Raw genomic sequence first — 57671 nt, forward strand, 5'->3', positions numbered from 1 at the left:
GCTCTTTTAGCTCTTCGTAATACATTGCTTTGTTTCTTCATTCCCCTAATTCCATTCTTTTCTATTTTATTCATGCAAGAGGTCTATTTAACGAAAAATGAATTAAGGCAAAAGTTTCAAACAGGCGATCGCCGACCTATTCTTCCGCGACTTGTTCTTCTTCTTGATCTTTTGGCAGGACGAGCAAAATACAAAAAATGCTGAGAATGATTAGCTCTGTGCCAATAAGTTGGTTTAAAACGGCACCGTCTTCGGGTTTCGAAATGAACTGCGATCGCCAAACGGTATAGGGCAAAATCTGTAAACAAAAAATACCGCCGAATAAAAGCCACACAGACCAAGCAACGCCGAACCACAGGGCGATCGCCGTACCGACATCAAAGATTAATAAAACAACATCCATAAATTGCCAAAGCAGTGGTGTTTCGAGCCATGGCGTACCTGTCCATCCGGCAATATTGCCGACATGGGCAAACCCACCATAGAGCAACACAAAGGCCACAATTCTGGCATAAGCCTTCGTCCATGATTGTTGGAGAGCGATTTTAAAAGCTTGATTGAAGTTGCTAAAAATGGTCATTCAGGTATAGAAAATTAGTTAAATCTATGGGTCAAAGTTTAGGCGATCGCCTGATGCATTAGACAACAAATTTTTTCCCTGTGAGTTTTTCCGATACTTGCCATAGTTTTGCGGCGACTTCTTGATCAAGGGCATGATCCGCTTTTTCAGCGCGACCGGGTTGGCCTGTCATTTCAGCAGTGCCTTGGGGGCCAAAATATTCACTCCCTTTTACATCAGGGGCGATCGCCGCCATCAGTGTCGGTAGAGCTGCTTGGTCTACTGGATGCGTAATAAATGGTGCAACGGTAATGCCCATAATCCAAACCAACCAGCCCGGCATATGGCGTGCTAATTCTGTTTGGGCAACACCGGGATGGGCTGCAACGGAAATCTTTTGTTTACCACTCGCCTCTAAACGTCGTTGCAATTCATCGGCAAACATCAAGCAGGCTAACTTGCTTTGACCGTAGGCTGCCGTAGCTGAATATTTTTGCTCGGATTGCAGATCGTCGAAATTAATTTTGCCAAATTTATGAGCGTTGCTGCTGAGGGAAACCACTCGCGATTCTGGCGTATCGGGCATCAGGTCAATGAGCAACTCCGTCAAGAGAAAATGCCCCAGATGATTCACGCCAATCTGACTTTCAAAGCCCTCTTCGGTTTTGGTGTAGGGCGGAAACATGATGCCTGCATTGTTAATCAGTAAATCCAAAGAATCATGGCGATCGCGGTATTCGCTGGCAAACTTTTTAACCGACTCTAGGCGACTCAAATCAAGATGCATCACTGTGACATCAGCATCTTTTACCTGCTCAAGAATTTTGGTTTTTGCCGCGTCTGCTTTTTCGAGATTACGGCAAGCTAAAATGACCGTCGCGCCAAGTTTTGCTAGGCCTAACGCTGTTTCAAAGCCTAATCCTGTATTCGCCCCGGTTACAATTGCTTTTTTTCCTGTTTGTTTGGGGGCATTTTCTAGACTGAAACTCATATACCGTGATCTCGCTGCGCTAAATATTACTTCATAAAATTGTGCCGCAAGATAAAAGATTGTGCCGAAGAAAAAGGCGATCGCCACCGGTTTTGATGTTTAGGAAAGATTTTCGCAGAGGGAACGGAAATGTTCGCCGCGCTCTTCAAAGCTACTGTATTGGTCAAAACTGGCACAGGCAGGAGACAATAAAACAACTTTAGGCTTGAGTTCGGGGATCAGCTCCACACTGCGGGCGATCGCCTGATCCATCGTTTCCAAAATTTCATACTGTTCAAAACCCTGTTCGGAGAACATTGCCCCAAACTTTTCGGCGGCATCCCCGATTAATAAAGCTTTGATGGCCTTTGCCTTAATTTGTTTAATCCATTGGGTCCCATCCCCTTCCTTGGGATCGCCTCCTGCAATGAGAATCGCTGGTGCGTTCACCGCTGTTAAACCCACCTCTGCCGCATCATAGTTTGTCGCTTTACTGTCATTAATGAATTGCACACCCTGATAATTACGGATGAGTTCGAGACGGTGGGGCACACCGGGAAATGTGGCAATGGCTTCGGTAATTGCACTTTTTTCAATGCCTGCTAACCTTGCGGCGGCGATCGCCAACAGTAGGTTTTGGAGATTATGGTCGCCCACCATTTTCAGTAACGACACAGGCATAATTAGTTCACCAAAAGCCTTCACCCAAGCGTCTTCAATCACGACCCCTTTGGATTTATCGCAGGGTAAATCCGCCTCACCCTTAACAGAAGTCCAATAGGCATCCGGCCACTGATCAACTTGGGAACGCAAAAAAGGATCATTGCCATTTAAAACTTGACGGCGGCTACGCTTAAGTAAAGAAGCCTTGATGTTGTAATAATTTTCGAGGGTTTTGTGGCGTGCTAAATGGTCTGGCGTAAAGGTCGTCCAGATGCCAATGCGAGGCTGCAAAGTTTGGGACGACTCGATTTGATAACTGCTCACTTCGGCGATCGCCCATTCCGGTGGTTGTTCGCGTAACGCCAATTCACAAGCAGCATTGCCAATATTGCCGCAGGCTGGTGCGTCTAATCCTGCTGTTTTAAAAATTGCCGCCACGAGAGCCGTAGTTGTCGTTTTCCCATTTGTACCCGTAATGCCCACCCAAGGAATATCTTTCAGCGATCGCCATGCCAGCTCCATCTCGCCGATCGTATCGACCTGATGCTGCCGAGCCATTTGCAAAAATGGGATATCCCAAGGCACACCGGGACTCGCTACAACTAGATCCGGCTGATCAACGGCTAAATCTGGATTGTGACCAAGTTTAACTGTGATGCCGAGGGGAGCTAATGCGTCGCGCACCTGTTCAAGGGCAGGTTTATTTTGGCGATCGCCGAGCACCACATCCCAACCCTGATGTTTGAGTAACTTGGCCGCAGCAATACCAGAACGACCCACACCAATCACTAAAGCCTGACCCATACCCTTACCGAACAGAGAATAAATATCGCTGATTGTATCGGATTATGGAGCCATCACCCTAGCCAAACCGATAGCCAAAGCCCCGCACAGTAATCAAATATTCCGGTTGACTAGGATCAACTTCGAGCTTTTCCCGGAGCCAACGGATATGCACATCGACTGTTTTTGTATCACCAAGAAAATCTGCCCCCCACACTTGATCAATCAGCTGATCCCGTGACCAAACCCGGCGAGGATAGCCCATAAACAGCTCCAGCAATTTATATTCCTTGGGCGATAAATTCGCTTCCTCACCCCGCACCACCACGCGGCATTCCTCCGGAAATAAAGAAATATCCTTAAACTGACGTACCGTTTGCTGAGGCGTGCTTTTAATAAATTGCTGGCGACGCAACAATGCCCGACAACGCGCCACCAATTCCCGCAAACTAAATGGCTTCGTTAAATAATCATCCGCACCAACTTCTAAGCCCAAAACCCGATCCGTTTCACTGGCTTTCGCACTCAAAATCAAAATAGGAATCGTATTACCCTGATACCGCAAAAAACGACATAAATCGAGGCCGTTAACCTGCGGCAGCATAATATCAAGAATCAACAGATCCAAAGGCATATCCGGCGCATTAAACTCCGGATTTTGCAGCATATTAAGCGCGGTTCGACCATTATCGGCAAAGAAAACTTCATAGCCTTCCTCTTGCAATCCCATGACAATCATGTCGCGGATTACTTCCTCGTCCTCAACCACTAAAATTCGTGCTTTGGTTGATAGCTCAGCATCTAAAGTGTTTGACATCAAATCAAGGGAAAGCATAGTTTTTTTTAATGTATGACTTTACGCAAACATATACACCAAAAGGTATAAATTTGGCTAGGGGAAAATAATTTATTCTTCGCGCTTCTTCGTCTCAAAATGAACGCTCAGCTAAAACAGGAGCCTGTTCGAGGCGGCGAGCTTGGGTCAACATTGCTTGGCGATCGCCCGCAGTCCAATGGCGAGGTTCACAATGGTGGGCAATTAATAGGCCCCAAAGGCGATCGTGGACAATGACCGGAATTACAAGGTTTGCACGCACCTGAATAGATCGCAAAAAATTGAGGTGACATTCTTCATAGCCAATGCACTCAATATCATCTACCTGAGAAATACGGCCCTCCAGATAAAGCTGCGCATAGGCACCATTAAAACAATCATCCGCACCGGTCGAACCCAAAATAGAGTACTGGAGGTGACTGAGGGATTCGGCGATAACCTGTCCCTTCCACTCACGATAAAAATAATATAAAACAACGCGATTAACCGCTAACTGTTGTTGCAGCTCATTAATTACATCCTGCAATAATCGGTTACGGGCAAGGGTTTTGTTCAAGCGCTCATTGACACGATTCAAACTGCGGTCAAACATCATAATTGAGATATATGGGAGGGCATCGGCAAATTTATCGACAAGATACGACTAAAGCACATAAGACATTAACCTCAACGCCTCAACCGATCTATGTGGTGACTCAATCTATGTGGTGGCTCAATGAATAATTAATGAGTCATAGGTCATCAAAATTAATTCATTAAACGAATTTATTAAACGCTAACACTATCTCTATGGCCAAGAATATCATCAACACTATCTGGATTCCAAAAGATATCATTGAAGCTCACTGAAACTATATCTCACTTATCGAAATTTCAACTTAAGCTTGTCTGGAACTTTTCTCGCCATAACCAATAATCTTTAGTTCAGGAAATACGGTAAAAATATCGGAACTTGAGATGCCATTAGCCAAAAAAAAGGCTAGCGATCGCCGAAACGATCTTAGCCTTTACCTTGCTCAAAGGGAGAGCGCTGATGAATTGAGATAGTCTGTCTAGCAAAAAAGCGACTAACTCATAGCGTTTAACCGGGCAGGGCGATCGCCTAGTAAACCTCTACATGCCAACGGTGCTCCTTCTTCATTGCTTTCTTCATCTCTTCCCAGTCCATACCACGCTTTTCCGCTTCCGTAGTAAAAGTATCAGAAATAGGAGGCTCCATGCCCTTCAGACCACACATATAAACATGGGTATTAGGCTTCTGGATAAGTTCAAACAACTCATCTGCATACTCACTCACACGGCTTTGAACATACATCTTGCCGCCTTCTGCCGTCTTTTGCTCACGACTAATCGCGTAGGTTAGTTTGAAATTATCGGGATAATCTGCAGCCATCTTCTCAAAATCATCTTTGTAGAGAATATTGGCAGTGTAAGGAACACCAAAGATTAACCAAGCCTTGCCACGGAACTTATAGTCCTCATGCTGCTCCTTAAACATACGCCACAAGAAAGCACGGAAAGGTGCAATACCTGTACCCGTTGCAAGCATGACAATCGTTGCCTCTTCATCATCAGGCAAGAGCATTTCTTTACCGACAGGACCTGTGATACTTACTTCGTCGTCGCCAACGGGTAAGTTACAAAGGTAGGTAGAACAAACCCCCTGTACCTGTTCACCAGTTTCAGGATCTTCATACTCTAGCTGGCGCACACAAAGGGAGACCGTTTTGTTATCTTCCTTGTCACCATGGCGAGTAGAAGCGATGGAGTAAAGTCTTAATTTGTGAGGCTTACCGCGGCTTTCATCAATGCCGGGGGGAATAATACCAATACTTTGACCTTCGAGATAGCGTAGATCGCCTTCTGAGATATCAAAGGTAACGTGGCGAACAGTACCACTACCGCCTTCACTAACGAGTTCGTAGTTCTCGATGCATTTACCAATAAACGGTGTTTTCGGGCGGTAAATATTAACGGGGATGGTTTCGTCTGTTGTTTTAGGGTGAATGATCATAGAGGGTTGATATGCTTTTGCTGTTTGCAGAGAATCAATCCCATTCGCTTCAACACCTTCAGTTCCGGCTGGGCGGATACTGACGATTTTGCCTCCCATTTTGATGATGCGGTTCATCTCTTGGCTCATTCTGGAATAGGGAACAGTAAAAAACACACTGCCGCTTTTCCGAACCAGGGAATTTTCGTTGCAACCATCGCCGCCTAGCCCTACTACTTCGTAAATAAATTTACGGTTTGCGTAGGATTTTGTTCCGGCGGAGTTTGCTGTGCTTGTCATACCGTACATATATGTGCAGTTTCCCAATGTCTTTGATTTATCAGCTTTTCTAACTCTTTAGGAGTTACTAATCGACTTTATTTTTCGATTATTGCCTGTTATAGAGTCAAGATTATAAATGCTTTATAGTCTTTAGACTATCATTGCGCGGTTCACGCTTAAATGAGCCTTTGGATGGGCATCTATTTTGGCTGAGGTGTGATTTTCTTAGACTTTGGTTGTTTGACAAGTTTATGTGTTCACGTCAGTAGCTCTAGGCAACTTGGGTGAGTGTTGAATGGTGAATCTAAGGGAGACTTCATGCTAAAAAGCTTTTTTTAATTGTTTTGTTACTTTTGTGTCAGTCTGGGGCGAAATTTCGAGATTTGTTGCTGGTTTTCTCTGGATTTAAGGTTTTCTAAAGGTTCCCCTCGTCCTGATTTTGGGCGATCGCCTCCTTGACTTTCAACAGCAATCAAAAATATTAATAGTTCTGAAGCCGAAATTTTTGTCAGAAATGAGTCCCTGTCTCTGGTGGCTTGAATTCCTTGGGGGATATGTCACAATGAGGGGCAAACTTTACATCCATCGATGTTCGCTGCTCTTCTCTTGGTTTGCAGCGGTGACGGACAGATTTTTAGGCAGGGCTTCGGATTTTGAAGTGCAATCTAGGATGAAGTCTGGTCACAGGGCATGGATGGCTGTGAACTTGTAGAAGTCAAAATCCTAGGCATTCGTAATGGAACCGCTCTATCAATATGCGTGGCTAATTCCGGTGCTCCCTCTGCTTGGAGCCATGATCATCGGGATTGGACTTATCTCATTTAATAAATTTACAAATAATCTGCGGCAGATTAACGCTGTACTGATCCTGAGTTTGATTGGTGCGTCCATGACGATGTCGCTGGGTCTCCTCTGGAGTCAGTGGCAGGGTCACGAGGCATTTACCTACACTCTTGAATGGGCTGCGGCTGGTGATTTTCAGCTCCGGATGGGCTACACGGTAGACCATTTGAGTGCGTTGATGTCAGTCATCGTCACGACGGTGGCGCTGTTGGTGATGATTTACACCGATGGCTATATGGCTCATGATGCTGGGTATGTCCGGTTTTATGCGTATCTCAGTATTTTTAGTTCGTCTATGCTGGGGCTTGTTTTTAGTCCAAACCTTGTACAGGTCTATATTTTCTGGGAATTGGTGGGAATGTGTTCCTACCTATTGATCGGCTTCTGGTACGACCGTAAGGCGGCGGCTGATGCTTGTCAGAAAGCGTTTGTGGTGAACCGTGTTGGTGACTTTGGGTTGCTGCTCGGTATGCTTGGTCTTTATTGGGCGACGGGGAGTTTTGAGTTTAATGTGGTCGGCGATCGCCTCGTGGAGCTTGTTTCTAGCGGTGCGATTAGCAGTACCCTTGCCATTGTTTTTGCCGTCCTTGTTTTCCTCGGCCCCGTCGCCAAGTCTGCACAGTTTCCGCTACATGTGTGGCTGCCTGACGCGATGGAAGGCCCAACGCCGATTTCTGCCCTCATTCATGCTGCAACCATGGTTGCTGCGGGTGTTTTCCTTATCGCACGGATGTACCCCGTATTTGAGCCGATCCCTGAGGCGATGAATGTCATTGCCTGGACTGGGGCGACCACGGCCTTTGTGGGAGCGAGTATCGCGATGACCCAAAACGACATTAAAAAAGGTCTGGCCTATTCCACCATGTCCCAACTGGGCTACATGGTAATGGCCATGGGCATCGGTGCTTATACTGCTGGTCTATTTCACCTCATGACCCATGCTTACTTTAAAGCGATGTTGTTCTTGGGGTCTGGCTCGGTGATTCACGGTATGGAAGAGGTGGTTGGCCATGACGCAGTTCTCGCCCAAGATATGCGCCTAATGGGTGGTTTGCGTAAATATATGCCGATTACTTCTGCGACGTTTTTGATTGGTACTTTAGCGATCTGTGGTATTCCACCTTTTGCTGGATTCTGGTCTAAGGATGAAATTCTCGGTTTAGCCTTTGAGGCGAATCCCGCATTGTGGCTAATTGGCTGGGCAACGGCTGGTTTGACTGCTTTTTATATGTTCCGCATGTACTTTATGACCTTTGAGGGGGAATTTCGTGGTACTGATGAAAAGCTTCAAGGTGAATTATTAGCGGCTGCTGGCAAGGAAGCGAAGGGTGATGATCACCATGGCTCTAAGCCCCATGAGTCGCCGCTAACGATGACCTTCCCGCTGATGGCTTTGGCTGTTCCTTCGACTCTCATTGGTTTGTTGGGAATGCCTTGGGCAAATCGTTTTGAGAGCTTTGTGTTTTCTCCCAATGAAGTGGCTGAGGCTGCGGAACATGCTGAGCATTTCAACTTAACTGAATTCCTGATTATGGGTGGTAATTCGGTTGGTATTGCGCTGATTGGCATTACGATTGCGTCGTTGATGTACCTCCAGAAGAAAGTCAATGCTGGGGCGATCGCCGCCAAAATTCCGGCATTGTATCGTTTATCTTTGAATAAGTGGTACATCGACGAGATTTACAACAATGTATTCGTCATGGGAACCCGCCGTATTGCTCGCCAGATTTTGGAGGTTGACTACCGTGTTGTTGACGGTGCGGTGAACCTAACTGGTATTGCAACACTCCTCAGTGGTGAAGGTCTGAAATACTTCGAGAGTGGACGAGTGCAGTTCTATGCCCTCGTAGTTTTTGGTGCACTCCTCGGCTTTGTTGTTGTCTTTAGTGTGGCTTAAAAGTCGGCTAGGGATTTGAGTGATTTTAGATGATTTTGGTAGGGGTTGAACAAATTCAGCCCCCACTATCAGAAGAACTTCGCAGTATGCCGACCATAGGTGAAAGCTTGGTTGGTGTTGCTGGGAGAGGATGTCGATTGAAAGGGTTCTCCGCTGCGTTTTGTAGGGGAGAATTTTTTATGGGAATGAGGGATTGCTTGAAGGTTGTTCCTGCATAATGGGCAAATCTAAATTTTGGAGATCAAGATCATCAGATTTGACTTCTTGGATCGGACTTACCCGAAAAATAACTTTGAAATTTCGTTTGGTACGCTTACGTAAAAATGCTTCGACGAGGAGAGCTTGTTTTGGGGTAATTTCTTTTTTTGCCTGTAAGTCAACGTAGATAATCGGCGGTGAGTCTGTCCAATCCACTCGTATTCTGACATTGCTGACATCTTCGCCAACCGTGACGGTTTGGGTGGTGAGCTGAGCGGTGATATCGCGCTGTAAATGCAGTTGTTGTACTAGTTCGACAAAACGAGCGCCAAGGGGCACAAATAAAACCATTGTGAGGGCGATCGCCCAGCCGAGAGTATAATTTGCTTCGGCATAACCCACGATAATGTAGACCACCATACAGGCAAGGGTAATACCAAGGAGGTTGGTTAGGTAAAGCAAAAATGCGCCCCTTGCAAAATTAAAAAATCCTTGGGATAAAGACAAGCCTACAACACATAAAGGTGGCATCAATGCGACGGCGATCGCCGTTCCCGCTAGAGCATCATTAATGCCCCGCCTAACCTTGGCAAAACCGCTAATTCCCCCGGCGGAGACAGCGATCCCTAGATCGATCAAATTCGGTTGGGTGCGTGCTACCAGCTCCGAGCCAAAATCTGGAATGCCCACAATGATTCCCGTCATCCAGGACAGCACTAACGAGAGTAATGTCGCTCCCGTGATGGAATATAGGGATCGCCAAAATAGCTGGAGTTCCCCCTCAAGGGCAGCAAAGGCCAGTCCTCGCAATGGCAACATCAAAGGCGCAACCAACATCGCACCGATAATCACCGCCGTACTATTACTAATCAACCCGAAGGTGGCGATCATACAAGAGCTGATCGTCAGCACAATAAAATTTAGTCGCCAACTGGCTTCCACTAAAAGCTGTCGATAAAGACGGCGGGTTTTGCGGCCTGTGACCGGACGGGGAATAAACCACTCCACCAGATCAATAAACTGCAGCCACCGCTCTATTGTGCGACCAAAACTCGGCGATCGCCGACGCAGTAAACGTTTGTACCACATAGGTTTTAAACGACTTGTTAGGGCTTTCTGATTTTAGTCGAACTAACCTTAAAACAGTGATTTCCCTTGTTGGCCTGAGTTTGAGTCGGGTCGGGAAGGGTGACGCAGTGAGAGAGGGACAGGGTGATGGGAAAAACAGAGAAAGTAATTTGCCCAACACAAAGATATGAATCAGTCTCTCTACCTCCCCATGTCTCCGCGTCTCCGTGTCCCCAAGCCTGCTTTTCTCCCAGAGTTTTAGGCTTGCCCGTAACCCTAACGGACTCCTTTATTCCAGCGGGCGATCGCCCCCATGGCCGAGCTATGGGATGGACTATCTGCCGGGACTAATTTTGCCGTTTGAACAGCGAGCTTATATTTCCCTTGGGCAGCACGGGAATTTGCTAATAGATAAATAGTGCGGCTCCACTGATCTTGGAGAACACGGGCTTCGGCAAAGGCTGGTTCGTTAGGCTTAATGGTTTTGAGGATATTAATGCCGCGACTGTAGGAAGAGGCTTGGTTCGGAATAATTTCCTCTTTGGCATTGGCGATAATTTGGCGATTTTTCTGGGCTGCGGCCAGCTGCGGTTCCCATTTTTTGATGGAATTTTGGGCAAGGCCATAAACCTGGGGCACATCAGACGGTACAAGGCGAGCAGCGGCGATCGCCCCGGCAATGTCCCCTTTCATAGCTCTGGCTTCGGCAATGTCTAAGATCACACGACTCCAGCGATTAATTTGGGTGCGAGCTTCATTATAAAGGGGAGTTCCGGGCTTAATGGTGCGGGCAGCGGCGATCGCCTGATTAAAGCTCGAAGCCTGACTAGATCGCAGTACCTGACTTGCCTCCGTCAAAATACTCTCATTTTGAGTTTGTAGCTCAGCCCCATTCGGAACAATGACGCTAGTCCCAACCGAGGGCATAGCTGGCGCAGTTCCTCGGTTACCCCTGTTGTTGCCCGCTGCCGGTGCAGTAGAGCCATTGCCACTACCCATGCCAGCATCAGCTACCGATGGACTAGTCGCACCATTGCTTTGACCATTAGCAGCCGCGGTCGCCGCCGTTGAATTACCCTCACCCGCTGCGTTGCCAGAGGCATTGTCTATATTGCCAGAAATACCATTATTGCCAGCCGTTGTGTTCCCCGCAGCACCATTAGGAGTATTACTGCCGTTGCCCGCATCGGTATTGCCAGCTTCTGCATTGTCAGAGTCTGTGCCCGTTGGATTTGCCGTTATCGGTAGTGCTGGATTCCCCGTCCCCGCAATGGTGGCATCGTTACCCGTCGAATGCTCACCAACATTGCCCGGCTCAGTTTCCGAGCCATCAACTGTCGCGGGAGAACTGCCATCCCTAGGGCTACCGTCAGGATTTGTGGCCGATGGATCACTTGCTTCGCCTCCACCAGAGTCCGTGGCCTCAGTTTGCCAGAACGCAAAATTAAAGTCTTCCCCTTTAAAGGCCTGCCACCCCAATGCTCCGAGGAGGAGCAACAGCAGTAACAGTAACCACTGCCAACTGGCTAAATACCAAGGCTGCTTATCTTTGTCCTTCCCAGAGGATTGCCCAAAACCTGTGGGCATCATAGCCGGTTCAGTCGGATCGATATCAGAGGCTTCTTCATCTACAAATATCGCTTCCTCGTCAATGGGAGCTACATCAAAATCGTGGATTGCGAGGTCATCTCCATCGCTAGAGTAGGGATAATCAACCAAGTCATCAATAACGACTTCGGCGGGTTGATCGGTGGGTAATGGCTCAGTGTCATCGTTAGCGCCCATCTTGATATGGCTAGAATGACCGTGACCATTAGTAAAAGGTGGTTCTGTTTCTTTGCCATTCGCGTACTCAGCTAAACTTGCACCAATGGGAATGGCTGTTTGCCAATGAATTTTTGATGTTTCACCCGTGGGTAAAATTAATTCGCGGCTAGCGGCAAGGGAGGGGATGACCATCATGGGCGTTTGAACCGGTCGCCAGTGATGTTCGCTTAGCTCTTGGAGGCGATCGCCCAAATACCGATTGAGTAGATCAAGAGTGAGGTCACTGCGGTGATAGCGGAGTGCCTCTAGTACCGATGCGGTAAACATACCGTGGCCGAGTGCCGCCGTTTCATGGGAAAACTCCTCTGGTTTACAAGAAAGAATCGCCGCAATTCCCATTTGTCCAGCAAGATCTAAAGTTTGTTCCCCCACCTCACCATTGCCGACGACGGCTGTAGAACGATTCATATCAAGCAGGGCAATAATTTTGCCTGCCCCTTGCTGCCGTAAAGCATTAAAAACTTTGCTAATGGGAATGCCCGTTGCTGCCGGATTATCGAGCTGGGCATCGATGGGCAATAAATAATCCTCGCCTAGGTGCTGAACGGCGTAGCCGCTAAAGACAAACCACAAAATCGAAGAGCCACTGCGGTTGGTTGTGGAGCCATGCTTACTAAAGCCCCTCTCGATCCAATCCAATAAATTCTTTCTAGTGGGATATGTCGGCTCTTCGTTAACCCATGGAGAATTATCGGTGAATGTCAGGGTTTGACAGGAGCTAATCCGTGCCTCTTCACAAAAAAACCGCTCTAAATCCTCAATATCTGCTTGCGCATAGGAAAGTGGTTGCACATGTTGGTAACTATTTATACCAATGCCGATGAAGTTGTAGTTTGTCATGGTCCTAGAGAATTTAGAGGCGATGGTGTTATCCCCATTTGTCGCTAAGTATAGCAACCTCCTTTCGTTCTGTTCTGGCGATCGCAACCACTGTTTACGCAATTGATTTGAATTCCCCTAGATTTAAGATGCTGACGAAATTAACTGGGATATTTTGGGAGTCAATGGGTTAATAGTTTGTACGAAAATTGTCTGAGGGGGTTACGCTTTGAGGATTAAGACTTTATAATTGAAATTCTGTAAAAAATCGTACATATAGTACTATGGCAGCTCCTAAAAAGAAAACCTCTAAGACAAAGCGCGATCAACGTCGTGCCCACTGGAATCGTAAGGCTACCCTCGCCGCACAGAAAGCCCTTTCCCAAGGCAAGTCTGTCCTCACTGGTCGCTCTACTTTCGTTTATCCCACCCCTGAAGATGACGACGAAGAGTAAAAGTAAATTCCGTTTTATTTTTAATCCTTTATCTCTTATTCAAAATTTATATATTTATCCATTACGGTAGGCCTTGCTCAATGCCTACCTTTTTTATTGATGAATCAACCCTAGGCCGTAGTTTTTGTCAGGCCAAGATGTCTCGGCAATAGAGCGCTAATTTTTTAGTGTTTTCAGAAGCCTTGGGGGTGAAGTCTGTGCTGATGCTCTGCCAACTCTCAGGGTTGCGACCTACAGTGGAGAAATATGTCGTATTTTTCTGGGCAACAATGGCTACGGTTAAGTCTTTTTTGTTTGCAATCTACGCTGCATTGAATAATGTCTATAGCGGCTGGATTTTATGGAATTTGTTTTTGGCTTTTTTGCCGTTATTGATGAGTGTTGTTTTATTCCGGCGGCAAACTTTAACGGGAATAAAATTTTTCGGGGCTTGTTTTGGCTTAGGACTCATTGGCATTGTCGGCACGCAGCTCCGTACGCCGTGGGTGATTGAACGCGTTTTAAATAAGGTGGATGGGGCGATCGCCAACAATCCGGCAATGTTATTAAATGCGCTGTGGTTTGCCGCGATTGTCGTGTTTACCTTGGGGATGAGCTTTTGGCTCTTTCGTAAAGAAAAGACCCTAAAGTCGATATTGTGGTGGCTCTGTTTTGTGACGTTTATTTGTTTTTTGCCGAATGCGCCCTATGTGCTGACGGATATTATTCATCTGATTCGCGGGACGAGTTCTGGGCAAATTCCGACTTGGGTTGTGGCTTTGGTTTTTATTCCGCTCCATGTGACGGCGATCGCCCTTGCTTTTGAGGCCTATGTTTTATCGATTTTGAATCTGGACTATTATTTGCGGGAGCGGGCGGGACAGCGCTGGATTTTGCCGACGGAGTTAATTATTCATTTGTTGAGTGCTATCGGTATTTACCTTGGTCGATTTATGCGGTTTAACAGTTGGGATTTAGTTGTTGATCCTAGTAGTGTGGTCGTGAGTACGCTCAATACTTTGACATCAAGACGACCTTTGGCAGTTATTGGGGTAACTTTCATTATTTTGACGGTGCTGTATTGGGTGATGAAGCAGGTGACGTTAGGATTACGGCTGCGGATTTATTTGGCAAAACAGGGTATTGATGTCTTTGATTTACCCGAGCAGCTCAGCGTTAAGTCTTCGGCATCTACGACTCCAGCAATGCCATTGACATCGAATATGACGAATAAATCACCTTGAGTTTCAGTGGCGATCGCCCAATGGGTCTGCTATGCTTCCGCCGACCAATAATCATGATCTCGGAACAAAAGTCATGGCGATCGCTGTCTGAAGAAAAAATTAAATGAGACATTTCATAATCATTCTTCGGTCAGAATACCCAATAATTTTAGAGGCTCTACAAATGCAATCTTGAATCGCTTATAAAATCAAGGTTTTAGTTTACCCATTTGTCACTCTCACTTTTTAAATTGGTATAAATAACGTGACTCATTACTCATTCTGGCGCGAAGCCACTACAATAAATGGTCAAATTGGATTGTTTTCTCAAACCACGGTATGTCGCTTTTTTGAAATTTAGACACTTATGCTAAATCAACGTTCATTCCTTCTCTGGCAGCGTCATTGGCTCAAATCTATTGTTTTCGGCGTTGTCACTTTTGCATTAGTACTTGGCCTTAATACAGTGCCCCACCGTGTCACTGCTCCCGCGGCGATCGCCGGCGAATCCCTACAAGCGACAAATACAGCGACAAATACATGGCGACAAGCCTCATTTCCCGTCGAAAATTTCCAAAGGTATACTTCCGGGTTTGGCTATCGCAGCTCCCCTGTAACAGGGCAAAGACAATTTCACCGTGGTATTGACATTGCTGCACCTTTAGGAAGCTATATCCGTAACTGGTGGGGCGGCAAGGTTACAAAACTCTCTGACAACACCGCCTGCGGCACAATGATTTGGGTCAAGTCTGGGGAGTGGGAGCATATTTATTGTCACCTCAGTGGCTATGTCGCCACCTCAGAGCAAGGCACTTATCTGATGGATCGCAATGGCGGTATCCAGTTGTGGTTAGGGCAGGAAATTCCCGCTGGTACGCGCATCGGTCGGATCGGCATGACGGGTCGGACAACGGGGCCACACCTCCACTGGGGTCTGAAATATTCGGGACAGTACGTTGATCCCGCCCTCGTTTTACGGGCAATGTACAATCAGAGCACTGCTTCGATCGATAATCTAGATAGTCTAGTGCGACCAACTTAAGGACAATTAAAATTTAATTCACTTAAATTCGGGAGAAAGAAATTTCTCCTTTTTTTTGTGTCCAACGTAAAAGATTGACGGGTTGACCTGTTGTGAGGGTGGCCATCTTTAGGGCTTTGCGTGGGGCAGTGGTAGCTAGGGCGATCGCCGTTTCGAGATCGCAAATTTGCCATTTCACCAGATTTTTCACCCCCTCAAAGAGCGGCAATGTTGTTCCGGATAAAGTGCCGTTGTCTAAACGAGCGGTTCCTTTGGTTACAGTAATTTGGCGATCGTCCCAAGGATAAACCCCATCCGGTAAACCGATAGGAGCTAAAGCGTCACTGACCAGAAATGCGCCTTTTTCAAATTGCGCCGCCCGTAGAAAAACTTCTAACATTGTGCGATTGACGTGCTGACCATCGGCAATAAACCCACAATAAACTTCTGGATACACCATTGCCGCACCGAGCATTCCAGCTTCGCGGTGGTGCAAACTGGGCATGGCGTTAAAAGCGTGGGTGACCATTGACGCACCATAGGCAAAGGCTTTATTGGCTTGATCTTCAGTGGCGAGGGAATGCCCTAAACTGACCACAATATCTTGAGAATGGAGATATTCAACGCACCCATTGCTGGGATCAAGTTCTGGTGCGAGGGTCATAATTTTGATGAGAGGGGCAAAATCACCAATAACCGCTTTCAGTTTTTCGAGGGTTAATGGCTGCAAATGTTGTTTTGGGTGAGCGCCGCGTTTTTCGTAATTTAGGAAAGGTCCCTCTAGATGAATGCCTAAAACTTGTGCTGTATTCGGTTGGGGATTTGCCCAAAGCTCTGCAAAAACCGAGAGCGATCGCCGAATATTTTCGAGGGAAGTGGTGACAATGGTCGGACAGAAACCATCAACGCCTTGCTCCCAAAGATAATCACAAATTTCTGTTAATTTCGGCAAATCATCACGGGTCACTTCTGGAAAAGCCAGACCTAATCCCCCATTAATCTGTAAATCTAGACCGCCGAGGGACAGCCAATCCCCACCTAAATCTTGAATATTTTCTTGGAATTCTGGCAGAATGGGCACAGTAATCGGCTGCATGTGAGTGAGGCAAGAATTTTCGTCTAAGCGCAGCCAGTATTTATCCTCAAATCCCACCATACGGGCATTAATCAGCGTTTGTGCAATATTCTTGCTTTGTTTATGATGGGTAGTCGGTGAAACGTACACGAGCAAAGACCTATGAGTGCAACCAATCCCCTTGTCGGCATTATTATGGGGAGCGATTCTGATCTTCCCACAATGCAAGCGGCGATCGCCATCTGTGAGCAATTTAATGTGCCCCACGAAGTCGGGATTGTGTCTGCCCACCGTACTCCTGAGCGCATGGTGGAATATGCTCAAACTGCCCACGAACGCGGCATTAAAGTGATTATTGCAGGGGCTGGCGGTGCGGCGCATCTTCCCGGTATGGTGGCAGCTCTGACTGCTTTGCCAGTAATTGGTGTTCCCGTTAAAACCAGTACCCTCAGTGGTGTTGATTCCCTTTATTCCATCGTCCAAATGCCTCGCGGAATCCCTGTCGCAACGGTGGCGATCGGTAATGCAATGAATGCTGGTTTATTGGCTGTGCAAATCCTCGGTGCGTTTGATCCAGAATTATTGAAAGCAGTTCAGGATTATCGCCAAAGCTTAAAAGATATGGTTTTGGATAAACAATCTAACCTCGAAAGAATGGGCTATCAAGATTACCTAACGCGAATGTAGTGACTTTAATTTTTGAGCCTTGAAGTTTCAAAAAAGTATTTACGATAAAGTTGCAATTACATTAGCTTGCCAAAGATAATCTGTTACGTTGATTTTGATTGATTGTCCTATTTTTTGGAGCTGCAAACCTTCAGATTTTAGTTTTTGTTCTTGGTCTGGAACGTAGGGGATCAGTTCACCGCGAGAATTTAAAATTCGATGTAATGGATAATCATCAGTAGACGTTTTCTTAAGGTATTGGGGAATGGCGCGAAAATAACTCCGATCAACGCCCATGCCTAAAAGCACCTCTTTATAAGTCACCACTTTGCCTGCGGGAATTTTACTGACAAAACTCAAAAATCGTTCGTAGGGAATTTCTGATAATGGCTTGAAAATAGCCGTTGTCACTTGAAGATTGTTGGCGATCGCCACATTGCCCGACTCAACCACAACACCCAAGACCCCACGCTTACCCTTGAAGTTTTTCCAATCCTCAACAAACTCACTAATTTTTTTGCAAGGCTCACAATAAAAGGTCAGCCGGATTTTTGCGCCACTTTCAAATTCCAACAATGAACCGGGTTTGAGATGGTCAGCATCAATATTTTGAATAATCAAATTCTCCCGTAAAGAACCGGGGGCGATCGCCGCTTCTCTTAAATCCTCATCTCGCACAACTAAAACCTGTCTCGGGCTGATGGGATGACCATTGACATCGCCTTGAATGCCAAAACTTTTTTCTAGGAAGACTGACTGTTCTGGTCGCAATGACTCACCATGCTCACATTTACGAAATAACCCGACAATACTTCCCGACTGCTCTGACATAGATAATTGGCTGGATGAACTCCCCATAAATTAACGTTTTGCCAATCTAGAGGTTTTTTGTAGCAAGAGAGTTATTTCAACAAGTGACCAAGACTCGATATCTTAGAACACAGTTGTTACCCTTTCATGTTGATTCTATGAATTACTTTGTTGCGCTGCTTTGCTCAATGCTGCTGACTGTTGTTACTTTTGTCTCAAATGGAGCGCCTGCCATGGCTGAGGCGATCGCCTCACCAGCACCTGATAACGCTCAGGTTTATATTATTTCTCCTGAAAATGGCAGCACAGTGTCCAGTCCTTTTACCATTCAATTTGGCCTATCTGGCATGGGCGTTGCACCTGCTGGCATCGACCGTCCCGCAACTGGACATCACCATTTATTAGTGGACTTAGAAACCTTGCCTGAACTTGATCAGGCATTATCCGCAACGGAGCAAATCAAGCATTTTGGTGGCGGTCAAACTGAAGCAACGCTAGAACTTCCCCCCGGAAAGCACACCCTCCAACTGGTACTGGGCAACTATGCTCACGTTCCCCATACTCCTCCTGTTTTGTCTGAGCCGATTAACATTACCGTCAAATAGAGTTCGACTCTGCACTATTTTTGTAAGCTCTGAATTGTGACTAGCAAAACGATTCGGAGCTTAACTATGCACTACTCACAGAGTTGAAAGACACTCACATGATTGATTGGGCGATCGCCAGATTGAACGTGAAGGTAAAGCCGGGTAATACCGATGACCATAAACCTGTGGTGGAACTTTTGCAGGATTTATTTGGCAAAGTGTTTGCTGACAAAGGTTCTGTGTCCAAGCCTTTAATGAAGAAGTTGTAAGCGAAACACAATCTCATGCTTTTGGCCAAGCCACGCCGTAATATGAAAAATGATTTAATGCTTTTGCCGGATAAACTCCTTGCCCGTAAACGCGCTATCGTGATGCGGCTCATCTACCTATCAGAATTGCTAAGGAAATTTTCACCACTCAGGAATTACAGCGTTATTTTCGGTCTGAAGACTTACTACAGTAAATAAGAATTGCGGCGATCGCAACAAATAGGGATAAACCCGATGCTCTGGATGTCGTTTGCTCAGTTTGGGCTTGGGATACACCATGTGCAGGCTGAGTTGGCGCATCAGGCATTGCATACGCTTACGATTGTTGAGATCAAGAGTTTTATTAGTGCCTCTCTATTTAAAGATTTTGAATTGGCATTGGATCAATACATCATCTACAGAAATTTAATTCGACTTTCTCAAAGTGAGTATCAAGATATTCATCTTGCTATTAAAGATGATATTTATGATTCATTTTTTCAACGTAAATCTGTTCAAACTCTAGTGGATATCAACTCTATTGCACTGGTTTCTGTTGATGTTATTAAAGAAGAGGTTATTCAATGGATAAACTAAATAATTATCGTCCTGTAATTAAAAAAATTCTTACTGAGTATGATCAGAAATCTTTAATAACTGTTGCTCAGATAGAAGATTCAAGCGAAGCCAATGTAGTGGAGCTTTTCAGCGAAGTTAAAATTCATAAGGTAACCTCTGATGGACAGAGAATGGCAGAAGCGTTAAATCAAATTGCTGGAACCTCATCTCTTTCCGATCTAGAGCCGATAGCTTGGCAGAAAGAAATTCGCGGCGATCGCCTAACTATTTTTCCTAAATGAATATCAATGAAACTGACTATTGTCTCAACAAAAGAATTTAAACATACACACCAGTTATTTGTATTGACTTACGGTTTATATCGCTCGCCTTTTGGAGATTGTTTAATTACAATTACCGAAAAAAGTATCTGTGGTCTTTATTTTTTTGAGACAAATGATTTGGCGATCGCCGCCGATTTTCTCCGAACAGAATGGGGTAAAAATACTGAATTACACCACACGCCAGAAGCGATTCAAAACCTAGGCGATCGCCTTTTTTCCAGAAACGCGACATCTGATCCTCATAACTTTAATATTTATCTCAAAGGCACAGACTTTCAATTGCGAGTTTGGCAAGCTTTGCTCAATATTCCCTATGGACAGACCAGCACCTATCAAAATTTAGCGGCAACAATTGGTCAGCCCAAAGCGATGCGAGCAGTGGGCAATGCTGTCGGGCGAAATCCTGTGAGCTATGTAGTACCCTGCCATCGGATTCTTCGTACATCTGGCGAAATAGGTGGGTATCGCTGGGGCGTAGAACGTAAAATTGCGATGCTCGACTGGGAGAAAAAATATGCGCAACAGTTCAGCTCTAGGATGATTGATTGGGCTGTCTAAATTTGGCGATTTACAAACCCACCATACTTTGGGGGAACGTCATCACAAAACAAGTTTCATAGGTTTTCTTGCCACGGTTCGGTTCGCTGCTCACCTCAATGGTTCCTTCCAGCTGTTCCACAAGTGCTTTTACGAGCGCTAATCCCAAACCAGTACCGGGAATTGCCTGCTCTGTGACTCCTGCACCGCGCCGAAATTTCTCAAAAATATGGCCTTGCTCCTCTGCTGCAATGCCGGAGCCATCATTGCAAAGACGTAGTTGTATTTGTGCTGGAGATTTTGCGAAATATTCCACTTCGAGACGAACTTTTGTGTTGCGGGCTGAATATTTGCCTGCATTGGTTAATAGTTCACTGAGGGCATTGGTCAAACTCTCTTCGTCCGTTTCAATTTGTAGTTTCTGGGACACATTTTCAGGAACGTAGGTAACTTCTAGTTCAAGACCTTTTAATAATTGCCAGCGTTGATTAAATTCTTGGCGCATCGCTTCTAGGATCGGATTTAGCGACAAACGTTGGGGCTTCATCGCAAATTGCTCGGACTCAAAATGTTGCAGTTTTAGGAGGTCTTTAATGAGTTTGCTTTCGCGGGTTAGTTCTTGTTCGAGGATATCGAGGTAGGTTGCTTGTTTTTCTGGCGATCGCCCCGGTTGTTTGAGCATTTTGACAGCAACTTTCATGGTCGCGAGGGGAGTATTTAGCTCATGGCTCATGGTACTGAGAAATTCATCCTTGAGGACATTGAGCTGGCGGAGCTGCTGAATTTGCTGACGCATTTTCGCGCCGAGTTTTGCCTGTACGTCGAGGCTCCATTTTAGTTGGGCGGTGCGTTCATCCACTAGGGATTGCACGCGCTGGAGAGACTGCTGATGAATCATAGCTGTGCTGAGCTGGTGGGCAACAAAATCCGCTAATTGCTTTTCTTCTGCCTGCCACACGCGACTTGTTTGCTGTCCCAAAATCACTAGGCCAAGGACTGTACTGGACTGGCCATCACTGGACTGTTGCCCCATTAAAGGGGTCACAAGAAAACTTTTATAGCGATCAGTGAGGGGAGATGTGGCTAAATCGGTTTGGTCAATGTCATTGATCGCCAGAATTTCCGGAGCGGACAGCCACCCTTGGCGACAAATGCCACAATCTTTTAAAACGGTTTGTCGTGGGACTAGATTTGTTTCGTTAACAACATTAAAGGTTGCATCGGGACAAATTTGCGGTTCATTTCTGGCTAGTAATGGATTGGCATATTTAAATAAACCGGCTAAACCAAAATCTACGTCGTAACATTCCACCACTGCGGCGATCGCCTGTTGTAGCAGCTTATTGATGCTAGTTTCCGTATCGATTAGCTGATTAATTTTTGCGAGTAATGCATTATTATCGCGGCTCTGCTGATTTTGTTGCTGTAGTGGTAGGGTCTGCGCGGCAAGATCTAAAATAGGCAGCACAATTTCCGTAAGCTCTTCTAGCGGTGGTAAAGAGGTACGAGAGGCCATGGCGATCCAGCCAGAACGGCTCGTTTCCGTATCGAAGGGCATCAATGCCAACTGCCGAATTCCCTGTTCTTGCAATGGCTGGTACTTTTTTGCTTTTAGCTCCTTTTTAAAAACGGCTTTTTTGGGTGGCTCGACGTGGGCGAATGCTTCCAAATCAGGGATTTCACTCCAATAGCCCGCTAAAGGTAAAGTTACTTGGCAGTCCAACTCAAAATATACGGCCTCCACTGAGAAGTAACGGGCGATCGCCTCAGCTAGATGATCAACAACAACATGGGGATCAGGAGAAAACGTTAAACAGCGGTAGAGAGAATCAAGAGCCATACAGCACCGTTACGGAGAAACATCGGGGGCTAATGCCTTCGCCTTTGCAAGGGCAAGTTCACTATTCTGACGATAGCTTAAGACCCGCTCCTGCGCCTCCGCATACCGAGGATGATTTGGTGCTACCAGTTTCATCAGCTCCGACGCTTGCTGCCAACGATTCGCTAAATCAAGCCATTCACCATAGGTTGTCGCAGATTGTCCACCATTGGCTGCTTGGATCGCTAAGCGTACAGCCTGATTAAAAGGTTCAAAACTCAAATCACTGCCACTACTCCCAGAGGTGGAAGTTTGGGTTACCGTGGCGCTACCGGAGATATTTGGTGACACTTGGGTCTTGAGCTGCCACCAGTCATGACTTAGCCAACCGCAAAATCCGGCGGCGATCGCCCCCAACACTAATTTACTTTGGGGTGAAAAACTAAGCGATGGCATTTTTCGTTCTGCAGCAGATGTCGCAGCAACAGGCGGCGCAGCCAACTTAAACTTCGTTGAACGCTTTTGGGGCTTGGATTTCGGTAGCTTAATCTCCCAAGAACGCAACATTCGTTTTACCCAAGATAAATGGCGAATTTGAATCTTTTCAGACCACAACAGCTTCCGGCGCGCTTCAAAACTTAGGGTGGACACCCATAAAGACTGCACATCATTAGTCAGACAGCTTTGGATATGAACCTGGCGAAACGGTCGCGGCGACAACTGATCCAAGCTCCGCTGAATACGGCTGACAATGACCCGTTTATCCAAATTTTCCGGATGTCCCGCCTCACACAAAATCTCAAGAATCCCATTCGCACCAAGGGCAACCCGCGTACTCACACCAGTATCCTGCAACTGTTCGTTCAGGACTTCCATAATTGCCTTAACGCTACCCTGATGTGCAAGCTGAATAAGATTTTTCATATTGTTGCGCGACTGCCACTAGCTCCGCCAATACTTTAAGCCTCAGAAAAAGTCAGCCAAAATCCGGACAAAAACCCTAAATATCTTGCTCCAGTTCAGGTTGCTCAAGTTTCTCTGACTCCGCATCCATTAAAGCCTTCATAATGAATTTAAGCTTCGGTCGCGCAATATAGGGCCAGCCCCCTTCTTCTTCCATGTCTCGCAGCAGATTATATAAATCCCGTCGCCGTTCAGGTAACGTCGGATAAAAATACTGTTCACAAATTTTGCGGTGTAACTGTTCGATTTCACGCAGAATGACAAGCTGGGTTTCTCCTTTCCCTTCATGCTCAGCGGCGATCGCCAAAATATCCTGTAAAAGTGACTCAAGGTTTTGAGACAGATCCAAATTCTTTTCAGCAGCAGTCATAAATCTTGATGAGAAGGGATAGACGCATTGATCTTATAGTACTTTTGGAGATATCAACCGCAAAACAATTGCAGTCACTAGACACAATCTGCAACAGACACCCCAGCAACAACTTAACTCCAATCAATGCTACGTCATTGCTCAATATCTCCTATTTAGTAGACTCCCAGCAATGGGCAGATAAGTCAAAAATTATTTATTTACACCGTCAATAATCAAGACCTTCTGAGACTATTCATTATTTCCTTTCAGCCTCTATGAAAATCCTCTATCGTCTCGCTACAGATGCTGACTTAGACGATATTTTAGCCGTCCAAACCCTTAATCTGAAAATCCTTCTAGGTTCGTCTTTATCAGAGGAAGTACTAACTGCTTTAGTCATAAACCAAGAAAAGAAACGCGATCGCCAGCGTGAACTGATTTTTATTGCCATTTGTAATGGGAAAGTGATTGGTTTTATTGCTCTTTTACTGAATAGCGCCAGAATAACGGGTTTATTTGTTCATCCAGATTTTGTACAGCAGGGCATTGGCTCTGAACTGTTGACCATTGCCATAGATGTCTTAGATTCCAAGAAACATCGCACTATTTTTGCTTGGTCATTTGATTCTGCTAAGGCCTTTTATCGGAAACATGGTTTTCATTCTTCGCGTAGCAACTATCTTTTATTAGGAAGACATCTCAAGGTTCGTACCTTTTGGATGCGCAAAACTATTCGTCCACTGACTGAGATAGAGCAAAAAAGAAATACGATTATTACGGCAATTATAATCAGCCTTATTCTCGTGAGTTTAATTACATCTTTAAGCTAGTCTGTCTCGATCATCCAGTCTTTTTTAAGGCATCGTTAGCTGATAAAAATATCGGTGACTCATGAACAGTTGCCATGATGCCTCGGTCAATGATCGCTCTCTGTTTTGAGAAATTTAGTTGCGTCAGTGATATTACAATCCACTGCAAACAGCTGATCGAAAGAAAAGAAAAAGATATGCTGGATCTACGGAATGCTCCTCCTAGGCAGTGAGGAGGAAAGTACTGTTTTGTGCGAGATAAAAAAAGATGAAAGTCGGACTGCAAGTTCTCCTGAGTGATGCTCACCTCGATGCACAGCAATCCCATAGCCAAAGGCAGTTGTCGTTTTCGATTACGGCGATCGCCGATGATTTTCAACCGCAAGGCCTACCGTTAAATCTCTGTTTAGTACTAGATCATAGTGGCTCCATGGCGGGGAAACCGCTACGCACAGTCAAGGAAGCCGCGATCCAATTGGTTGACCGTCTTGACGGAGGCGATCGCCTATCGGTCATTGCCTTTGACCACAAAGCAAAGGTCATTGTGGAGAACCAAAACGTCATCAATAAAGATCAAATAAAAAAACAAATTAGTCGCCTAGAAGCCGCCGGCGGCACAAGCATTGACGATGGTATGCGCCTCGGTTTAGACGAACTCGCGAGTATCACTGGCAACTACGCCTCCCAAGTATTTATGCTGACCGACGGCGAAAATGAACATGGTGATAACGAGCGCTGCCTCAAAATTGCGCGGTTAGCCGCAGAGTATGGCGTGACCTTAAATGCCCTTGGTTTTGGTGCCAACTGGAATCAAGATGTCCTCGAAAGTATTGCCGATGCAGCCAATGGTAGCCTTGCCTATATTGAAACCCCAGAACAGGCCAGTGAAACCTTTAATCGTCTTTTGCTACGAGCCCAGTCTGTCGGTTTGACCAATGCCCAATTATTATTACAACTCACCTCCTATTCCCGTTTGGCCGATCTCAAGCCCTTAGCTCAGGTAGCGCCGGAAACGATTGAACTAGAGGTGATCCGAGAGGGGGATTTCTACGGCGTGCGTTTGGGGGATTTGTTGACTGATGTGCCGCGGGTTATCCTCGCCAATGTCTATATCGATCAGTTGGCACTGGGGGATCATCTGATTGCGGCGGCTCAGGTGCGCTACGATGACCCAGCCCATGGGCAAACTCAGCTCATGTCGGAAAGTATTCCTGTGATGGTAACCGTGCAGAGCAATTATCAACCGCAGGTCAACTCAGGGGTACAAATGTCGATTTTGGCTCTAGCAAAATATCGGCAAACGCAAATGGCTGAGGCTAAACTCAAATCCGGCGATCGCCAAGGGGCAGCCACCATGCTACAAACGGCGGCCAAAACAGCGATTCAACTAGGCGACGACAATGCTGCAACCATTCTCCAAAAAAATGCCACACAACTACAAAGCGGCAATGAACTATCTGAAGGCGATCGCAAACGTACCCGCATCGCATCTAAAACAATTATCCAACCCCCCCATTAATCTTCATTAAATTCCACCTGTACAGTCTCCCCCTCAAAACTGACAATATCGCCATGGCGGAGCTTTTTCTTACGACGGGTTTCAGTTTCACCATTAACATCAACAAATCCCCCCTGGATCATGGCCTTAGCCTGACCACCTGTCGCGACAAAATTCATCACCTTTAGAAATTGATCAAGCTGAATCGTTGGTTCATCAGGAGGAAGATTGTTGGCCATCATATTCTCGCAAACAAAACGTTATTACCCTAGAAATTGTACCGTTTGACTTTAGGGAACTTCATTTTCTCCGTAGCCGATAATCAAGCAAAGTTGACCCAGCTATTTATAGCTATTTATAACGAAGGGCGAAGTACACGCCTAAACAATTCACGCACATGTTCCCAAGCATCTGATGCTGCATGGGGTTCATAGCTCCCACGGCGATCGCAGAAAAAACCATGACCAGCATTGTCATAACAAACAATACGATGGGTAACTTGATGGGCTTCTAGTTCAGATTGAATCTGTGCCACCTGTTCAGCCGGAATAGAGGCATCTTCATTGCCAAAAAAGCAGTAAATTTCACCCTTAATGTCCCTCGTAAACTCAATGGTTGCTAGGCGTTCTTTTCCCGGACACCAGTTCGCAATACCCGCGCCATAAAAAGAAGCTGTCGCTGTAACAGCATCTAAAGTTGCACCGAGATAAACCACATGACCTCCAAAACAAAAACCAATTAGACCAACGCCAGTTTGTTGCACTTGGGGCAAAGCGTAAAGGTAGTCAATTGTTGCTTGCAGATCACTCATTAATTCGGAGGCCTTGGTCTGCACCTTATATTGCCGGCCAACTTTAATATCGTCTGCTGTATAGCCCGTTTCAAAACCCGGGGCTATGCGTTGGTAAATTGCCGGGGCGATCGCCACATATCCCAAGGCGGCAACACGTTCCGTAACCTCACGAATATGGGCATTCACTCCAAAAATTTCCTGCACCACCATCACAGCAGGATAAATTTCATCACCGACAGGCCGAGCTAAGTAGGCATCAATTTGCAAATCACCATTGTGAATTTGGATATTGCTCGTTGTCAGCTGATTCATGAAGGGTACTTTGGAAAATTAGAGTTTTAAATCATTGTGATTGTCTCAAAAATTGCTGGATTCTGAAACTAAATTTGTCAACATCTTCAGCAAGAACTTTATTTTCAACGAAAAAGAGTAATAAAAAAGAGGGCGATCGCCCCCTTAAAAAATTATTTGATTATTAATTGAAATTTAGCGTTTAGGCAAGAAAGCAATAGGATTCTTCGCACCTTGACCAGCCTTATGAACTTCAAAGTGGAGATGGGGACCAGTACTAAAACCAGTACTTCCCATCGCTGCAATTTGCTGACCCTGCTTCACCTTTTGACCCTTACGAACCAAAATACGACTGTTGTGAGCATAAAGCGTCACACTGTTATCTTTGTGCTTGACCTTGACAAGGTTGCCATAGCCACCAGAGTTCCAGCCCGCACTAACCACCTCACCACCAGCAGCAGCAAAAATCGGTGTACCAACAGGTGCCGCAATATCAATGCCTCTGTGCATACGACCCCAACGGCGACCATAACCAGAAGTCAAAACACCTTGAGCAGGCCAAATATAGCCATTAAAAGCCTCTTCACCCGGTAAATACTCATCAGGATTAGCAAGGGGAGGAAGCTGAGGACTTACCGTTTCACCAACAGACAAACGAAGGAGAGAATTGTAGTTAGCAATATCTGTTTGAGAGGCCGCAGCGAGTTGTTGAGGCTCATCCACCGCCACACTTTCTACAACAGGCTTAACTTCATTCACTTCTCCTTGCCATTCAGGATTTACGACAGTTTCTGAAGCTCTCGAATTACCGTTAAGGGCAAATTCAACACTTGCCTGCACTTTCGGAGATTCAGCAGCTAGCTGTTCTTGATAATTTTGACGCATACGCGCAATGTCGGCTCGTAGTTCATTAACCGCAGACTCGGCTGTTACATCAAGGCGAAAGGCCAATTCGCCTCCATTATTCCGACTATCAGGTGTTTCTGCCGTTCCAAGCGTAGGAGCATTGGCTAAAGTCCGACTATTGCGATTAATACTTTGAGTTGTCTCGGTACTAGGCAAGAGCGCCACAAAATTATTACTTTCATCCGCACGACGTGTTGGAATGACGAGCTTTTGGTTCACCTTAATAACATTAGGGTTTTCCAAGCGGTTAGCCGCAATTAACTCATGACCCGGCAGACCATAGCGGCGCGCAATCGCATATAACGTTTCACCGGAGCGCACAACGTGGGTTTTACCGAGGGAGGCAGTCGCAATAACAGTAGACTCAGGCTTGAAAGAGCGAGTTGTCACGGCCTCTTCTAAAACATACGTATTAGATTCAGGCATTGATGTTTGGAAAGTCACACTAGTATCACTAGATACTTGGGGTGCAGGCGTAGCTTCTACAGGAGCTTCCGGCTCAAGGCTCGGTGGCTCTGGTAAGAGACTATCGCTAGAAATAGTCCTATTAGCAACTAATGTCTCTAGGGTGGGCGCTGTAACGTCTTCTTCGCGCCTCCCTTTGGGTTGTTGCGGCAAAGGAACAGGAATTACAACCGCATCCTCGGCGACGACGGTAGGGGAAATTTCTTGAATTGCTGTGGAGCTAATGAGGGTTTCGGGTTGAGCTTGCTTAGGATCTTCTGCATCAAAAACAACCTCTGTTTTTTGGTCACGCAGTTGTTCAATTTCCTCTGCAAGACTTTCTTGCTTAGCCCGAAGTGTGGCGATCGCCTCATCTTCTTGCACTTGTAAATCGGTTGCAGGCGCGATAATGCGCTTACTTGGCTCTAAAGTTGCTACCTTAGGTGCCACCGTTGGACGCTTCATTACTTGGGGAGTAGCAGCGACAGGCCGGTCAAATGTTGTGGGAATTTTTATCGACTGTCCAAGGGACAAAGTAGCGTCGATGGCTAGATTATTCAGTTTAGCGATCGCCTCGGCAGAAACTCCGTAGCGTTGAGCCAAAGACCAGAAAGTCTCATCAGCGGCGACAACATGCTTAATAGCGGGGAGTTCAGGTTCTACTCTATTTGTACTGGTAGAACTTGGGCTTACAGCAGCGACGAGCTGGCTAGACTCAACCACAGGCTGAGCTTCAGGAGCCGTTGCTAAAGTTACCGGAGCAGGAATCATAAACATTTCTCCTTGGGAAATAGGGCGGTCTGCTTGAGAATTTTCTAGAGTTGCCGCTTCAACTGCCTGAACCCGTTGGTGATCAGAGAGTAATAACCCAGCTGCACCGACGGACAGCGCCAGGGAAACTTTAGCTAGGGATGAATATTTACCTGATGGGTTAAACCCAATTGCTCCTGTCGGAGTGGTAATACATTCGTCCTGAAGCAACTCATTGGACGACATTGAAGTGTGAGTACCCGAAGCCAATTGGCTTGTGGACTTCTGTTGTACGTCTTTCAAAAACAACCTCCTGTTGTGTGATGAGCGATGCTCCATCGATAAAACCGAATGGCTTTAAGAATGATTTTTTGCATCTGCTCAGAGTGACCTAGATCACTGAATTTGAGTTTGCAATGAATATCTAGGAAAGGTTACCTTGCTTTTTTACTTTGCACAAGGGTATGACTGAAGTTACCGCCTAGCTCGGCCAAAATTTAACAGCCAATTAGTAATATGCAATACAAAACACATTACTGTTGTCATCAGAATGTTTTAGTTTTCTGAGAGTAGCACTGGTATAGCACATTTTTTTTTTATGTGTTTAGCCAATCTCTAGAGTCATTGTTCTACCTATGTTTCGGAGAAGTTCAAATATCAGTAATTCCACGCATTTTTCAATTAAATTGACGATGTCATGGAACGATCTGTGGTTTTAGTTTTCTGGGGTGGGGTCTTGTCTCAGGAATTTGATAAAAATTTCTTATGCCCTTAAAAATCAGACTCCTAGTTGACGACGTGCTTCGAAAAGTCCGACGGCTGCACTAACGGAAAGATTAAGGCTACGTACGTGTTTTTTACTGATAGGAATTGTGAGGGTTGCATCGCAGTCTTGCAGGAGTTTTAGGGGGAGTCCTTGGGTTTCGCTGCCAAAGAGTAACCAGTCGTCAGTGTGGTAACTGTACTCGGTATAAATATGTTGGCCACGAACGCTATACCCTAATAGGCGGCCGCCCCGTTGTTTGTGTTCGTTGAGGAAATGTTCGAGGTCTGGATGCAAGGTCAGTTTGACGTTTGGCCAATAATCTAGGCCTGCGCGCTTGAGGGTGCGATCGCTAATTTCAAAGCCGAGGGGGCCCACAAGGTGGAGTTCTGTTTCGGTGGCGGCGCAGGTACGGGCAATATTGCCGGTGTTGGGGGGGATTTGTGGATGAACCAACACAAGTTGAGGCATGGCGTAATTTTAGGTGATGAGATTGAGCGGACAAGTATAAAAAATCTGTTGTGGGTCGTTAGCGACTGTGGGAAGGCGGGGAATGTCGTGAAAGTGTTTGTTTGATTTTTTCTAGGCGACTAGGGCTGCTGGTTCACAGAGGTATTGACTTAGTTCGTAATCGTGGTCGGCGGCAGCGGCGATCGCCCCTTGGATAATATCAGGGAGAGTTTCACCCTGTTGGTAAGCGGCTAGCCATTGTTGGGCTTGATTGCCCTCCCGCAAAATTTTCTTGAGCGGACTAAGGAAACAGGCAAAACCAGATTTTTTAGCCATGGGATAAACTTCGTCGTAAATTTCATTAATCCAGTCTGCTGCGCTAATTGATTCCCCCGTACGCCAGTGGGTTAGGGTGGCATCAAGGCTGTGCTGCGCTGCGAGTTGCTCATTCTCGTCGGTCAACTCCAGTAAGCGTGCCGCACTGAGCTGGCTGGATTTCAGTGGGTCGAGGTGAGGCTGATTAATTAATTGTTGGATGCGCGCTTCGAGGAACGCCACAATTGAAAGTAGCTGTAAAGGATGAATGACTAAATCGCTAATACGCAATTCCAAACGGTTGAGGGAATAGGGGCGGCGATCGCCGTTCGGACGAACCGCAGACCATAAATGGCGAACATTTTGCATCGTCCCCAACTCAAGCTGTTCATTCGTCCAATCAATAAAATGTCGATGACTCCGAAATAAAGGCACATGGGCAGGCGTTTTCGGAAAAACCTGCCAACGACGGGAGTGGGAGCCCGTAACCTTACCATCGAGAAACGGAGACGAAGCACTGAGCGCCAAAATCAGAGGAGCCTCTAAACGCACCAACCGACAAGCCCGAAATAATAAATCCAAATCACTAATACCAATATTGATATGAACACTAGCAGTTACAACATCAGTGCCATAGGTATTTTCGATATAAGCATGATAAGGATTGTTCGGATCCGAGCGATAGAAACGACTTGCATCACCCAGAGACAAAGTACTGCCCGGAATAAGCGTGTAATCGCCCAACGTTTTCAAATAATCTCTTAACTGCAAGCGAGGTTGTAAAACCGCACACAGCAAACTTTCATAGGAGCAACAAGGAGGCGTTGTATATTCCACATTGCGACTATCTGGCTCACGCACAAAGCCATCTAGCTGTTTAACGATTTGATCCGATAAACCGACAATCCTTCCCTGGGGTGTGCCTGTGTAGATCTCGATTTCTAAACCTTTTGATAACAGCACCTGTGTTCCTCAAGTGTTTTCTCTATGCAGCTTGCGCCCAACATTTGGCGACAATATATTCTATCCTGTCGTTCTAGTCGCACCGAAAAATAAAATTAATAACGATACAAAAATACGTTTTGAGTTAATATACCTACCGGTTTAAAAAAACTCTTTTTCATATTTTTATTTATGTCTCAATCACTTCTTCAGGATCGCACTGCGGCAAAGTTACCCCTTGATGCCCAAGTCAAATATCTTTCGATCCAAGCAGAGCTGGATCTTTTGATGCAACAGATTCGTTCAAGCCAAGTGAAGTTAGAAGAGCAGAAGGGTTAAGTTAAAGGTCTTATAGGTCGTTTATCGTCAAGAAAAAATCGGTACATATATTTTTTTGAGGGAAGGATCAACTTCTCTTTTTTATTTTTGACACCCATGGTCTAGAACAATCTCATCATTTTTGAGATTAAGTTTGTCATGGGATACTTGACATTCAGGCACGAAAGAGGAACAAGTGCTACAAAGAAAGATGGGTTAGCATGATATGCTTTGGCATTCCTTATTTCATAAGGAAACGCTAAATGGTTGTTAACGATTAATTGGTACTTTCTATCACTGCTTCATAACTATATGACTCAAGCATCTAGTCTCGTCGGTAAGGTCTATCTTGTTGGCGCAGGGCCTGGAGACCCTGGTCTGTTTACGCTGAAGGGCAAAACGCTTTTAGAAATGGCGGATGTGGTTGTCTATGACGCTCTTGTGAGTGAGGCGATTTTGTTGATGATCAATCCCAATGCTGAGCGCATTCACGCTGGTAAGCGGCGGGGACGACATTCTCTCAAGCAAGAAGAAACGACTCGAATTTTAATCGAAAAGGCAAAAGAACACGCCATTGTTGTCCGTCTTAAGGGCGGTGATCCCTTTGTTTTTGGGCGGGGCGGCGAGGAAATGGCGGATTTGCAGGCGGCGGGTATTCCGGTGGAGGTTGTGCCGGGTATTACGTCGGGTATTGCGGCTCCTGCCTATGCGGGGATTCCGCTGACTCACCGTGGTTATAGTTCTTCGGCGACTTTTGTGACGGGTCATGAGTCTGTGGGGAAATATCGCCCTAATGTGAATTGGTCGGCGATCGCCCAAGGGTCAGAAACACTCGTTATATATATGGGTGTCCACAATTTGCCGCAGATTGTCCCGGAATTATTGGCGGGTGGCCTAACGCCTGAAACGCCCATTGCGCTAATTCGTTGGGGAACGCGTCCGGATCAAGAGGAATTGCTGGGAACGCTTGGTGATATTAGTGACAAAATTGCGGAAACTGGTTTCTCGGCACCGGCGATCGCCATTATTGGGCGCGTGGTGGAGCTCCATCCTGAGAACCAAGCCGAAGCGAAACAGGTCTTAGGGTAAAAACTCTAGAAAAATACCCACTCGACTTTCCTTGGCGGCGGTGGAATTATGTTTTTGAATTTCTGTCGCTAAACGTAAATGCTCGGCAAAGGCATAGCCTGCACCTAGGGTTGTGATGCCCATTTCTTGATCACCGGAAAGATTGACGAATTGCTGGCTCAGGGAAAGGGTTGATGCGCCGGAACGGGAAAGGTTGAGTTGGATTTTACCACCCACTTCTAATCCGTCACGGTCATAGTCTTCGCCGGAAAAGGTATGGTAGCCAAGGGTGGGGGCAATATTGATGCGGCTACCGAGCGGCAATAAATAATAGTTAGCGCGGGCGGCAAATTGGTGGCGATCGCCGTCGAAAGTGCTGTGACCTCCAGCGGAAAAAGTTAGTGGTACAGCGTCTTTTATAAATAAGTCTTCTACGCCAATGCTCCAGCCGCTACGCTTGTCAGTGGACGGAAACGAGCTAAAACCGACACGCCAACGGGTTGTGAAACTAGGATCGTGACGGATTTCTGCCAAAACATCCGGTACTTCGTCAGTCCACTCTTGGATGATGGGACTGGTTTCAATAATCTCTGAGTCTAAATCGAGGTGGTCGGGGGCTAAAGTTTGCGCTGTTGTGGCAATGGGGATAGTGGCGATCGCCCCCAAACCGAGAGCGATAGAGCCGAATAATGCTTTAAACAAGGCACAAACTCCAGAACAGTGATGGGCAAAATACAAGTTTTTCTATGCTAAATCATCCCGCAAACAGATCAAGGGGAAAATGACCATAGGTTCCTTGTAACTCATCTGTTTCCGACTGGATCGCAATTAAAACACCACGATATATCCCGTCATAATCATCAAAATAATGTGCCATTTTCTGGGTATTAAATTTTAGATAAACGGGTTTATCTGACCACTCGGTCACGTCTGCTGAAAAATTATTTTTGTAGCCTAACGCCGCGAGATATTGGCGCACCGACTCTAATGCAAGGATGGCATTATCCGCGCAAATACCAATATTTTCCCAATCTGCTTCCTGCGAAACCAACCGAATATTTTGCCGTAATGTTTCCCGCTCGGTTTCAGACTCAATGTGGGGCGTTTCTAGACAGCTTTTTTCCTTAAGGATGGCGATCGCCGCAGCTAGTTCAGGGGACAAACTCATCAATAAACCTCGAATAATGCCGTCCTAGCGTAGCAGAATTTTTGGATGTAAACGAACTCTAAATCCATTCGCCATCATCATCCAAATCTGGGATTGGGGACTGTTCTTCTTCCGGACTATAGGGCGGCGTAATCACACGATAATCAGCGTCGTAAACCCCTTCACCTTTTTTCTGCGGCGGTTGGGAGGTTTTGCGGCGGGGACGAGAAGGCCGCTCAGTGGCGTTGTCGGGGGTTGGGCGAGGCCGTTGTGGTTTTTGCTGATTAGAACGAATTTTCTCAGGATTGGGGCGATCGCCGGGCGGTTTGGGACGAGTTGGGGTTTGGGGCGGCGATTCGATGTCCCACGTCTCAGCATCTTCTTCCTCCACATCTTTATCAGTCCAATCATAGTTTGCACGACTGCGTTCCCAATCGGAGCGACCAGTGCGATTATCCGGTTTGCGAGGCGGACGTTGCTTGAGATTTTCCAGTCTTTCGTTAAGGCGATCGACCTTTTTGGGAGCTTCAAAACCCAGCAACAGTTGCATCAAGAGATTGGTAATTATCCCAGCAATCACCGCGAAAATCATCCAGAAACTGAGGGGTAATGTCAGTGGCAGTTGCTGATTGAAAATCACTAGATTCAATGGCTGACTATTTTGTAACAGGAGAATAGATCCCCCACCAATGAGGAGTAAAAATACAGCAGCAGTCAGCGAGCGAGAATTCATACGTTAGAAGAACTTAGGGAATAGGCAATCAACATCAACAAAATAGGCGATCGCCAAAGAAAAGGCTTGATCTTAACCTACTCATCAGCAGGAGTTTCTGGGGTCTCAGGCATTCCCTCAGCCTCACTCTCAGCTTCATCAGGAGTTTCTGGAGTCTCAGGCATTGCCTCAGATTCCGTTGTTAAACCATCACCCTCTTCCACCGGGACAACAGTCGGATTCGTTCGTACAATATTTTCTTCAATTTGAACCTTGAGATCCTTCAGAACCTGATCCTCCGGAAACAAAGTAATAAGCTTATCCAAGGGATCGATCACCCCTTGTAAATCGCCCAATTCCAACCGAACCCGGATTAGATTCTGGAGAGCATTCGGATTATTCGGCTCCCGTTCCAGCACCACCAACAAATTTTCTTCTAGTGCCTGAAGTTCTGCCGCAGGGATCTCAGTTTGGGACGTTGTCCCATCCTCACTAGGCGTACTATTGCCACCCAGCAAGCTTCCGATAATTGGCAGCATCGCCGTTCCCAAAAATGCACCACCACCGATAAAAAGAATCACTTTCTGCCAAAATTTTCCTTTGCCTTTAGCGTTTGATTTTTTTGAAGAAGAGGGCATATGTCTCGGTGCTATGGGGACGAAATTTTTCCTATTCTAGTCTAAGCCCATAGCAAACTCTTTCTACAGCAGGGATGCTTCTAGATGCTATTCATTTTCTGTAGGTGTTGAATTTAGGTTCAGATTTTGTTCTATCTGCGATCGCATTTCCAAAAAATTTTCATTATTAGGAAACGCAGTTAAAAGCTTTTCAAGGGGTTCCAACGCGCCTTCGTAGTCTTTGAGTGCCATGCGAGCTTCGGCCAAACTTTTGAGAGCTGTGAAATTATTTGGCTCACGTTCCAACACAATCAAAGCGCCAGCTTCTTTCTGATAAAGCTGTTTATTCACTTGCAATTCCTGTTTTGCCGATTCAGCGGAAAGATCTTGGCTAAAACCTCCGATAATATTTTTTCCAGTGGAAATGGCTCCCCTTGCAATGAAAGCTCCAGCTCCTAAAGAAAGAAAAATTAATTGTCTTTTCTTGCGCCTTTTTTTATCTTGCTGAACAGTTTTATCTGAGAAAAATGGCATGTTACTTCATCTAAAATTCTGGCGAACAACCAGTGTGTACCATCTTAAAATGTCTGGATTTAATTTTCCTGAGGATCATTCGTTCATCAGCAAAGCTTCACATCACTGTTTCAAGAGCAAATAGAAAAGTTGCCCTTCATCATTGACAAGCCCTGCTTCTGTTTGGACATTTACACCTGTGCCAAGGAAAATATCGACGCGACCTGCGCCTTTAATCGCGCTACCAGTGTCTTGGTCGAGGGCATAGAAATTTCGATCTAGCTTAATCCAGTCACCGTCATAGGTCGGGAAAGGTAACACGGTAGAAACTAGGGCGATCGCCCCCGGTGGCATGAGGGATTTATCAGTGGCAATGGAACGGTGGGCAGTTACGGGAACATTGAGGCTACCGATGGGTGGCGACCCAAAGGTTTCGCGGAAGAAAATAAAACGGTCATTGCGGGGAATATAGTCGCTAAGTTTTTCGGGATTCGTTTCAAAGTAGTCGAGGAGCTTGGGCAAACTCAATTCTTCGGGTGCAAAAACACCGTCATTAATTAACTCTTTACCGAGGCTGACATAGTCATAATCAGTGCTGCCATGGAAACCAACAGTCATAACTTTGCCATCGGGCAATTGAAGGCGAGCAGAACCTTGAACTTGTACTAGATAGGCTTCTAGGCGAGTGGGTAGCCAAACGAGTTCTTGTCCCAGCAATGGGCTATCGGCTGGCGCAACTCCATCGATGCCTTCTAATTCGGCGCGGGTGGGGTGAGGTAATTCCCATTGGTCAAAGGTGGAGGGTCGGCGGTAAATGGGATAGCGAAACTTGTCGGTGCGAACGGGACTGGCCTGATAAGACGGTTCAAAATAGGCGGTAAAGTCGACGGTTCCTAAACCATCTGTGCCGACAGATTGATAGAAATCAAATTCCTGCTGAATCTGCTGTTGTAAGGCGTTGGGATTATTGCTAGCCTGCACTAATTCTCGAAATCTGAGGAGCGATCGCCGCACATTATCGCGGGAAAATTTTGGCGGCAAGTCGAGTGTGGCATAATCCTCTGCTGATTTTGCCGTGTCGAGGTAGGTCAAACTGTGGTTAATGGACTCAATCAGTTGGGTTTTACTCTCGGCCTGCCAAAGGTCTAAATCTGTATAATCACTGGCTTCTAGCTCAACTTTTTCTAATATCTGAGCCAAAACGGGATTTATCCCAGCCATTGCCCAGAAACATCCGGCGATCGCCGCCACCGTTAGCCAATTTCGTCCTATCAACCCTTAAAATCTCCGCGTTCTTGAGTAATTCGTATCATAAGCCGACTGTTTCTACAGAAAAAATGTTTCCCATATCTTTACCAATCGCCTAAACCATCAATTAAACTGTAGCAACTACACGTACATCACGTTTTTGCGCCTTATTTTATGAGCCTGACTTTGTTTGCAGAGATTTTGCCCATTGACGTAACCGCATTACCACAGCTTTTCACTTATCAAATCAACTTCACCGGGCAGGCTGATCGCAACCAAGTTGCAAGAAAATTACAATACAGACTCCTAACTGCATTTCGCGGATATTGGGTTTGGAGCAAATCAGACCAAAAAATTATTGCTGATCGAAAAATTTCTCAGCCTCAACTACATAATGCACTGGAGCAGTTATGGCAAGATCAAAATGAAGATCTATTTCATCGATGCATTGACAGTATTCAATTCTCTCAAAACTATTTGATTACAAATCAAGGAATTGCCGATTTTGTATCACAAGGATTACTTCGTCATCATTACGCTCGGATTGTAGCAATATTAAAACAAAGTCAGCAGCAGAAAAATAGATATTCGATCAATATTGTCCATCAAATATATTCGTGGGTTGTCCATAGTCAGCCGGCAATTTCACTATCCATTAAACAAGAAATTGACTATGGTGGCACATTAGCAAGTTATTTACAGAAAAATCCTGATATTCAAAATATCAAAGGATTGCATGTCTTAGATATAACCAAACCTTCCTTTAATAACGCTATGGAAATTAAAAAGGTAATTGGCAGACTGGGAGAAGGAAATACAAGACAAAGATTATTATCTCAAACTAGAAATCCAGCAATGCAGGAAATGATTAAAGAGGCTCCCAATCAAGAAGTCATTGTCGAAGTAGGAAATGCTGGCTACCACTACATTTCCAGCGCTCTTAAAATTAGAGTTTTAAACCGTGATTATGAAAGGTTTGGTATACGAGAACGGTTACAAATACCATCGGATGAACGTATAAAATACCTTAAGCCTGCAATGGATTTTGTGCAGAACTTAAACTATTTACAAAGAGCATATAACTCAAGAAGCAACAATTGTTTCATTATGCCGCATCAAAGCTGGGGACATGACCTTGACTTATTATTTGGAAGCAATCATGTAATTCAAGCTTCACAAGCTAGCAAAAAGCTGCAAACAATTAAAAATTATGGTGAATATAGAAAAACTGGCAAGGAAGTAATCAGCATTTCTATTCTAAACTGTACAGGGAAGGATTACAGCAAAAATACTGGTGACAGTCTAAATAATCTGTATAGATTTCGTGATGCTCTCAAAAAGAATTTTCACCCAGATGTAACGAAAAGAAGACTCCCTTATAAGTTGAAGTTAGTAGAACAAATAGATTTGAACAGTAAACAATGTTCTCGAACAGAAATTTCACAAGTAGTTTCTAAGTTAGCAGTTAATCAGCCTGATATTGTTCTTTGTTTAATGCCCAAAGGTGCATCGTATGATATTACTGACAGAACGTTATACGACGACCTAAAGCAATTTTTCTTGCAGAATAATTTACAGTCTCAAATGATTCGTGAAGAGACTCTTTATAACTTTAATTATAAGCTTGACAATATCATTTTAGGTGTCATGGCAAAAGTTGGCAGCGTGCCTTATATTTTGGCAAATCCGTTGGAATATACGGATTTAATTGTGGGTTTGGATGTGTCTCGTCGTCGCAAGAAAAATAATCAAGGAACTAACAGTGTCGCTGCCATGACTCGTATTTATACTAATCAAGGGGAATTGGTTCACTATAGTATTCGTGACGCTGTAATTGATGGAGAAATTCTGCCGGAACACATTCTTTATGATTTGTTTCCTGCTGAAGAGTTTGGAGGGAAACACATTCTTATTCATCGTGATGGCTTGTTTCCTGAAAATGAGCGGTTAACACTAGATAAAATTGGCGCTGAAATCAAAGCAAGGTTCAATTATGTGTCTGTTATTAAGAGTGGTAATCCGAGACTATATGGCATACGTAATCAGCAAGTGGGGAAAGCACCAAAAGGAAGCATTTTTCAAATATCAGATAGAGAAGCATTTGTTGTTAGTTCTGAATTTCCTGATGGTTTTAAAGCGACGCCTCAACCTCTTCGGGTAGAAACATTTGATGGTTTTTCTTTACAGCACGCTGTGCATTCGGTGTTGTCATTGACTTATTTGCATTATGGTTCTGAGCGATCGCCTCGATTGCCTGTCAGTACTTACTATGCGGACAAAATTTCCACAATGGCTTCTAAAGGAATTAAGCCTCGTGATCCAGATGGTAATTTACCGTTTTGGCTGTAGGTACTTAAGTTGGTCGAGCGATAGTTACTTATGGGGAGGCGATCGCCCTCTCTGAGACTTGTTGGAGACAAAATGTAAGAGCTAAAACATTCATTTCTGCTGAATTGGCAGATGGCTTATTGCCCACTTTGGTTGACCAAGTATTTGAGGGAATCGAATCTCTATTGGAAGCGATGTGATTTATAGAAGCAAATGAAGCTCAAGGTAAAATCGTAATCTTGGTCACTGTTGAATCGCTTTAATTGCAGGCGATCGCCCATATATTTAATCAGCAAAAAACGGATCGAGCAGTGACTCAATCCGTTTGGGAAAATAATTTTATATCAAGGTTTCTAGCAACCGAGAGAATCCGCTGTCGCAATACCAGTCACAGGATTCACCCCAGTCGCCGCCGCACAAAGTTTCTTTTGCTGAGTACCATCAAGAACCGCAAAACTAAAATCAGCGCCATCAATATTTGCACCATCGAAGGTCGAACGCAGGAGAATAGCCTCCTCGAAAATAGCACCAGACAAATCAGCGTCAGTAAACTTCGTCAGATAGGCAATACCATTAGTCATATTTGCGCCATGTAAATCAGCATTTTGTAGCTGACAACTATTAAAAACAGCCCCTCGCAAATCCGTCTCACTTAAATCCGCATTACGAAAATTCACCTCAGTAAATTCAGCCCCCTGGAAACTTTCCCCAGCAAAATTTTCATTAGCAAAATCTTCACTATCGATCGCCGAACGCGAAGTCGCCGCTGGACTCGATGCATAGGCAGGAGATCCAACAAATAAACATAACACCATCAAAGATAAACATGCGATTCGCACTAAAACCTTCATAACCCTCAAATTGCCCATTGCCTAAAAGAACCTTTTTCAAGGCATATTCTAAAAGATTCTCGGAATGACTGGGAATTCCGATAAAGTTTTTGGAGAGAATAAATTTTTTTGCTTGCGTTTTTGCCATGACAACAACCAATTGGACAGACTTTCTTACACAGCTCATCGAAGGGATTTCCCTCGACCAAGAGCAAGCACGTACTTTGATGACAGGCTGGCTCAACGAAGAGATTTCACCGATTTTGTCGGGGGCAATTTTAGCGGCGATCCAAACGAAAGGAGTTTCGGCAGACGAGCTAACAGGGATGGCGAGGGTTTTAAAATCTCAATCGCTACAACAGGAAACGCTCAATCATAATCAGCCCGTTGTGGATACCTGCGGTACGGGTGGTGATGGTTCTTCGACCTTTAATATCTCCACGGCTGTGGCCTTTGTCACGGCTGCGGCAGGGGTAAAAGTCGCGAAACACGGTAATCGTTCGGCTTCAAGTAAGGTTGGTTCGGCGGATGTGTTGGAAGCTTTAGGTGTGGATTTGGGTGCGCCTAGCGAAAAAGTGGCTGCGGCTCTAAATGAAGTAGGTATTACGTTCCTATTTGCGCGGGGCTGGCATCCAGCCATGAAGGCAGTGGCTCCGATTCGTCAGGAAATGAAAATCCGCACAGTGTTTAATTTGCTTGGCCCTTTGGTGAATCCGCTGCAACCCACTGGGCAAATTATTGGTGTCTATGATCCGAAATTTATCGAACGGATGGCGATCGCCCTCCAGCAGCTAGGCACAACAAAAGCAATGGTGCTCCATGGTCGCGAGAAACTTGATGAAGCAGGCTTAGGCGATTTAACAGATTTGACGGCGGTGAATGGCAATGACGTAAAAACCATCACCCTCGATCCCAAAGAATTAGGTTTAACCTCTGTTCCCCTCGCAGACTTGAAAGGTGGCGATATTCCTGTTAACCAAGAAATTCTTACTAACGTCCTCCAAGGTAAAGCGACAAAAGCCCAAACCGATGTGGTGGCGCTTAATGCATCCCTTGCCCTTCAGGTTGCGGGTTCCGTTGAATGGGGAAATCATGCCGCAGGTATCGCCAAAGCAAAAGAAGTCATTGCCAGTGGCGCAGCGTGGGACAAACTTCAGGCTCTTGTGAGTTTTCTAAAAGCGTAGGGAGAGACGCGGAGAATGGGAGATTCGGGGGACGCGGGGATTTTTGGTTTGGCGATCGCCCCGTCATCTCATTTTTATTACTCGGTGGCTTCCGAAGCCTTTTTCCATTGGGCAATATTCCAAGTATTCATATCCCATGGCGTGAGGGAAACACCCGATAAGTTATTGCTAACCCCAGCTGTTTCCGCACGATGCACGAGGGGAATTACCACAAAATTATTCACAAGCAAATCATTCATTTCAATAATGGCGGCCTGCCGTTTTTCTGGATCGAGTTCTTTATTAGTCGCTGCCCAAAGCTCGTCATAGTCAGGATTACAATAGCGGGCGTAATTATCGCCAGTCCAACTATTTTCCATAGTCGGGATTTGGCTGCAGGTATAGCGTTTTAAATAGGGCAGCGGATCAGGGTTGGTATTGCCAGTCGTGAACATTTGCAGATCAGCAACAAATCTTTCTGCCGTGTCTGCATTGGCAGGATCTCCTGAGAAAAAGACACTAGCGTCAATACTCTTCAGTTCCAGATCAATGCCAATCTCCCGTAAGTTTTGTTTGGCGATCGCCTGAGTTTTTTGCCGCAAGGGATTTACGGAAGTCTGAAAAACCATTTTCATTTCCACGCCATCTTTATCCCGTGTGCCATCGCCATTACTATCCACCCAGCCCGCTTCATCCAGCAAAGCATTGGCTTTTTCGAGATTGAATTCGTAGCTGGTGTTGGGCGAAACCAATTCCGGCGGGTTCACCACAAAATTGGCATTAGCTTTGCCTGTAATCCCATAAAGCTCTTCGGTGATTGTGTCTCGATCAATAGCTGTGGCGATCGCCTCCCGAACCTTAATATCCGTCAAAAATGGGTGAGGAAATTCGGTGCTAGAACGTTCACCTTCAGCCGTTTCTTTGTTGGGGTCGGTGAAATTAATAATGATGCGCTCACCAAGGGAACCAAAATTAGCAACCACCTCACCCTGTCCCCCTTGACTCAGCTCATCCAGAATTTTCGATTCCACTTGGAGGTTATAGGCAAAATCCGCATCGCCCGTTTGCAACACAGCCCGCGCCGCCGAAGTTGCATCACCACCGCCCTTTAGCTCAAGACGCTCAAACCCAACCGTCTCCGCCTCACGATAATTCGGATTTTTTTCATAAACCACCACATCACCGGGCTTAAATTCCACCACCCGATAGGCTCCTGTGCCCACAGGCATCAAATTTGCCGGAGCCGTTCTTGCTTCAGTCCCTTGGTAATCTTCAAATTTATGCTTCGGTAACAGCATTCCCTCACTACCGACAAACACCCCAAACCAAGACGGTGTCACCTCTTTAAAAGTAACCTTGACGGTCAGCTCATCAATCGCCTCGACCTTCTCGACCACCTCAAAAATCCCTAAACTGGTCGCGCCAGTATCAGGATTACTCGCCCATTCATAGGTGAAGACCACATCCTCAGCGGTAAAGGGTTCGCCGTCAGACCATAAAATATCAGGCTTAAGCTGCCACGTCACCGATAAACCATCTGCTGCAACACCGCCATTTTCGACACTCGGAATTTCCGCCGCCAAAATCGGAATTAATTCGCTATTTTCATTAAAGGTTGCCAGAGGCTCTAGCGTAATGCGGCTCGCTTCCCAATCCTTAAAACCCGTCGAGAGATGGGGATTTAGAATAGTCGGCGCTTGCCAATACAGAAGTTTTAAAGTCGAGGTATCTTCAGTATTTGTCTGGATTCCCGGAGAAGTTTGAGTGCCACCACAGGCAGCTAACCCCAACAAAGAAATAAGCGACATGCTGACGGCAAGGCGAGAAACAAAGGACATAGGCTCTGGCAGATCCAATAATTTGTTAGGAATAATTGTGGAGTAAATTTTACGGGATATTCTTCCGCACTTACTGTTTTGGGGCAACAACGGTATTTTCTAATTCGCCAATGCCCTCAATGGCAATCCGGATGCGATCGCCGATATTGACTTTCCCCACCCCAGAAGGTGTCCCCGTCAAAACCACATCCCCCGGCAATAGCGTCATCACATGGGAGATATAACTCACCAACTCCGTCACCGAAAACACCATATCCAACACGGAAGCTGACTGGTGAGGTTCCAGCGCATCGTTAATATAAGTCTGCAATTTCGCTTCTGGACTCAGTTCCCGCACAATCCATGGGCCCAATGGGCAAAATGTATCAAAGCCCTTCGCCCGCGTCCATTGACCGTCTTTTTTCTGTAAATCTCGCGCCGTCACATCATTGGCGATCGTGTAGCCCCAAATCTTGGTATGAGCTTCTTCCGGGGTGCAGTGGAATGTGCGATCGCCGATAATCAAAGCCAGCTCCCCTTCAAAATCAACCCAATTCGACTGGGACGGATAAACAATATTTTCTTCATGGGCAATAATCGTCGTCGAAGGCTTGAGAAAAAGTAACGGCTCCGTCGGCACCTCATTCCCCAGCTCCGACGCATGACCCACAAAATTGCGACCCACTGCAATCACCTTAGAAGGCGCACAAGGAGGCAAAATTTTATAACTATCCGGCTCAATCGTCATTTCCGTCACCTGACCACCGAGCCAAGCAGGCGCGTCGAGAACCTTTACCTCGCGATTTAGACAAAGCACACCATAATACACCTGCCCTTGGCGAGTTTGAATCCGGACATAACGTTGCGCCATAGCAAAAATCTGAACCAACCTTTACAAAAAAAAGAGCCTCACCCGTGCCAGCATACTGGAGAAATCCCACAAAACAAGGGGGCTTACAGAAGCAATATCCAAAGAGGTGCAAGGTATAGTAGAATTCTATATCCTTGCTACTCAAATAAATTCGAAGAAATCAACAATATTTTGTGAATTTTTTCAGATAACCAAGTAGCCCCCTGTCCACAAGGAAAAAATTATTTAATGAGCAATAACTACGAATTAATGTACATCTTGCGCCCAGACATTGGCGAAGAGCAAGTACAAGAAGCCTCCACAAAGTACAAGACTATGTTGCAAGAGTCTGGTGCTACTGACATACAAGTTCAAGTACGCGGTAAGCGTCACTTGGCCTATCCGATCCAAAACTTCAACGATGGCATCTACATCCAAGTCAACTTCAAAGCTGACGGTAGCCAGATTAAAACCTACGAGCGTGACATGCGTTTCAACGAATCTGTCATTCGTTATCTGACCATGAAGATGGATGCTGAACCTGTTCTCGCTGCTGATGCTGAGGATGCTCCTCCTTCTGAGCCTGCGGCTCCCGGCGCTTAGGTTTAAATATCTTTTAAATAGCTCTTTTAGAACTAAATTATTTAGTCAGGAGCTATGTCGGGTCATTGAATTCGAAGTGTGACGGCAGGTATAACCTGTCGTTTTTTTGTGTGAAAAATCCCACTAAAGTGCCGATGATTGCTGCTCGAAAAGTAGGTTTTTAAAGTTTCTGTGAAGCTGAAATGATTACTGATGATTGTTGGCATGCTTTGACTCAAAAAAACTTACAGGTCACCCAGTCCAATACAAATCATTGCTAAGTGCAGATTATGTTGACCGTTTTTACAAAAATAAGAAGAATAAGGCTAATAATTATCAGAGTTCTATAAAAAAAATGATGTCTTGGATTGCTTGGAAAAGAATATTGACTGTTTGTTTCGCTAGCACGATGGCGATCGCCCCGGCGGCGATACAAAGCGAGAGAAATAGCGTGTCTGCTAATCCTTTCACCGAGGATTCTGAGCTGCCTCTAGATTTAAGTTTAGGAGAACTAGATGGCTCCTGGCGGCAGTTTCGCATTGCTGGGCAGTATGAATTTGCAGATCTCATGCAAACTTGGTTTAGCTTGTTTGGGATCACCAATGTCTATGGCAATACCTACTTTACCCAAGGTGAGACGACGGAGATGGGTGGCAAAGAATATTTAGTGGCCTATCGTTTCCCCCTCGCGCCCCAGGAACTAGATCTAGAGGATATGTTTGCTGTGTTTGACTCGGGGCAGCAGTGTGATGATATGTCTCGCCTAGAGGCGGCCATCCTCAATGAAAATACCAAGGTTAGTCTTGCCCTACTTAATCCCAACACGATTGGCTCCCTGAATGATATTCAGACCCTTGATGTTCCCGGCATGCTTCAGGCATCTCAGGAGCAGTTCGCCATGATGCAGGAAACTTGTGCAGAGGTGAATGCAGAAAATCAGGTGATCGAGGCTCTTGATAATTTAGGTGCGATTAATCGAGCGCAACAGGATTTTTGGCTAGAAAATAAGCGTTTTACTGACAATATTGAGTCCTTGCAGATTGGGTTATCGCCAGAGACGGATGCCTATAGCTACACTATGACATTGCAAAATCCAAGCCTTGTGACTTCCCAGGCGATCGCCAAATCTCCGGAGGGTTACCATATTGTGGGGGCGACCCATGTTTACGATGATTTTGACAGTGAGTTCCCCTCAACAATTACTATTTTGTGTGAGAAATCTGAACCGGGTGGCCCAGTTCCTTCACTGCCATTTTTCGACGAGGCGACCAATTATTTAGCTTGTCCCCTGGGTACTTTTGAGACGTACTAATTTGTTGGGCTAAATGCTCAAAGCTCAGGGCGATCGCCTCAAAATATTTTTATGGGAGAAATACAAAAAATTTAATGCCATAATTCTGGTTTTCAGCAAAATCGTTATACTGAAAAAACATGGATTTCAGTGAGGCACAGCATGTGTATTTGTATTAACTGTGAATATGTGGATCGATGTCAGACATACCATGTGGTTGAAACTCAACATCAACAGCCTCACCTAACGGAAAATCCCACATTTGAGCCGAAAGAACCCACGATTAATGTCAATATTCGCTCTGAGGGTGAAGTGATTGAAATGGAATGGGACGTGGTCGGTTGCCAAAGTTTTTCCCGCGAAGATGGTAAATGGGCCATGCTACGACCCGGTGAAGCTGTACCCACCTAGCAACTTGAGTATTTTTCAGTTTTGACAATGTGATCTTTTGTGCCTCCCATTTTTGAGAGGCACTATTTTTTGCGGCACATTAAATTGAACCAAGGGCTTGGGTGAGGCGATCGCCGTCCCAGCCTTTCTGATGGAGAAGAACCCAAGACTGCATCAGATCCGGACCTTGGAGCTTACCCATTAGACCAGCACGGAGGGACTTCATCACAAGACCTTTTTTCACGCCGTGGGCTTTGGTCACATCTTTAATGATCGCTTTGCAACCATCGACATCTAGCTCACCTGTTTCTTGAATAGCCTTCAGAACATCTTGCAGAACCGTTGCCACACCTTCTGTTTGAAGTTGCTTAGTTGCTTTTTCGTCTAGCTCAATGGTGTTGCCAAAGAGTAATTCACTTTCTGCCACAACATCAGTCAAACGAGTCAAGCTAGGCTGCACCAATTCAGTTAATGACTCTAACCAAGGGCGATCGCCGAGATATTCCCCAAGATCTGCCTCTTCGAGATAGGGCACAAGTAAATCTGTTAATTCGCTCACAGGCATATGGTGGAGGTACTGGGAGTTAATCCAATCCAGCTTATCCCAATCAAACTTTGCACCAGCTTTATTGACCCGCTCAAGAGAGAAAACTTTAGCCGCTTCATCGAGGGTAAAAATTTCCTGAGTCGAATCTGGCGCAGTCCAACCAAGCAAGGTCATGTAATTTGCCAGAGCAGGCGCTGTAAAACCCATTTTGCGGAAATCATCCACAGAGGTCACACCGTCACGCTTGGAAAGTTTGCGGCCATCTTGATTCAGGATTAGAGGTGTGTGAGCAAACTCAGGCACTGCTGCACCGAGCGCTTCGTACAACAAAATTTGCTTCGCAGTGTTCGCAATATGATCTTCCCCGCGAATGACGTGGGAAATTTGCATATCCACATCGTCAACAACTACCGCGAGGTTATAGAGGGGCTGACCAAAGGCTTCATCACCTTCCGGGGTTCTTGCGATCACCATATCACCACCGAGATCACTCCCTTGCCAAGACATCTTGCCCCGCACAAGATCCTGCCAAATAATTTGTTGACCATCGTCAATTTTGAACCGAATCACGGCGGTACGACCTTCTGCTTCAAAGGCGTTGCGCTCTTCATCGGTTAAATTACGGTGGCGGTTATCGTAGCGGGGCGCTTGATTATTTGCTTTTTGTTTTTCCCGCATCTCGTCCAGTTCTGCGGGAGTGCAGTAGCAACGGTAGGCTAAGCCTTTATCTAGAAGCGTTTGAATTGCGGCTTTATATTGATCGAGGCGTTGAGTTTGGAAGAAGGGGCCTTCGTCCCAGGTCATGCCGAGCCACTCTAGACCGGATTTAATGTTTTCGGTATATTCGGGGCGCGATCGCTCGGTATCTGTATCTTCAACACGGAGAATAAATGTACCGCCTTGGTTGCGGGCAAAAAGCCAGTTAAAGACGGCTGTTCTGGCTGTACCAATGTGGAGGTTGCCAGTGGGGCTAGGGGCAATACGAACGCGAACGGTCACAGGGTTAATCCTTTTATATAGATGTTTTGTTTACTGAGGTTCTTAACAATGGGTCTGAAGTTCCCCTCTTGGGAGGGGCTAGGGGTGGGTTTCGATGAGCTACGTAACCCTCTGAAACCCCTTCCGCCTTCGGCACCTTCCCCAAGGAAGGATATGAGTCGGAAATCTTATTTACTTTTGTAAGAATACCTACTCTATTCATTTTCCCATTGTCTTTCGGGAAATAGAAGTGCCAATAAAAAACACCGCCTCTGCTGAAGACGATGTCGGAAAATTGAATTTGATGTCAGAAATAAAAGCGAGTGAAATCTTACTTAACAACTTCAAGCTCGTGCTCTGCAAAGTTGTTGGTGTTGAGACCGCCAGCACTACCACTAAAACCGTTGTAGTTTACTTTGTCGAAACGGACGATCACGGGGTAAATGATGCCACTCTTGTCAACGCTGGCAACTGTGCCAACGTCTTTGTACCAATAGGATTCTTTGCGAAGAATGCGAACTTTGGAACCGCGTTCAATAGCCATGATTGTTTTCCTTTAAAGCGATACTAAAAAAGTAATTAGACTTAGATAACAGCGTACTATCGGAATGTGGTTTTCTGGCGATCGCCGAGTTTAAGTTTTATTGCGCATCCTGCCAGCGTAATCGGACAAAATGGCTCTGATTCCCCGCAATATCGGTACTGTCCTCGATTTCCATCATTGTTAAGTTAAAGGGAATTGAGGTGGTGAGGTAACGCTGGGCATAGCGTCCCACTTCGGGGGCGATCGCCATTGCAGTCGCCGCAGCAGTGCCCATACCGATTAATTGAGACAAGGGATCTTTAGGCAAAAGCCAAGATGCACCAGCGGCTAAACCAGCGGTTAAGAATAAACCCACGGAAAGATTTGTGCCACACCGGGGATGAACTGCTAAATGCCACTCACCATTACGGAGGCGATCGCCAGCATTGGCCACTGCCCGATACAGATCTACTTTGTCAACTGCGCCATAGAGATAAAAACCATTTTCTGTAGACATACCGCCCAGCTCAGCATAGCCCTGTCGCCATTTTGCGGGGAACTGTTCCGCAATCTCCGTTAACATCCACACCGTTGCATGTTCGAGGGCATGGACTTGGCGCACGATTAAAGCTTCTCGCAGGCCGGGGACAAAATTGAGCTGGGTGATTAACTCTTGGTCTAATGTTTGTTGCGGCGCAAACCAACCTTCATCCCAAAACTCATTCGGTGCAGTTGTCATAATGTCTAGTCCTCTTCTTGAAGCTTGAGCGACTGTTTAAAACTAACAATTCCATTCTAGCGAGGGATAGTTTGAGTTAAGGGTCAGGCATTAATTCTCGAAAGAATGGGAGACACGGAGAGAAGGTGATACGGAGAGAAGGTGATACGGAGAGAAGGTGATACGGAGACACAAGGCATGAGTTGAAACTCGCCTTCTGGACATCTACAACTGTTTCAATACAAAAATCTCCCTGTCCCTTGCTCTCCCCTTCACCGCTTCATTTTCACAAAGCCCAATTCAGATCAACCGATACCTAACTGACCCGCCAAACTAGGGCTCAAGGGAATCAAAGTCACCAACATAAACAACAATGCGGCCAAACCAAGGAGGGCACGGTTATCGTCGGGTTCGATCAGTTCATTTAGGCTCGGACGCTCTGCATCACGTTGAATAAAAGCAATAATTAATGCCCAATATAGAGGAATGGGATTTGAAGGATTAAATAAAGCCACAATGCCTAGAATAATTAGCGTTGCTAAGGTTGTACGGCGAGCCGTTTTGCGACCGTAAATGGCCTGAATCACACGCCCTCCATCTAGTCGTCCGGCGGGCATGAGGTTTAAGGCGGTAATCACCAGACCCAGCCATCCCAAAATGGTTAGGGGATGAATGGCGACAACGGCTGCTTGAATCGCATCTCCCATAAAAAGTTTGGCTAGGCTGCCCACAAGGATAGAGCCACCGAAAAATTGGCTGGGTATTTGAAACAGACTGTTAGGCTGCGACAAAACTAAACCGGTAATTAACATCACTAGGGATAAGGCTCCCCCAGCAATTGGCCCGGCGATCGCAATATCAAAGAGGGCATTACGAGTCGGTAAAAGGGATTCAAAGCGAGTGATGGAACCGAATGCGCCAATTTGCCAGTTGGGCAAGAAAAAAGGAATGCTGAGTTTGACGTTATATTTTTCGCTGATCACCCAATGGGCAAGCTCGTGAGCACCGAGGATCGCCCATAAACCTAAACTCAGGGGTAATACTTCTTTATAACGGGATAAATTACTCGATAGATCAAAGCCTTGCAAAATACCGAGGGCTTCTAGGGTCGTAGCGAGGGTGGCTACGAGTAAAACTAAGGCAAGATTTTTCTGAATAAGGGTGGTTGTTTTGGGATCGTTGGTGCTGGGTAAAACGATCACAACGGGTTTCCCTTCGGGATCTTCGACGAGAAATAAACGGTATTTATCGCCGAGGCGATCGCCTAAACTTTGGGTCAATCTCTCATGGGTTTTCTCTGGATCACCGCGGAGATTTCCTTTAAAAATGGCACCATCTTGGTAGGGAATGGACTCCGTCGAGAAAAAAGTATCAATGCCAAAAATCCCCTTAATCGCCTGTAAATCTTCCGGATCAATGGGGGCAATGGCCGGCGGTGTGTCTTCGGCTTCCTCACTCTGGGTTGAGGAGGAGGGTGATGCTTGGGTTTCTTCGTCCTGCATGCGGGCGATCGCCTTTTGCTTGAGTTCTTCCGCCTGTCCCGCTTCCCGCCGTAAATTACCAAGGTAAATATAAGCGCCGACTGAAGCCACCAGGAGCATAATCACTCCAATCGTATCGAGGCTAATGCCGAGCAAGACGCAGGTGATAAAGACAAACCACGGTGCCGTCACCGACAGGGATTGCCCCCAAGCCAATAAGCCTAGGCGACCTGCTTTTTGCGATCGCTGGTATCCCCACAGCACCACGACGAACGCTGCGACAGCAAGGACGACAAGGGCTGAGGTTTCCGGAGAAAAAACCATAGTGTTTTGTTAAATGTTTATTTGAATGCTCTACACATTCTAGAGGGATTTGAATCGGAAGGTTTTTAGAGCAAATCTAACTGGGTTGCTTGGGACGGTTTATTTTCGAGCAAACCGAGGTGTTGACGGGCATTATCAGTAACCACTCGTCCCCTGGGTGTCCGGCTCAAAAAACCAATTTGTAATAAATACGGCTCATACACTTCTTCGATGGTTTTACTGTCTTCGCCAGTGGCGGCGGCGATCGCCTCCAAACCCACAGGGCCACCGCCAAAATGACTAATCATAGTGTCAAGGATGAGACGATCTGTCCAATCTAAACCCAGCGGATCAACGTTGTATAAATCCATTGCCGTTGCCGCCACTTCATCATTAATCTCAGCAAAGCCCTTGACTTGGGCATAATCTCGAATTCTTCTGAGCAAACGATTAGCAATGCGTGGGGTTCCCCGCGCCCGTCTTGCAATGGCGATCGCCCCAGCTTCTGTCACCGGCTGATCAAGAATTTTGGCACTACGATGCACAATGGCAACCAACTCATCCACCTCATAGAAGCGCAAGCGTTGGATTAACCCAAAACGATCCCGCAATGGCGACGTTAGTGACCCAATTTTTGTCGTTGCCCCAATCAAAGTAAAAGGTTTGAGGGGAATACTGCGGGTTCTCGCACTGACACCTTTACCAATGGTGATATCAAGACGACTATCCTCCATCGCCGGATAAAGTAGCTCTTCTGCCATACGGTTGAGGCGGTGAATTTCGTCGATAAATAAAATATCGCCCGCTTCCAAACCCACGAGTAAACCACTAATATCGCGGGGGCGTTCTAGGGCTGGTGCTGCCGTAATTTTGCACTTTACGCCCATTTCTGCCGCCAAAATGAGGGACATGGTTGTTTTACCCAATCCCGGTGGCCCGTAGAGCAACATATGGTCAAGGGGTTCTTGGCGAGATTTTGCGGCGGCGATCGCAATGCCGAGGACTTCTTTGAGATCCCTTTGTCCGAGATAATCTGCCAAAGTTTGGGGACGAATGCGATCTTCTGACGTAGATTGATCTGTTTCCGTCGGTAAAGCTTGACCGCTAGTGAGGGGATCGCGCGCTGATTTCTGACTCGATTTACTCTGTTTCGGGGCAGGATTTCCTTGGCTACGTTTAATCGCCATGAGCTAAAAGTTAAAACACTTGTTCTTTATATCCTATGCCGAATTTTCCCTAAAGGCGATCGCCTACTCCTTCTACCAAAAGGCATAACCCCCGAATCTGTGCGTCAAATCACCTAAGTAAAACTACAGCTTTAGGTAAAATAACTACTATTTACAATGGGTGTCACCCATAGAGTGCGTTAACTCACAACTTACCGACCTACCATTCACGAACCATTCGAGGACAACAATATTCATGAAAGCCATGATTCTGGCAGCGGGCCGGGGCACAAGGGTACGCCCCATCACCTACACAATCCCCAAGCCACTAATTCCAATTTTACAAAAACCCGTGATGGAATTTTTGCTTGATCTGCTGGTGGAGCATGGTTTCGACCAGATCATGGTAAATGTTAGCCACCTCGCCCATGAGATCGAAGGATATTTTAAAGATGGTCAGCGCTATGGGGTACACCTCGCCTATTCCTTTGAAGGCAGTATTGAGGATGGTGATCTTAAGGGTGATGCCCTTGGTTCGGCTGGCGGCCTACGTAAAATCCAAGATTTTAATCCCTTCTTTGATGACACTTTTATTGTGCTCTGTGGTGATGCGTTAATTGATCTTGACCTCACGGCAGCGGTGAAATGGCATCGCGAAAAGGGGGCGATCGCCACGGTCATTACCAAATCTGTACCCCTCGAAGATGTGCCCAGCTACGGCGTTGTGGTTACCGACGACGAAGACCGTATTCTCAGCTTCCAAGAAAAACCTTCCGTCGAAGAAGCCCTGAGCACAAAGATTAATACCGGTATTTACATCTTTGAGCCAGAGGTGATTGATTACATTCCGCCCAACTGTGAATTTGATATTGGTGGTGAGCTATTCCCCAAACTCGTCGAAAGTAAAGCGCCGTTTTATGCCCTCGATATGGATTTTGAGTGGGTAGATATCGGTAAAGTGCCCGACTATTGGCAGGCCATCCAAGATGTTCTTCAGGGCAAGGTCAAAAATGTTCCCATTCCGGGTATTGAAGTCAAACCCGGTGTATACACTGGCTTAAATGTGGCTGTCGACTGGGACAAAGTTGACATTGAAGGCCCCGTCTACATTGGTGGCATGACACGCATTGAAGATGGTGCCAAAATTGTTGGCCCGACAATGATTGGCCCTAGTTGTTGGATTTGTTCTGGCGCAACGGTCGAAAGTAGTGTGGTCTTTGAATATTCTCGCCTTGGTTCTGGTGTCAGAATCAAGGATAAATTGGTGTTTGGCCGCTATTGCGTTGATAAAACGGGTGCGACGATCGATCTCCAGGAAACAGCCCTTGATTGGTGGATTACGGATGCTCGCCATGCCAATCCACCGGAGGCTCCCATTGATGCGAATCCCCATGTGGCAGAGAGTCTCGAAATTGAGGAGTTTCTTAATACCACTGTGGCGGAATAGGGTGCTATCGGATCGGCGATCGCCACAAAAACGTTGTATGTATTGATCTCAACGTATTTTTAGGAGCTTCAGCTAGAGGCTCCTTTTTGTTTGAGCAGTGCGGCGATCGCCTCACATTTATTAAATTGGGCAATTTTTAGGGCTGTATCACCACGTTTGTTGGTGGCATTTAAATCCAAATCCGGTGCATGGTCAAGCAGTAACTGAACTGCGTCAGTAAACCCTCGGTGGGCTGCCCACATTAGGGGTGTCGCCCAAAAATCATCGCGGGCATTGACATCGGCTTTAGCGGCAATCAAGGTTTTCATTAGGGATAAATTTCCTTGATCTGCGGCCTGCATGAGTAATGTTTTTCCCTTGGCAAATCGTTGATTGGGATTAGCACCTTGGTCGATCAACAATTCAATGAGATTGTTATGTTTTTCTTTCACGGCAATGGTTAGGGCTGTTTCACCGTCATTGCTAAAGTTAATATCAGCGCCATTATCTAACAATGTTGCGGCGATCGCCCCATGACCCTGATAGACGGCAATGAGTAATGGTGTGTCACCTTGGACATTAACCACATCAACCCTTGCGCCCGCATCGACTAAACAATGCACCATGTCGCGATAACCTTCGAGGGCAGCAGCATGGAGGGCGGTATCACCGGATTCATCTTGACTATCAATGGCGAGGGAACGGGACAATAAAAATTGCACCAAGGGCACACAACCAGACAGGGCAGCGAGTGGCAATAGGCTTTCAGTTTGGGTAAAGGTTGCCCCAGCAGCCAAGAGTCTGGCGGCGATCGCCTCATCTCCCTGCTCAATCGCTAAAATTAGGGCGGTATCACCATTCAGGTCACTAAAATCCACCTCCGCCCCCGCAGCGAGGAGCTTTTCAACAATATCGACACTGCCCGCCATCGCAGCATGCATGAGTGGTGTGCGGCCATCACTACTCGGTAAATTAGGATTTACACCGAACGCCAATAAAACATCTACACAGGCGATCGCCCGTTCCGATACCGCCAAAACCAAACTGCCATACCCTTGATAAGGATTAGCCCCCTTGGTCAGCAACAGTCGCACAACCGCCGGGTGTCTACCTTGAATGGCTAAATTCAGCGCTGTATCTTGGTCGCGATCACTTTGATTTAGCGTTGCCCCAGCAGCTAAAAGTTGTTCGACAATCTCAACAGAACCTTTATAGGCCGCCACCATCAAAGCCGTTGTACCATCTTCATTGACCAGATTGACCTTCGCCCCAGCAAGCAATAGACGCTCCACCACCCACTCTTGCTGCGCCATGGCCGCCACCATTAAAGCCGTTAAACCATGGCGACCGACCAGATCGACCTTTGCCCCAGCCCCCAAACACAAATTAACAAGCTCTGAATTCCCATTCTGACTGGCATACATCAAAGGACTCGTGCGATCGCCATCCAGACCATTCACATCGACCCCCTTCCCTAAAATCAGTCGTGCCGTTTCCACCTCCTGTTGGCGAATTGCTTGGCAGAGCAAAATATGACCCGCGACATTCATAACAAAATTTAAACTCCCTCAAAAGGCTTGCTTATCAGTATCGCACCCCAGATCCCCCGGCCAAACCCAACAGATCATTTCCATTTGCGGAGGGGATGAGTTAACTTTTATAAAGATTTGCAACACACCTTGAGGAAAAAAATAATCACCATGGCTATTCCAGAATCCGTTAAAGTTTGGTCTCAGTTTGGTCACCCTGTCATGATGTGGGTACTGTTTGGTCTCACAATTTACGCCATGTACCTCGGCGTTCAAATTCGCCGTACTCGCTCTGCGGAAAAAGAAGTCCGCAAAGAACTGATCAAAAAACAGTTTAATTTAAAGCATCACCAAATCGGTTCTGTTTTACTGGCCTTAATGGTGCTTGGGACTCTCGGTGGCATGGCCGTGACCTACATCAACAACGGTAAGCTTTTTGTTGGTCCCCACCTGATTGTTGGTTTGATCATGACTGGTATCATTGCTGTGTCCGCAGCTCTCACCCCCTATATGCAACGGGGTAATGAGCTAGCACGTATTTCTCACATCGGTTTAAATACAGTCCTTGTTGGTTTATTTGGCTGGCAAGCGGTTTCTGGTATGGACATTGTGATCAATATTATTGGTCGGATGTAATAGCTTCTGTGGCAAAAGAGTTCCTTTGATAACGAGTTTTTTTACAACGCAATATGTTGAGTGGGGGCATTGGCTGGGTCAATGTCCTCTTTTTGTTGGGGAACTGGTGGGACGACCTCAGGGGCACTATCGCGGGGAATAAAGGTACAGGCGCTGGCACTCTTGGGGGGCCTCGGCAGATTTAAGGTGCGGTGAAAGTCTTGCTGCACTTTTACGGTTAATCGCGGGGAAATCTGGGCAACAATGCTGGATAGGAGGCGATCGCCGGTAGATTTGAGGACATTGCGGGGAAGTTTATAAATAAATTTAGGAAACTGAACAGTCACATTCAGGTCTAGTTGCCAATCGACTTGGGTGATGTGCTGGGGAATCGGGCGATCGCCGAATAGCTTTTCAGCCTTTTTAACATTGTGAATGGCCGCGTCCCAGGTCGTACCACTCAGCTGCATTGCCGCCTGATAATCAATCGCATAGCCCAGATAAGGCTCATCAGGAATCGGCACATTGTACATTTTGTAATTTGCTTCAACCGGTGGGTCCAGCAACACAGCGATCTTTGGCTCCACTTCATAGCCAAAATTGCCAAATTTACCCACAGTGAGGATGTAGCCTTTTTCGGTAAAAGGTTCTACTTTCATCGGGTGAGCGCAACGGCAAAACCAACCGCTATGGCAATTTAGATAGTCTGTCACCACCTCAGGAGCCGCGTACATCAGCATAATGCCCTTGTAATGAGTCTGGAAATGCATTGGCGGAAAGCCATCACTATGCTTGGTTATATCTGTAGCAGAAGACGAAGATTCTGAAACGCCCATAAAAATTACAAAACAAGGAATACACTCGTTGTACCTAAAATCATGCCTGCTTTTCTACAAAGTTGCATCCCTAGGAATACCGATTCGTTATATTTAACAGGACTTTATTTTAACTTTTTGTAACAAAAGAGGCTTTGAGATGAAAATTTTGGTGGCTGGTGCAACGGGAGAAACGGGTCGTCTAATCGTAAAAGAACTGGTAAAGCGCAATATTGCAGTGCGAGCGATGGTTCGGGATCTGGAAAAAGCGAAGGAAATCCTCCCGGCCAATGTGGATTATGTCGTCGCAGATTTGCAGAAAAAAGAAACTCTAGAGGTGGCGATCGCCGACTGTGACTATGTAATTTCCGCTGCAGCCTCCCGTCCTAGCCTTAATATCGCTGGATTTTACCAAGTCGATTATGTCGGCACCAAAAATCTCATCGATGTAGCCGAAGCCAAAGGCATAAAGCAATTTATCCTCGTCACTTCCCTATGCACCTCTAAGTTTTTCCATCCCCTCAATATCTTTGGCTTAGTACTTTTCTGGAAAAAACAAGCAGAAGAATATCTCATTGGAAGTTCCCTCAAATATACAATTGTGCGCCCCGGTGGTTTAAGCACAGAAAAAATTGCCCCGGTTGTGGTTTCAGGGGCAGATACCCTATTTGAAGGGCGTATTCCCCGTCAGCTTGTCGCCGAAATTTGTGTCGCAGCCCTTGGTGATCCCCATACGCTTGATCAAGTTATTGAAGCGGTCACCGACGAAAAAGCCCCCGAAAAACCCTATGCAGAACTCTTTGAGGCGATCGCCTCCTAAACGAACGAATCACACCGAACACCTAGCCCAGAAGAGCATTTCGGGAAACACCCAGCAGGGAAAGACAAAGCAAACCGAGAAAAATTTGCCAAAAAATAACCGCCATTGCCAACCAATTTTTTAGCAAACTAGCATCTTCACAAAATGTCGTTGAAGAGTAATCGGTCAGTTGCGACAGTTATCGGGCGGTTCCCGCACCGCCCCTAGCAATGGCCCATTCAAATATCAAATACTCAAAAGTGTCTTTTGTGCCCTTAAAACTCGCTTCCCTGTGACTGAGATCAACGGACATTTACCCAATCCTTGACTATGGTAGAGATATCAAACTAGGGACAAATTCGGGGAATGTCTTATGGGTGTACCGCGTGAACAAACAGTCCCATCCGGAAGTCAATGGCCCCATCGCAGAAGCAATTTTCATGGAAGACCAACCTCTTTTACTCGTCGACAATCCCCTGAGTGATCCGTTCAATATTGCCGCCGATTTTGCTGGGCAAAATATTTCTTGGCACGACCTACTGCATAAACACAGTAAATTACT

57 protein-coding genes and 1 pseudogene (1 of these 58 running past the window's edge) are annotated in these 57671 nt (G+C 46.0%); 23 read left to right on the forward strand and 35 right to left on the reverse strand.

Annotated features, from left to right (window positions below):
• Positions 1-136: 136 nt before the first annotated feature.
• From NIES208_RS09795 to petH, 6 genes are all read right to left on the reverse strand, one after another.
• Positions 137-580 carry a hypothetical protein gene (locus NIES208_RS09795; RefSeq protein WP_225875287.1) on the reverse strand — a complete coding sequence of 148 codons (444 nt, stop codon included), beginning with the start codon at positions 578-580 and terminating at the stop codon, positions 137-139.
• A 58-nt stretch (positions 581-638) separates the two neighbouring features.
• A complete protein-coding gene (locus NIES208_RS09800) occupies positions 639-1550 on the reverse strand; it encodes an oxidoreductase (RefSeq protein WP_075892213.1) in 912 nt (303 codons plus the stop codon).
• Positions 1551-1649: 99 nt separating this feature from the next.
• Positions 1650-2996, reverse strand: coding sequence for a UDP-N-acetylmuramoyl-L-alanine--D-glutamate ligase (gene murD, locus NIES208_RS09805; RefSeq protein WP_075892215.1), 1347 nt, complete (start codon positions 2994-2996; stop codon positions 1650-1652).
• Between the two features lie 58 nt (positions 2997-3054).
• Positions 3055-3810 carry a winged helix-turn-helix domain-containing protein gene (locus NIES208_RS09810; protein WP_075892217.1) on the reverse strand — a complete coding sequence of 252 codons (756 nt, stop codon included), beginning with the start codon at positions 3808-3810 and terminating at the stop codon, positions 3055-3057.
• A 94-nt stretch (positions 3811-3904) separates the two neighbouring features.
• A complete protein-coding gene (locus tag NIES208_RS09815; protein ID WP_235641367.1) occupies positions 3905-4405 on the reverse strand; it encodes a GAF domain-containing protein in 501 nt (166 codons plus the stop codon).
• A 507-nt stretch (positions 4406-4912) separates the two neighbouring features.
• Positions 4913-6112 (reverse strand): ferredoxin--NADP reductase, encoded by a 1200-nt coding sequence (petH, locus tag NIES208_RS09820; RefSeq protein ID WP_075892219.1) that lies wholly within the window; start codon positions 6110-6112, stop codon positions 4913-4915.
• A 709-nt stretch (positions 6113-6821) separates the two neighbouring features.
• On the opposite strand from petH, the gene NIES208_RS09825 reads away from it, so the two are divergent.
• Complete coding sequence (locus NIES208_RS09825) at positions 6822-8825, forward strand: NAD(P)H-quinone oxidoreductase subunit 5 (RefSeq protein WP_075892221.1); 2004 nt, start codon at positions 6822-6824, stop codon at positions 8823-8825.
• Between the two features lie 177 nt (positions 8826-9002).
• On the opposite strand, the gene NIES208_RS09830 is transcribed toward NIES208_RS09825, so the two are convergent.
• Positions 9003-10112, reverse strand: coding sequence for a DUF389 domain-containing protein (locus NIES208_RS09830; protein WP_075892223.1), 1110 nt, complete (start codon positions 10110-10112; stop codon positions 9003-9005).
• Between the two features lie 255 nt (positions 10113-10367).
• Positions 10368-12758 carry a caspase family protein gene (locus NIES208_RS09835; RefSeq protein WP_075892225.1) on the reverse strand — a complete coding sequence of 797 codons (2391 nt, stop codon included), beginning with the start codon at positions 12756-12758 and terminating at the stop codon, positions 10368-10370.
• 263 nt (positions 12759-13021) lie between these two features.
• Between NIES208_RS09835 and rpmF the strand changes: the two genes are divergently transcribed.
• The 3 genes from rpmF (at position 13022) to NIES208_RS09850 (ending at position 15436) form a co-directional block, all read left to right on the forward strand.
• Positions 13022-13192, forward strand: coding sequence for a 50S ribosomal protein L32 (gene rpmF / locus NIES208_RS09840; RefSeq protein ID WP_075892227.1), 171 nt, complete (start codon positions 13022-13024; stop codon positions 13190-13192).
• A gap of 167 nt (positions 13193-13359) precedes the next feature.
• Complete coding sequence (locus NIES208_RS09845; protein ID WP_225875288.1) at positions 13360-14415, forward strand: DUF1361 domain-containing protein; 1056 nt, start codon at positions 13360-13362, stop codon at positions 14413-14415.
• A gap of 346 nt (positions 14416-14761) precedes the next feature.
• Positions 14762-15436 carry a M23 family metallopeptidase gene (locus tag NIES208_RS09850; protein WP_075892231.1) on the forward strand — a complete coding sequence of 225 codons (675 nt, stop codon included), beginning with the start codon at positions 14762-14764 and terminating at the stop codon, positions 15434-15436.
• A 22-nt stretch (positions 15437-15458) separates the two neighbouring features.
• On the opposite strand, the gene nagA is transcribed toward NIES208_RS09850, so the two are convergent.
• Positions 15459-16640 carry an N-acetylglucosamine-6-phosphate deacetylase gene (nagA, locus tag NIES208_RS09855; RefSeq protein ID WP_225875289.1) on the reverse strand — a complete coding sequence of 394 codons (1182 nt, stop codon included), beginning with the start codon at positions 16638-16640 and terminating at the stop codon, positions 15459-15461.
• Between the two features lie 12 nt (positions 16641-16652).
• Here nagA and purE point away from each other — a divergent pair, with 12 nt between their 5' ends.
• A complete protein-coding gene (gene purE / locus NIES208_RS09860; protein WP_075892234.1) occupies positions 16653-17177 on the forward strand; it encodes a 5-(carboxyamino)imidazole ribonucleotide mutase in 525 nt (174 codons plus the stop codon).
• Between the two features lie 39 nt (positions 17178-17216).
• Here the strand turns inward: purE and NIES208_RS09865 are convergent, their stop codons facing one another.
• Complete coding sequence (locus NIES208_RS09865) at positions 17217-17987, reverse strand: MGMT family protein (RefSeq protein WP_075892236.1); 771 nt, start codon at positions 17985-17987, stop codon at positions 17217-17219.
• Positions 17988-18124: 137 nt separating this feature from the next.
• Between NIES208_RS09865 and NIES208_RS09870 the strand changes: the two genes are divergently transcribed.
• Positions 18125-18571 (forward strand): DUF4399 domain-containing protein, encoded by a 447-nt coding sequence (locus NIES208_RS09870; protein WP_235641368.1) that lies wholly within the window; start codon positions 18125-18127, stop codon positions 18569-18571.
• A 122-nt stretch (positions 18572-18693) separates the two neighbouring features.
• Positions 18694-18936 (forward strand): annotated as a pseudogene (locus NIES208_RS19870) (transposase); the annotation flags it as partial.
• 27 nt (positions 18937-18963) lie between these two features.
• On the opposite strand, the gene NIES208_RS19925 reads toward NIES208_RS19870, so the two are convergent.
• Positions 18964-19101, reverse strand: a complete 138-nt coding sequence (locus NIES208_RS19925) for a hypothetical protein (protein ID WP_171971750.1) — start codon at positions 19099-19101, stop codon at positions 18964-18966.
• On the opposite strand from NIES208_RS19925, the gene NIES208_RS09885 reads away from it, so the two are divergent.
• The 3 genes from NIES208_RS09885 to NIES208_RS09895 all read left to right on the forward strand — a co-directional run bounded on the left by NIES208_RS09885 (position 19102) and on the right by NIES208_RS09895 (position 20261).
• Positions 19102-19398, forward strand: coding sequence for an element excision factor XisH family protein (locus tag NIES208_RS09885; protein ID WP_216349394.1), 297 nt, complete (start codon positions 19102-19104; stop codon positions 19396-19398).
• Positions 19386-19661, forward strand: a complete 276-nt coding sequence (locus tag NIES208_RS09890; protein WP_075892242.1) for a hypothetical protein — start codon at positions 19386-19388, stop codon at positions 19659-19661. The genes NIES208_RS09885 and NIES208_RS09890 overlap by 13 nt, the downstream gene beginning before the upstream one ends.
• Before the next feature lie 63 nt (positions 19662-19724).
• A complete protein-coding gene (locus NIES208_RS09895; protein ID WP_225875290.1) occupies positions 19725-20261 on the forward strand; it encodes a methylated-DNA--[protein]-cysteine S-methyltransferase in 537 nt (178 codons plus the stop codon).
• A 10-nt stretch (positions 20262-20271) separates the two neighbouring features.
• Here the strand turns inward: NIES208_RS09895 and NIES208_RS09900 are convergent, their stop codons facing one another.
• The 3 genes from NIES208_RS09900 to NIES208_RS09910 all read right to left on the reverse strand — a co-directional run bounded on the left by NIES208_RS09900 (position 20272) and on the right by NIES208_RS09910 (position 23392).
• A complete protein-coding gene (locus NIES208_RS09900) occupies positions 20272-22080 on the reverse strand; it encodes a GAF domain-containing sensor histidine kinase (protein WP_075892246.1) in 1809 nt (602 codons plus the stop codon).
• 9 nt (positions 22081-22089) lie between these two features.
• Complete coding sequence (locus NIES208_RS09905; protein WP_075892248.1) at positions 22090-22983, reverse strand: hypothetical protein; 894 nt, start codon at positions 22981-22983, stop codon at positions 22090-22092.
• A gap of 76 nt (positions 22984-23059) precedes the next feature.
• Entirely contained in the window at positions 23060-23392 is a 333-nt protein-coding gene (locus tag NIES208_RS09910; RefSeq protein WP_075892250.1) for a hypothetical protein, read from the reverse strand.
• A 257-nt stretch (positions 23393-23649) separates the two neighbouring features.
• Between NIES208_RS09910 and NIES208_RS09915 the strand changes: the two genes are divergently transcribed.
• Together NIES208_RS09915 and NIES208_RS09920 are read left to right on the forward strand one after the other, a co-directional pair.
• Complete coding sequence (locus NIES208_RS09915; RefSeq protein ID WP_075892252.1) at positions 23650-24204, forward strand: GNAT family N-acetyltransferase; 555 nt, start codon at positions 23650-23652, stop codon at positions 24202-24204.
• A gap of 247 nt (positions 24205-24451) precedes the next feature.
• On the forward strand, positions 24452-25702 hold the full coding sequence (locus tag NIES208_RS09920) for a vWA domain-containing protein (protein WP_075892254.1): 1251 nt from the start codon (positions 24452-24454) through the stop codon (positions 25700-25702).
• Here NIES208_RS09920 and NIES208_RS09925 read toward each other — a convergent pair.
• From NIES208_RS09925 to gshA, 5 genes are all read right to left on the reverse strand, one after another.
• Positions 25699-25923 carry an RNA-binding S4 domain-containing protein gene (locus tag NIES208_RS09925; RefSeq protein WP_315861633.1) on the reverse strand — a complete coding sequence of 75 codons (225 nt, stop codon included), beginning with the start codon at positions 25921-25923 and terminating at the stop codon, positions 25699-25701. The genes NIES208_RS09920 and NIES208_RS09925 overlap by 4 nt on opposite strands.
• Positions 25924-26036: 113 nt before the next feature.
• On the reverse strand, positions 26037-26786 hold the full coding sequence (locus NIES208_RS09930; protein ID WP_075892258.1) for a dienelactone hydrolase family protein: 750 nt from the start codon (positions 26784-26786) through the stop codon (positions 26037-26039).
• 174 nt (positions 26787-26960) lie between these two features.
• On the reverse strand, positions 26961-29111 hold the full coding sequence (locus tag NIES208_RS09935; protein ID WP_084176598.1) for a peptidoglycan DD-metalloendopeptidase family protein: 2151 nt from the start codon (positions 29109-29111) through the stop codon (positions 26961-26963).
• A gap of 532 nt (positions 29112-29643) precedes the next feature.
• Positions 29644-30099 carry a tRNA (cytidine(34)-2'-O)-methyltransferase gene (locus NIES208_RS09940; protein ID WP_075892260.1) on the reverse strand — a complete coding sequence of 152 codons (456 nt, stop codon included), beginning with the start codon at positions 30097-30099 and terminating at the stop codon, positions 29644-29646.
• A gap of 111 nt (positions 30100-30210) precedes the next feature.
• Positions 30211-31356 carry a glutamate--cysteine ligase gene (gshA, locus tag NIES208_RS09945; protein WP_075892261.1) on the reverse strand — a complete coding sequence of 382 codons (1146 nt, stop codon included), beginning with the start codon at positions 31354-31356 and terminating at the stop codon, positions 30211-30213.
• 171 nt (positions 31357-31527) lie between these two features.
• Between gshA and NIES208_RS18965 the strand changes: the two genes are divergently transcribed.
• The gene (locus NIES208_RS18965) at positions 31528-31674 is read left to right on the forward strand and encodes a hypothetical protein (RefSeq protein ID WP_171971751.1); all 147 of its coding nucleotides are present in this window, start codon (positions 31528-31530) and stop codon (positions 31672-31674) included.
• A 291-nt stretch (positions 31675-31965) separates the two neighbouring features.
• Positions 31966-32742, forward strand: coding sequence for a uroporphyrinogen-III C-methyltransferase (cobA, locus tag NIES208_RS09950; RefSeq protein WP_075892263.1), 777 nt, complete (start codon positions 31966-31968; stop codon positions 32740-32742).
• Here cobA and NIES208_RS09955 read toward each other — a convergent pair.
• From NIES208_RS09955 to mltA, 6 genes are all read right to left on the reverse strand, one after another.
• The gene (locus tag NIES208_RS09955; RefSeq protein WP_075892326.1) at positions 32734-33423 is read right to left on the reverse strand and encodes a hypothetical protein; all 690 of its coding nucleotides are present in this window, start codon (positions 33421-33423) and stop codon (positions 32734-32736) included. The genes cobA and NIES208_RS09955 overlap by 9 nt on opposite strands.
• A 52-nt stretch (positions 33424-33475) precedes the next feature.
• Positions 33476-33889: a DUF1824 family protein gene (locus NIES208_RS09960; RefSeq protein ID WP_075892265.1), complete on the reverse strand. Its 414-nt coding sequence runs from the start codon at positions 33887-33889 to the stop codon at positions 33476-33478.
• Between the two features lie 58 nt (positions 33890-33947).
• Positions 33948-34601 (reverse strand): LapA family protein, encoded by a 654-nt coding sequence (locus NIES208_RS09965; RefSeq protein ID WP_075892268.1) that lies wholly within the window; start codon positions 34599-34601, stop codon positions 33948-33950.
• A 77-nt stretch (positions 34602-34678) separates the two neighbouring features.
• Positions 34679-35218, reverse strand: coding sequence for a tetratricopeptide repeat protein (locus tag NIES208_RS09970; protein ID WP_075892270.1), 540 nt, complete (start codon positions 35216-35218; stop codon positions 34679-34681).
• A gap of 87 nt (positions 35219-35305) precedes the next feature.
• A complete protein-coding gene (locus tag NIES208_RS09975) occupies positions 35306-35731 on the reverse strand; it encodes a tetratricopeptide repeat protein (protein WP_075892272.1) in 426 nt (141 codons plus the stop codon).
• 102 nt (positions 35732-35833) lie between these two features.
• A complete protein-coding gene (mltA, locus tag NIES208_RS09980; protein WP_235641369.1) occupies positions 35834-36985 on the reverse strand; it encodes a murein transglycosylase A in 1152 nt (383 codons plus the stop codon).
• A 147-nt stretch (positions 36986-37132) separates the two neighbouring features.
• Here mltA and NIES208_RS09985 point away from each other — a divergent pair, with 147 nt between their 5' ends.
• A complete protein-coding gene (locus NIES208_RS09985) occupies positions 37133-39307 on the forward strand; it encodes a Piwi domain-containing protein (protein ID WP_075892274.1) in 2175 nt (724 codons plus the stop codon).
• A gap of 332 nt (positions 39308-39639) precedes the next feature.
• Here the strand turns inward: NIES208_RS09985 and NIES208_RS09990 are convergent, their stop codons facing one another.
• Positions 39640-40101 (reverse strand): pentapeptide repeat-containing protein, encoded by a 462-nt coding sequence (locus tag NIES208_RS09990; RefSeq protein ID WP_225875292.1) that lies wholly within the window; start codon positions 40099-40101, stop codon positions 39640-39642.
• Between the two features lie 161 nt (positions 40102-40262).
• Here NIES208_RS09990 and trpD point away from each other — a divergent pair, with 161 nt between their 5' ends.
• Positions 40263-41300 carry an anthranilate phosphoribosyltransferase gene (gene trpD / locus NIES208_RS09995; RefSeq protein ID WP_075892278.1) on the forward strand — a complete coding sequence of 346 codons (1038 nt, stop codon included), beginning with the start codon at positions 40263-40265 and terminating at the stop codon, positions 41298-41300.
• Positions 41301-41377: 77 nt separating this feature from the next.
• On the opposite strand, the gene NIES208_RS10000 is transcribed toward trpD, so the two are convergent.
• A complete protein-coding gene (locus tag NIES208_RS10000; RefSeq protein ID WP_075892287.1) occupies positions 41378-43117 on the reverse strand; it encodes a peptide ABC transporter substrate-binding protein in 1740 nt (579 codons plus the stop codon).
• Positions 43118-43187: 70 nt separating this feature from the next.
• Positions 43188-43967 carry a fumarylacetoacetate hydrolase family protein gene (locus NIES208_RS10005; RefSeq protein WP_075892289.1) on the reverse strand — a complete coding sequence of 260 codons (780 nt, stop codon included), beginning with the start codon at positions 43965-43967 and terminating at the stop codon, positions 43188-43190.
• Positions 43968-44195: 228 nt separating this feature from the next.
• Here NIES208_RS10005 and rpsF point away from each other — a divergent pair, with 228 nt between their 5' ends.
• The 3 genes from rpsF to NIES208_RS10020 all read left to right on the forward strand — a co-directional run bounded on the left by rpsF (position 44196) and on the right by NIES208_RS10020 (position 46230).
• Positions 44196-44549, forward strand: coding sequence for a 30S ribosomal protein S6 (gene rpsF, locus NIES208_RS10010; RefSeq protein ID WP_075892291.1), 354 nt, complete (start codon positions 44196-44198; stop codon positions 44547-44549).
• A 364-nt stretch (positions 44550-44913) separates the two neighbouring features.
• On the forward strand, positions 44914-45840 hold the full coding sequence (locus NIES208_RS10015) for a type IV pilin-like G/H family protein (protein ID WP_171971752.1): 927 nt from the start codon (positions 44914-44916) through the stop codon (positions 45838-45840).
• A 141-nt stretch (positions 45841-45981) separates the two neighbouring features.
• Positions 45982-46230 (forward strand): Ycf34 family protein, encoded by a 249-nt coding sequence (locus NIES208_RS10020; RefSeq protein WP_075892295.1) that lies wholly within the window; start codon positions 45982-45984, stop codon positions 46228-46230.
• A gap of 79 nt (positions 46231-46309) precedes the next feature.
• Here NIES208_RS10020 and gltX read toward each other — a convergent pair whose 3' ends face one another.
• From gltX to ruvB, 5 genes are all read right to left on the reverse strand, one after another.
• Complete coding sequence (gene gltX, locus NIES208_RS10025; protein ID WP_075892297.1) at positions 46310-47755, reverse strand: glutamate--tRNA ligase; 1446 nt, start codon at positions 47753-47755, stop codon at positions 46310-46312.
• Between the two features lie 310 nt (positions 47756-48065).
• The gene (locus tag NIES208_RS10030) at positions 48066-48281 is read right to left on the reverse strand and encodes a photosystem I reaction center subunit IV (RefSeq protein ID WP_459382887.1); all 216 of its coding nucleotides are present in this window, start codon (positions 48279-48281) and stop codon (positions 48066-48068) included.
• A 94-nt stretch (positions 48282-48375) separates the two neighbouring features.
• Entirely contained in the window at positions 48376-48996 is a 621-nt protein-coding gene (locus tag NIES208_RS10035) for a DUF6391 domain-containing protein (RefSeq protein ID WP_075892300.1), read from the reverse strand.
• A gap of 284 nt (positions 48997-49280) precedes the next feature.
• Positions 49281-50780: a site-2 protease family protein gene (locus NIES208_RS10040; protein WP_075892302.1), complete on the reverse strand. Its 1500-nt coding sequence runs from the start codon at positions 50778-50780 to the stop codon at positions 49281-49283.
• Between the two features lie 65 nt (positions 50781-50845).
• Positions 50846-51946 (reverse strand): Holliday junction branch migration DNA helicase RuvB, encoded by a 1101-nt coding sequence (gene ruvB, locus NIES208_RS10045; protein WP_075892304.1) that lies wholly within the window; start codon positions 51944-51946, stop codon positions 50846-50848.
• Positions 51947-52181: 235 nt separating this feature from the next.
• Here ruvB and NIES208_RS10050 point away from each other — a divergent pair, with 235 nt between their 5' ends.
• Positions 52182-53372 carry a nucleotidyltransferase family protein gene (locus tag NIES208_RS10050; RefSeq protein WP_075892306.1) on the forward strand — a complete coding sequence of 397 codons (1191 nt, stop codon included), beginning with the start codon at positions 52182-52184 and terminating at the stop codon, positions 53370-53372.
• 68 nt (positions 53373-53440) lie between these two features.
• On the opposite strand, the gene NIES208_RS10055 is transcribed toward NIES208_RS10050, so the two are convergent.
• Positions 53441-54901 carry an ankyrin repeat domain-containing protein gene (locus NIES208_RS10055; RefSeq protein ID WP_075892308.1) on the reverse strand — a complete coding sequence of 487 codons (1461 nt, stop codon included), beginning with the start codon at positions 54899-54901 and terminating at the stop codon, positions 53441-53443.
• A 144-nt stretch (positions 54902-55045) separates the two neighbouring features.
• Here NIES208_RS10055 and NIES208_RS10060 point away from each other — a divergent pair, with 144 nt between their 5' ends.
• Complete coding sequence (locus tag NIES208_RS10060; protein WP_075892330.1) at positions 55046-55516, forward strand: DUF4079 domain-containing protein; 471 nt, start codon at positions 55046-55048, stop codon at positions 55514-55516.
• 41 nt (positions 55517-55557) lie between these two features.
• Here NIES208_RS10060 and NIES208_RS10065 read toward each other — a convergent pair whose 3' ends face one another.
• Positions 55558-56331, reverse strand: a complete 774-nt coding sequence (locus NIES208_RS10065; RefSeq protein WP_075892310.1) for a DUF1997 domain-containing protein — start codon at positions 56329-56331, stop codon at positions 55558-55560.
• Positions 56332-56470: 139 nt separating this feature from the next.
• Between NIES208_RS10065 and NIES208_RS10070 the strand changes: the two genes are divergently transcribed.
• Positions 56471-57130 carry an SDR family oxidoreductase gene (locus NIES208_RS10070; RefSeq protein WP_075892312.1) on the forward strand — a complete coding sequence of 220 codons (660 nt, stop codon included), beginning with the start codon at positions 56471-56473 and terminating at the stop codon, positions 57128-57130.
• A 365-nt stretch (positions 57131-57495) separates the two neighbouring features.
• Positions 57496-57671, forward strand: the beginning of a protein-coding gene (locus NIES208_RS10075) for a GAF domain-containing protein (protein ID WP_225875293.1). It continues 2074 nt past the right edge of the window; only the first 176 of its 2250 coding nucleotides appear in the window; the start codon lies at positions 57496-57498; its stop codon lies beyond the right edge, outside the window.

It is taken from the genome of [Limnothrix rosea] IAM M-220, from assembly GCF_001904615.1.
In the GTDB taxonomy this organism is placed as follows: Bacteria; Cyanobacteriota; Cyanobacteriia; order Cyanobacteriales; family MRBY01; genus MRBY01.

Coding starts and splice junctions, on each gene's coding strand:
- NIES208_RS09795 (WP_225875287.1), bottom strand. CDS start 580: ATGACCATTTTTAGCAACTTCAATCAAGCTTTTAAAATCGCTCTCCAA.
- NIES208_RS09800 (WP_075892213.1), bottom strand. CDS start 1,550: ATGAGTTTCAGTCTAGAAAATGCCCCCAAACAAACAGGAAAAAAAGCA.
- murD (WP_075892215.1), bottom strand. CDS start 2,996: ATGGGTCAGGCTTTAGTGATTGGTGTGGGTCGTTCTGGTATTGCTGCG.
- NIES208_RS09810 (WP_075892217.1), bottom strand. CDS start 3,810: ATGCTTTCCCTTGATTTGATGTCAAACACTTTAGATGCTGAGCTATCA.
- NIES208_RS09815 (WP_235641367.1), bottom strand. CDS start 4,405: ATGATGTTTGACCGCAGTTTGAATCGTGTCAATGAGCGCTTGAACAAA.
- petH (WP_075892219.1), bottom strand. CDS start 6,112: ATGTACGGTATGACAAGCACAGCAAACTCCGCCGGAACAAAATCCTAC.
- NIES208_RS09825 (WP_075892221.1), top strand. CDS start 6,822: ATGGAACCGCTCTATCAATATGCGTGGCTAATTCCGGTGCTCCCTCTG.
- NIES208_RS09830 (WP_075892223.1), bottom strand. CDS start 10,112: ATGTGGTACAAACGTTTACTGCGTCGGCGATCGCCGAGTTTTGGTCGC.
- NIES208_RS09835 (WP_075892225.1), bottom strand. CDS start 12,758: ATGACAAACTACAACTTCATCGGCATTGGTATAAATAGTTACCAACAT.
- rpmF (WP_075892227.1), top strand. CDS start 13,022: ATGGCAGCTCCTAAAAAGAAAACCTCTAAGACAAAGCGCGATCAACGT.
- NIES208_RS09850 (WP_075892231.1), top strand. CDS start 14,762: ATGCTAAATCAACGTTCATTCCTTCTCTGGCAGCGTCATTGGCTCAAA.
- purE (WP_075892234.1), top strand. CDS start 16,653: ATGAGTGCAACCAATCCCCTTGTCGGCATTATTATGGGGAGCGATTCT.
- NIES208_RS09865 (WP_075892236.1), bottom strand. CDS start 17,987: ATGTCAGAGCAGTCGGGAAGTATTGTCGGGTTATTTCGTAAATGTGAG.
- NIES208_RS09870 (WP_235641368.1), top strand. CDS start 18,125: ATGAATTACTTTGTTGCGCTGCTTTGCTCAATGCTGCTGACTGTTGTT.
- NIES208_RS19925 (WP_171971750.1), bottom strand. CDS start 19,101: ATGGTGTATCCCAAGCCCAAACTGAGCAAACGACATCCAGAGCATCGG.
- NIES208_RS09890 (WP_075892242.1), top strand. CDS start 19,386: ATGGATAAACTAAATAATTATCGTCCTGTAATTAAAAAAATTCTTACT.
- NIES208_RS09900 (WP_075892246.1), bottom strand. CDS start 22,080: ATGGCTCTTGATTCTCTCTACCGCTGTTTAACGTTTTCTCCTGATCCC.
- NIES208_RS09905 (WP_075892248.1), bottom strand. CDS start 22,983: ATGAAAAATCTTATTCAGCTTGCACATCAGGGTAGCGTTAAGGCAATT.
- NIES208_RS09910 (WP_075892250.1), bottom strand. CDS start 23,392: ATGACTGCTGCTGAAAAGAATTTGGATCTGTCTCAAAACCTTGAGTCA.
- NIES208_RS09915 (WP_075892252.1), top strand. CDS start 23,650: ATGAAAATCCTCTATCGTCTCGCTACAGATGCTGACTTAGACGATATT.
- NIES208_RS09920 (WP_075892254.1), top strand. CDS start 24,452: ATGAAAGTCGGACTGCAAGTTCTCCTGAGTGATGCTCACCTCGATGCA.
- NIES208_RS09925 (WP_315861633.1), bottom strand. CDS start 25,923: ATGATGGCCAACAATCTTCCTCCTGATGAACCAACGATTCAGCTTGAT.
- NIES208_RS09930 (WP_075892258.1), bottom strand. CDS start 26,786: ATGAATCAGCTGACAACGAGCAATATCCAAATTCACAATGGTGATTTG.
- NIES208_RS09935 (WP_084176598.1), bottom strand. CDS start 29,111: ATGTCGTCCAATGAGTTGCTTCAGGACGAATGTATTACCACTCCGACA.
- NIES208_RS09940 (WP_075892260.1), bottom strand. CDS start 30,099: ATGCCTCAACTTGTGTTGGTTCATCCACAAATCCCCCCCAACACCGGC.
- NIES208_RS18965 (WP_171971751.1), top strand. CDS start 31,528: ATGTCTCAATCACTTCTTCAGGATCGCACTGCGGCAAAGTTACCCCTT.
- cobA (WP_075892263.1), top strand. CDS start 31,966: ATGACTCAAGCATCTAGTCTCGTCGGTAAGGTCTATCTTGTTGGCGCA.
- NIES208_RS09960 (WP_075892265.1), bottom strand. CDS start 33,889: ATGAGTTTGTCCCCTGAACTAGCTGCGGCGATCGCCATCCTTAAGGAA.
- NIES208_RS09965 (WP_075892268.1), bottom strand. CDS start 34,601: ATGAATTCTCGCTCGCTGACTGCTGCTGTATTTTTACTCCTCATTGGT.
- NIES208_RS09970 (WP_075892270.1), bottom strand. CDS start 35,218: ATGCCCTCTTCTTCAAAAAAATCAAACGCTAAAGGCAAAGGAAAATTT.
- NIES208_RS09975 (WP_075892272.1), bottom strand. CDS start 35,731: ATGCCATTTTTCTCAGATAAAACTGTTCAGCAAGATAAAAAAAGGCGC.
- NIES208_RS09985 (WP_075892274.1), top strand. CDS start 37,133: ATGAGCCTGACTTTGTTTGCAGAGATTTTGCCCATTGACGTAACCGCA.
- NIES208_RS09990 (WP_225875292.1), bottom strand. CDS start 40,101: ATGGTGTTATGTTTATTTGTTGGATCTCCTGCCTATGCATCGAGTCCA.
- trpD (WP_075892278.1), top strand. CDS start 40,263: ATGACAACAACCAATTGGACAGACTTTCTTACACAGCTCATCGAAGGG.
- NIES208_RS10000 (WP_075892287.1), bottom strand. CDS start 43,117: ATGTCCTTTGTTTCTCGCCTTGCCGTCAGCATGTCGCTTATTTCTTTG.
- NIES208_RS10005 (WP_075892289.1), bottom strand. CDS start 43,967: ATGGCGCAACGTTATGTCCGGATTCAAACTCGCCAAGGGCAGGTGTAT.
- rpsF (WP_075892291.1), top strand. CDS start 44,196: ATGAGCAATAACTACGAATTAATGTACATCTTGCGCCCAGACATTGGC.
- NIES208_RS10020 (WP_075892295.1), top strand. CDS start 45,982: ATGTGTATTTGTATTAACTGTGAATATGTGGATCGATGTCAGACATAC.
- NIES208_RS10035 (WP_075892300.1), bottom strand. CDS start 48,996: ATGACAACTGCACCGAATGAGTTTTGGGATGAAGGTTGGTTTGCGCCG.
- NIES208_RS10040 (WP_075892302.1), bottom strand. CDS start 50,780: ATGGTTTTTTCTCCGGAAACCTCAGCCCTTGTCGTCCTTGCTGTCGCA.
- ruvB (WP_075892304.1), bottom strand. CDS start 51,946: ATGGCGATTAAACGTAGCCAAGGAAATCCTGCCCCGAAACAGAGTAAA.
- NIES208_RS10050 (WP_075892306.1), top strand. CDS start 52,182: ATGAAAGCCATGATTCTGGCAGCGGGCCGGGGCACAAGGGTACGCCCC.
- NIES208_RS10055 (WP_075892308.1), bottom strand. CDS start 54,901: ATGAATGTCGCGGGTCATATTTTGCTCTGCCAAGCAATTCGCCAACAG.
- NIES208_RS10065 (WP_075892310.1), bottom strand. CDS start 56,331: ATGGGCGTTTCAGAATCTTCGTCTTCTGCTACAGATATAACCAAGCAT.
- NIES208_RS10070 (WP_075892312.1), top strand. CDS start 56,471: ATGAAAATTTTGGTGGCTGGTGCAACGGGAGAAACGGGTCGTCTAATC.